Source organism: Haliea sp. (assembly GCF_040222615.1).
In the GTDB taxonomy this organism is placed as follows: Bacteria; Pseudomonadota; Gammaproteobacteria; order Pseudomonadales; family Halieaceae; genus Haliea.
Genome location: NZ_JAVKCQ010000036.1, coordinates 1 through 44,322 on the forward strand (window position 1 = coordinate 1; position 44,322 = coordinate 44,322).

The window sequence follows — 44,322 nt, forward strand, 5'->3', positions numbered from 1 at the left end:
CCGGATTGTTATGATATCCATCGAAGAAATATTTTGCGTAGGGTTCCGCATTCCTTCTAACGACAAAGTGACCACTCTCGTTCGAGTCTACATCGTTGCCATCCTCGTCGAGGATTCGATAGTCCAGATCCGCTCCGGGTCGCCCAAAGCAGCGCATGCCTACATGTCTAGGCTCAACTGTGGCCGCGACTACTGCTCCAGCTCCGGTTTCTGTCATTGCCCATGCTTCGATAAGTGGGAATCCAAAGCGGTCTTCAAAAGCTCTGTGATGTCGTGGGTCGACCCCGGCCCCGAAACCAAACTTTACTTGACGGCCATAGTTTTGGTCGCCTTTTGCTTCCATGCTCAGCAGAATGGCAGGCATTACGCCAAGGTAATGGATGATCGTGGCGCGTGAGTCCACAACACTGGGCCACCAAGATGAAGGATGGAAGCGATCTAACATGACAATACAACCACCACACCCTATCATCGAGACGAAAGACCATGCCAAGGCGTTTGAGTGGTATACAGGAAGTGGGGAAATGAGTCGCTCACAAGCTTGTTCGAGCTTGCAGTAGCCTTCCTGTGAAAGATACCAGCCAGCAACGCCTAGAAAATATTCATTGGAGAGGATACATCCCTTTGGCTTGCCTGTTGTACCTGATGTGTATAGAAGACTCGCCTCTCCGGAGGGAGCTGAACCATCACGGCAGACAGAAATGGTCTGCTCGGGCACATCGTTAAACATATTGGTAAGAGTAACTAAAGTAGCGTTGGACGAAATACGCGACAGTGAAGCTCTGAGCTTATCGACTTGAGAATGTATTGCTAAGACGACCGATGCACTACTGTCTTCCAGAATATATGCCGTGGAAGAGATCGAAAGATCGGGGTTGATGGGAACAATACTAACATCGATGGCGTTCAGCGCAAGAAAATGAATGAAGAACACAGGCCTGTTCTCCAGCGATAACGCAACTCTATGGCCAGGCTTGATTCCAGAGGATTCGTACCATGCTTGCACACGCTTCACATAGTCATATGCTTCAGCGTATGTCATCTCAATGGAAGTTGAAGAGTAGTCTTTGCAAGCCTCATAAGGCACGTGGAGAAAGTCTGCCTCAGGGTATGTACTTGCACTCTTACAAAAGTACTCGAATACGCTAGTAACTTGATTGATGGAAATCATAGAATCTTCCCAGAAACGTGTGGATCTCATATGTGCGGGTAATCATGTATGCATCTGCGCGCATAAAACCGGGCGGAGAAAGCGGTTAAAGAGTCTTGCCTCTCCAGAAGATACGTCCATACTTCGACCCGGCGAATAAAGTTGTGCATATCCAGTGGCATCGGTGAGTATGCGGCGCGCACCCCCGAAAGAAAAAGTCCATCCTTTTCGCATAGATGTTTTCTAACTTCTCTCACAATCATCTCCTGTGAGCTTTACGCCAAACCCTTGTTCTAGCTAAGGGGATACATACTGGCCCCTGTATGCAACGAATACCTCATTATGAATCTGCCACTGAACTGCATGCCTCAATATCTGTGTTTTCTACAATTGACAGTATGAAGTATTAATATAGAGTAGTCTCATATGAGATGGTAATGCTACAGTTTTCCTTGACCATGTCAAGACAGTCGATTGGTCGATGTTTCGCTGTGATAAAAATCCGTGTTAAGAGCAGTGGTTAAGTGTGTAAGCGACGTGAAAACGCTTACAAAATTGTACTGGTACACACAGGTGTGGAGTTTGAAAACATGATTCTTGGCCGCGATATCATAATAGAGATTCTTAAAACTGAGAATGTACGCTATATATTTGGCAATCCGGGCACAACAGAGCTTTCATTAATCGATCGTATTATTAGGGAGTGCGATCTCGAGTATGTCCTGGCACTGCAGGAGGCATCGGCACTGGGGATGGCTGATGGGTACGCCCGCGCTACGAACCGCCCTGCATTCGTTAATCTCCACGCTTCGGCCGGCTTAGGCAATGCAATGGGCGCGTTGACAAATGCCGCGTATATGCACTCACCTCTTGTAGTAACAGCCGGCCAACAGGATTATCGACATATAGTGGACGATCCATGGTTAAGCGGTGATCTTGTCGGTATGGCGAAGCCGTTTACAAAATGGGCACATGAAATAAGAACGGTAGATGAAATCGGTCCCGTTTTGAGAAGGGCATTCAAGGACGCAAATACCCACCCAAAGGGGCCCGTTTTTCTGTCTCTGCCATTTCACTTTATGGACGAACCGAGTAGTAGCCCAATTCCAGCAAAATCACATGTCTATGACTTGCCGCTAGCTGTAGGGATGGATCTGCTAGCTGATAGTTTGCTGGATTGTGGACCTAGCGAAATTGCCGTAATCGCTTGTGATGAGATATCCCGTGCTGACGCATTGACCGAGGTGGTAACAATCGTAGAGAAGCTGGGATGCGATGTCTTTGGTGCTCCAGTTCACGACAGCGTAGTGTTCCCCACGTCCCATCCACTCTGGGTATCGATGATGTCGCCCTCCGCAGAAGAGATAAGGGAACTTCTAGAACCGTACAAGAAAGTATTTGTTATCGGAGACAGAGGGTTCATGGGCTTGATCTATTCGGGCTCTCCGATCCCAGAGCATACTGAGATACTCCATCTTAGCGCAGACAGTTCCACGGTTGCCTACACCTATGAAACATCAGGAGGTTTTGTAGGAAATATAAAAGCAAGTCTTGAAAGGTTGGATGACTACCTGGGTGAGCGAGTTACGGCGAAGGTTCGATTAGAAGAAAGAGAACGTGCTCGACGTGAGGAAGACCAAACTAATATAGAGCGTGTCCAGGCGCAGATGACTAGAAAACCGATGCACCCGGAAACCGCAGCATACTACATAGCAAGTTCGATTCAGGATGACGCCATTATTGTGGAAGAAGCCCCTTCAATGGGTGTCTATCTGAGGAAGTATATCAAGACATCCAAACGCCTTCAGTACAATTTTTCCAAAGGAGGTGGGCTAGGGTGGGCCATGCCCGCGGCCGTTGGTATTGCATTAAGTGAGCGACAATCAAAAACGATATGTATTGTGGGCGACGGAGCCGCTATGTACAGTCCGCAGGCGATCTGGACTGCAGCGCACAAAAAGCTATCTATGACTTTCATAGTAGCTAACAATTCAGAGTATGGGATTTTGAAAAATTTCCTTCGGGGGCACTATCCGAACCAGGGAGAGGAACGATTTATCGGCATGGATATATCGGATCCTGCCGTTAACTTCATCGCCCTGGCGGCATCGATGGGTGTGCATGCTATAAAAATCGATGATCCTCAATGTATACCGGAAGCAGTGCGCGAAGCGAATGATCATTCAGGCGTTAGCTTGATCGAGATTACCGTAGCTCCTTCTGTAGAACATTCCAATACCCCACAGGCTGCTAACTACCAGGAGTAAGCGTTTATGAACAAGTATGAGATGGTAATCAACGGCGAAGTATTGAACTCGAAGACGTATAAGGAAGTAAAAAATCCCGCTTCGACTACAAGTACCGTCGGACTCGCGCCCGTTGCGAGTTCAATTAACCTGCACCAGGCTGTGCAGTCTGCTCATAATGCTTTCCAACAATGGAATCCCTCAGAGGATAGTGCCCGTGTTGCGGCGTGCCATGATATAGCAACTGTGATAAGTAACAACGCTGAGGAGTTAGCCCAACTTATCACTGCCGAACAAGGCAAGCCTCTCAATGGCTTTGGTTCCAGGTTTGAAGTAAATGGGTGCGTTCAGTGGGCCAAACATATGGCCAGTACCTCCATAGAATCAAAAGTCTTGGAAGATAGTGCAGATAGTTTCATCGAACAGCGTCGTACAGGTATGGGCGTAGTAGCATCGATTACACCCTGGAACTGGCCTCTACTCCTGGGGGTGGCGCATATCTTACCGGCAATACGTACCGGGAATACGGTCGTTATAAAGCCATCACCCTATACTCCCTTAAGCACACTTAGGCTCGTTCAACTGATGAATGACGTTCTACCGAAAGGCGTGGTTAACGTTCTATCCGGCGGCGACGACCTGGGCGCTGAGCTGACGAAGCATGAACTGATCAAAAAGATTGTATTCACTGGATCGGTCGCGACGGGGAAGAAGGTGATGGCTAGCGCTTCTGCCAAAATCACACCGATCACGTTAGAGCTTGGAGGGAACGACGCAGGAATCGTTCTTCCTGGATCAGACATTTCCAGTTTTATTGAGCGCCTTTTCTGGGGTGCTATGATGAATTCCGGGCAAACATGTGCAGCGCTGAAGCGGCTTTATGTTCACGAGAAAGATTATGGGAATGTTTGTAATGCGCTCGTTGATCTATGCCTCAGAAATCCGGTAGGAGATGGACAACTCGAGACGAGCACATTAGGTCCACTACAAAACCAAGTACAGTATGAAAAGGTTATTTCATTGGTGGATGACGCTCACGCTGAGGGCGCAAATATTCTTTGTGGCGGCAAGGCATTGAATGGAGAAAACTACTTTTATCCGCCTACTATTGTAGCCGAGGCTGTTCCGGGAATGAGGATAGTAGATGAAGAACAGTTTGGTCCTGCGCTGCCGGTCATTCGCTACCAGAATCTCGAGGATGTGATTGCGGAAGCAAATAACACGGAGTTTGGTCTTTGTGCCTCAGTGTGGGGGCAGGAAGAATCCTTGCTGAGAGAGGTCGCGAACAAACTGGAAGCGGGAACAGTTTACATTAACAAGCATTCTGATATTGCACCACATGTTCCATTAGGCGGCATAAAAAGCTCAGGGCTCGGTGTTTGTTTTGGCCAGGAAGGGCTTGATTCCTATACCGCAATAAAGATATTCAATTCCGCCCGCTAAACATGGTGTTCGATGAATTTGCCAATTCAAGTTTATCTGGATTTCATTGGAGACACGGGTAGAGATACTGCCCAAACTCGTGCACCAGAAAAGCGGACGGATCTCCGCAATGGATGGACTTCCCCGAGTTTAGATGACACTCCTGGCCTATTCTATAGCAACAGGAGGAAGTCATATGAGCAGGCAAAAATATAGCCCCGAATTCAACGACGAAGCCGTTCGCCAAGTCGTAGACCACGGCCGATCCGTCGCAGAAGTTGCCGATAGACTCGGCGTATCCAGCGATAGTCTGCACAAGTGGGTGAAGGCGGTTAAGCCGAATAAAACCGACGAGCAGGCCGCACAATTATTGGAAGCCAAAAGCGAAATCCTCAAACTCAGGGCCGAATTGCGCCGAGCCGAAGAGGAGCGCGACATTCCAAAAAAGGACTATGCCGACTCCAGTATCTATTATAATTGAGCATTGCAGGCATTCTGGTAGAAACGACACACGGAGCGGATCGGCAGGATGGAACTGATGGACTGTACGCGTAAAGAGGATTTTCAGCGGATTTATGAGGCCATTTTCATGGCTGACGGGCTCAATACTCAGCAGAAGAGGCGAACACTTGACGGCGCAATTGCTCAGATGGTCAGAGTTTGGAACGCATGGGAGATCGTGGGGATATCGCGTAGCGCAATTGATGTGGTCCACGAAAATCACCAACAGGATCGCCGCCTATTCGAGAGCGACAAGTGTGTCCTGATTACAAAGAATGAGATGTTGAATGCCGCCCAAAATCGACCCACCGACGATGCCCTGCGCGTGCGCTCCGTCAGCGATGATGGTAGCGCGGATACCGCGCCGGCAGCGCCTGCCCTGTTGGCGGCGGAGGCCCTGTCATCCTCCGCAGTGGAGTTGACCTGGGAGGATCGGTCCGACGATGAATACGGATTCCGTATTCGACGCTCAGTGGCTGGTGGCGCCTGGCAGTCCGCCGGCAATGTGGGGGCGGGTGAAACGGTGTTTGTCGACCGCGACCTGCTTCCGGATACCGGCGATGACTACACGGTGGTAGTATTCAACGCGACTGGCGAGAGCGCGGAGGCCACTGCCAGCGTGACAACCTTGGCGGCATCGTCTATCGAACTGACGGGGAATGGCTACAAGGTCAAAGGGGAAAAGACGGTAGACCTGAACTGGCAGGGCCTGACCTCCGGTAACCTGCTTCGCAATGGCGTGCCGGTTTTCACCATCAGTGGCGAAACCGGATAGCTGGATTCGCTTGGCAAGGGTGGCGGCAGCTACAGCTATCAGGTCTGTGATGACAGTGATGACTGCTCCAACGAGGTGACGATCGTTTTCTGAGGGGGCGAGAGAATCGGATCCGACAACGGTTATTGAGGGTTGTCGGATCCTCCAGAATGACGTAGTCACCCGCGCCAAGCATCAATGCAGACCGGGACTTCGGCCCGCCAGGCAGCCCACCCGGCTAAGCGTCCGGGGTGCCCGACGGGCTGGCGTACTGATCGTTCAGCGACTGCACAAAGTCGTCGGCTTCCGCCAGCACCTTTGCCAGCTTGCGTCGCTGCAGTGGTCCCCAGCCGCGCGGCGACGCGCTGGCCAGCGAGCCCCACCAGGCCTTGATGTTCCAGGCGAAAGCCCGCTCCGCTGCCATGCGGTCCCGGGTCGGCTCTTCACTGCGCTGCAAGCGTCGCAGCACGCTGCGGCCCGCCAGCTCGCGGAGCTTGCTGTGCACAACCAGAACCAGCATCGCGGCGATCAGCAGCACTGCAAGCTGTATTTCCACGTCCAGCCGGGCGAAAGGCATCAGGTAGAAGCCCTCCCAGTGGCCCCCCTGCCAGCTCCACCACAACAGCAGCCCTGCCAGCAGGGTGAATACCGAGCCGCTGAGCCAGAGGGTGCGACGGCGCCAGCTGCGACGGGCATCGGTCAGCCGGGGGACCAGTACATCGCGAATATGCTTGGCGGTTTTCTCCAGTACCCCAACCACCCGATAGGCGCGCTCCACCTCGACCTGACGGATGCGCGCTTCGATGTCGCTCAGGTCTTCGTCCCGCTTGCGCTCCAGGCGCTCCTTCACCTGTGGATCATCGACCTGGAGCGTCACATCGCGGGCGTAGATGCGATAGAAACGGCCTGCGGTCAGGCCCTGCTGGGCCAGGGCCCGCTGCCAGGCTGCGACCACTTCCTCCGGGTTGTCTTCCCTTGCGGTATTGTCGATCTGGTTCAGAATGTAGAGGAACTTGGTGGAGTCCGGGCGCTGTACGGTATTGCCCACGAGGTGCTTGAGGGTGTCTGCCATCGCCCCGGGCTCGGGGTGGCGCGCATCGAAAAAAACCAGCACCAGGTCGGACAGGTCGATGATGTGGTCGGTAATCAGCAGGGTTGAGTTGCGCTGCATGTCGGCGTCGAAACCAGGCGAGTCGATGAATATCTTGCCGCGCAGCGACTCCGCAGGAACAGTTTTCAGCTGCAGGTAGGAGTCCACGCGGCGACCCTCGCCTGCGGCTACGCCGTCGATGTCGCGGCTGATCTGGTAGAACGGAAATCTCGGGTCACTGTCCAGCGCCAGTCCCGGCAGCGAGGTCGCGTCGGCACCGGTGCCAAAGCAGATCACGGTAAACTTGTCGTCTACCGCCTGATTGCCCGTGCGCTGCAGTTCCTGACCCACGTACTGGTTCATGAACGTGGACTTGCCGGCGGAGTAGGTACCCAGCACCGAGATCACCGGCCACCAGGAGACCTGGGTGGCATAGGACTCATCGGGGTCCATCAAGCCGAGCTTGCGGGCGATACGGTCCAGTTTCTGGAAGCTCTTGACACAGCCGGCCAGGACCGGGTTTTCCTGCTTGAGGTGTTGCTCCAGGCGCTTGATTCTCTCCTGCGTGACACTTTTGGCCATGCTGGCTCTCCGCAGTGAATACCCCTTCACTATAGAGGCGCACCCTTGCCAAGCGCAAACACCACCGGCCAGTACCCCATCGGTGCCGGGCTTACCAGGATCGGCGTCCCCGGCGCGACAACGGGGCTGCAGCCCGGGGTCCCACCCTCGCGGGCTTGCTGAAGTCTTACGGTTACACCAGCGGGCCGTTGGCTGCCGGGGCGGGCTCAATACCGCGGTGATACCAGTTATTTGTACTCTCCGGCTGCACGTTGGATGGCGCCCTTGTTCAGGGTGGTGTGGGGACGGAAAACCGGGATACAGTCAGAATATTAATAAACATAATTTAAATTCAAGGAGCTTCACCCCATGCGCCATTATTCATCCCTGTCCCTGCTGGCCTCCTCCATTGCTCTGGTGGTCAGCGGTGCTGCCACCGGCCAGGAAGTCCAGCGCAGCGCGGCGCTGGAGGAGATCATCGTCACCGCGCAAAAGCGCGAGCAGAACCTGCAGAGCGTGCCGATCGCGGTCACCGCCCTCAACGCCCAGACCCTGAATATGTTCCGGGTCACCAACACCGAGGACCTGAGTAACCTGGCGCCGAACCTGAACGTCCAGAACCAGGGGCGGGGCACGGTCCCGCAGATCAATATCCGCGGCGCTTCCTCCGGCGTATCCGCTGCCGAGGTAGACCCCAAGATTGCCACTTACCTGGATGGCGTTTACATCGGGCGCACCATTGGCTCCATTTTTGACATGGCGGATATCGAGCGGGTGGAAGTGTTGCGTGGCCCCCAGGGCACTCTGTTCGGGCGCAACGCCACCGGCGGCGCAATCAGTATTACCACCGCGGCGCCAACCGGCGAGTTCGGGCTTTCCCAGGATGTGTCCGTGGGCAACTTCAACGCCCAGCGCTTTCGCACTATCCTGAACCTGCCCTCGACGGGCCCCCTGAGTGTTAAACTCAGCTACCTGTACGACAAGAACGACGGTTATTCCGATAACCTGATTGCCGGGCGCACGCTGGACCTGCGCCTGCGCAACCCGGAAATGGGCGTGCTCACCTACGCAGAAAACCTGGGCAGCAAGAATGTTGAAGCCTTCATGCTGGCGGCGAATCTTGATTTTGACGCGGTTACCGTGGACTACCGCTTTGACTACACCGACAGCGTCACTGTCGGTGCACCCGTGCAGCAGCTGGGCATTATTGGTGCTACGGCGCCTCTGGTGGCAGGCATCAACCAGTTCCAGCCCCTCTATGGCGGTATCACCAACCTGAGCACCACGCCGCTGAAAGATGTCGCGGCCGCCACCAGTGCCGAGCCCCTGCTGGTCCAGGGTCACAACATCACCCTGAACTGGGAGATCAATGACACGCTGAGCCTGAAAAGCATCACTGCCTATCGGGAGATGAACCAGCGCCCGGCCATCTACGACCTCGGTGCCACGGGCGGCTGGAAGTTTACCGCCGCTCAACTCGGTGCGCTGTTCCAGGGCGATGTCGGCGGTATCCTCGCCAATCCCCCTGGTCCCAACGACTATCTCTTCACCCTGCTTACCGCCCGGGCACTGGAACAGGAGCAGTTCAGTGAAGAGCTGCAGCTGACCTGGGCCACGGACCGGTACACTCTTGTGGGTGGGGTGTTTTACTTCCAGGAGGAAGCCGAAGCGCGCAATGTACTGGGGGTCTTGCAGCCGGTTGCCAACGGTGTCGTGATACCCACACCGTTCGACGCCGTGTTTGGCAGCGGGGTGAATTCAACCGATACCGACAACAGTTCCTGGGCGGTCTTCGCCGAGGGCACCCTGCACGCCACCGAGAAGCTGGATGTCACGCTCGGCATCCGCCGCACCGAAGACGACCGTGAAATCGATCTGGTCGATATCAGTGCGACATCGGGCGGCGGCAATCTGGCGGAGGGGGTGTACAAGCTCAGCTACGGCGAGACCAATTACAATGTGGTGCTCAGTTACAACTGGGCCGACGACGTGATGTCCTATGCGAAAGTCAGTACCGGGTTTGTCGCCGGCGGCATCCTCAATGGCATTTCCTATGAACCCGAGTCGATCACCAACTATGAGCTGGGGGTCAAGTCACAGTTCCTGGAAAATCGCCTGCGGCTGAATGCGGCGGCCTTCTTCATGGATTACGAAGACCTGCAGGTACAGCTCTTCGAGGACGGCAAGCAGAGCTTCGAGAATGCCGGCAAAGTGGAGATCACAGGCGTCGAGATCGAGATGGACGCCATTCTCGGCGCCGGTCTGACCCTGAGCACGACGCTGGGTGCCTACGATTACGAGTACAAGGAGTACATTCGCAACGGCGTCAATGTTGCCGACGATGTGCGGCCGATCAGGGCACCGGATTTCAACGCCAGAATCTCCCTGCAATACGATTTTGGCCGGCAGCTGCTGGGCGGTGCACCGTTCATGCGGCTAGACAGCCGCTACTTGGCGGATGGCGAGAATACGGCGTTTGCCAGCGGTTTCGCTGAGGCTGACCGCCTGTCCCAGCGCGATGCCTACTGGCTGCTGAACGCACGTGCCGGCGTCATGGAGATCCCCATGGGCTCAGCCGTCAGCAGTGTGTCGTTCTGGGTCAAGAACCTGCTGGATGAAGACGATATCAATGTCTTTGGCAACGAAGTCATCAACATGACTGCCCAGTACAGTGTGCCGCGCAGCTATGGCATAGACTTCAATATCACCTTCTGATCGCCGTCCGGCGCACAGGATAAACGCGAACCCTAAAAAAGCCCCTCTGGAGGGGCTTTTCAGGCGTTCTAGTGCGCCAGATCCTGGCTGGGTGCGCAGCCGTAAAACTGTTTGTAGGCGCGGCTGAAGCTGGACTGGTTCTGAAAGCCGACATCGAGGGCGACCTCCAGCACGGAGAGGCGGCCCTGCTGCAACAGCGTCCGCGCGCGTTGCATTCGCAGTTGCTGGCAGTACTCGTAGACGCCACTGCCAAACAGGGCCTTGAAGCCCAGCGACAGCTTATTGCGGTTCATGCCGATATGCCGACTCATATCCGCCAGGGAAAGCGGTGAGGTATAGCTGGTGGCGAGCTCGTCCCGCACCCGGTGCAGCAGCCGGATATCGTAGTCGCTCAGGCGCAGGCGCCGCGAGTCGGGTTCGCCCACCAGGGTCATGGCTTCAATGGCCAGGCACAGGAGCTCCAGCGACTTCACCTTGGCGAAGGTTTGCTGCAGCTTGCCCTCGTAGCGCGACTGGGTCAGCTCCCGGGCGGCGCTGAGCATGGCGGCGGTGAGCGGCTGGGTCCTGCTGAAATAGTGGGCCTGCTCCCCGCGGAGCATCGCCTGGATTGTATCGGGAAGCCGCTGCTCGTCCACGCCAAACTGGTCCAGCAGGAACTGTGGTCTGGCGACGATGTTCACGTAGCTGATGTTGCAATCTGCCGCATAGCACTTGGCCACGCGGATGGCGTCGGTATTGGCACACATGCTGAACCGCGGGCCGGAAAACTGCATCTGGCCATAGCCATCAACGACAGTGGTATGCTCCCCGTCCAGGGCGAACTGAAAGCCAACCCAGTCCTCGGCAATGCATCTGTCCCAGTAGGGCGTTTTCAGCTGGCCGCTGATGATCTGCACCAGGCACTGGTCGCTGATCGGGATATAGGTGACAAACCCTTGTGACTTTCCTCTCAGGAACAGTGATTCCAGGCTCTGGCGGGCATAGACGGGGGGCGTAGCTTCGATAATCTGGCTGTTGGAAGGCCACTCTCCCGGGGGTATGGAGACCGTTGGCGTATGGAATGCACTCATGGTTGCTACCACTTGTTGGCGTCGCACCGCTAAACTATTGCGCAAAACCGCAGCAAAATCCAGTAAACGCCCCCGGATGCGGGGCTGGAAGTGCCTCTGCGTGACATCGTGCAACAAGATTGTGACGTCCGGCTAAATGTTTCTGGGGCATGGATGACAAGCTGGGCCACTGTATCTCGTGCCACCAGAGAGGGAATACCTACCGATGCACAGGTATGCAAACGCCGCCATGACCCGTCGAGGTTCGCGATGAAACTGCGGCTGATGGTGTTGCTGCAAAAGCTGCTGCTGCCGATGGTGCGTCTGGCAGTGCGCGTGGCGCCGGAGACCTTCTTTCCCGTGCCCCGGTTTGCGCGCCCCACGGGACGCCACCCGGTGGGAGTCCGCGATATCCAGTGTGGCGACAATTCGCGCAAGCTGATGGCGCGAATCTGGTATCCCGCCGGATCGGTCGCCGGTGTGGAGCGGCGCGCTTATCTGACGAAGGAAGAATACCCGGTAATGGAAGCCGGACTGATGCAGGCCCTGGGCTACAACCGGTCGATGGTCAGGCGCCTGGCCGCCATTCAAACCTGGTCCCATGAGGGCGCGGCGCCGCTTGCCGCTGCCGAGGACGAGCTGCCGTTAGTGTTGTTTTCCCACGGCTTCGGGTGCCTGGTGGCTAGCAATACCCAGCTTTGCGAGGAACTGGCCAGCCACGGCTATCTGGTCGTATCCCTGGCGCACCCTGGCTCAACCGCGGCGTTGTGCTATCCCGATGGCAGTGGCGCGGTGCTGGCAGAGGACTGCCTGCGGACCATTGCCCGCCCGGGTTTGCTGGATCTCGCCATGGGCGTTCTGGGTGCGGGTAGCCCTGAGGAACGCAAGCGGGCGACCCTGGGCTGGTCCAGCGATGCCGGGATGAAGGCGTTGAGCGACACCTGGGTCAGCGACTCCCGGCGCTGCCTCGATGACCTCAGCGCCGGCGCCTGTGAGCCACCCTGCGAGGATCTCGTGGCGGTGGCTAATTTCAGCCGGGTTGGGGCCTGTGGCATGTCCTTCGGCGGCTCGGTCAGCGCCACCCTGGCGCAGGAGGATGGCCGCGTGGCGGCGGTGATCAACCTCGATGGAGGTCAGGTTGATACTGCGCTGGTGAACGCCCCATGCCGGGTACCGCTGCTGATGTTGCACTCCAATGCCCTGCCGATGGCGGAACAGGGGGGGTTCAACGATTTTCACTACGAACCGCACCATGTCGCCGGCCAGACGCCGGGGGTGGAGCGAGCGCTGGTGGATGGCTCCGCCCACATGGATTTCACCGATTCCACGGTGTTCCGGGGGCGCCTGTTGCGCTGGCTGTCGGGCCTCGGCACCATCTCGGGGGAGCGCATGGTAGCGCTCACATCGGCTGCCTGCGTCGCCTTCCTCGACCGCCATCTTCGCGGGCGGGGCGCGGACCAGCACGGGGGGGTCCTGCCGGGGCTGAGCCGGCAGTGGCAGGAAATCTGGCTCCTGGACCTGTCGCGCGTGCGCAACGCGTCCCGGTCACTGTCGGACTTATGAGTTCCATTGCGCTGTATCCGGAGAGCGTCGCAGCGAGCTTGCAGGCACGTTGCTGCAGTGTAGCGGCGAGAGGAACGGGAGCCCTGTACCATGAGTGAATCCAGCGCAGCGATGCAGCCTCTGCCTGTCGAACAGGGCCAGGCAGACGAGTTGGCGGGTAGGGCCTATTTGCGTTACGCGCTGACCCTGCTGGTCCTGGTGTCCGTTTTCAATGCGATCGACCGCTCGATCCTGGTGGCTTTGCTGGAGCCGATCAAGGACGAACTGCAGCTGAGTGACCTGCAGCTGGGGCTCATTTCGGGGGTGGCTTTTTCAGTGTTTTACGCCACTCTCGGCATTCCCTTTGCGCGCTGGGCGGATCTCGGCAGTCGACCGAAGCTCCTGTCGTTCACGGTCGGCTTGTGGAGCCTGATGACCGCCCTGGCCGCGGGAGCGCAGAATTTCATCCAGCTGTTCCTGACCCGGGTGGGCGTGGGTATCGGCGAAGCCGGCGGTAATCCGGCGGCATTGTCGCTGTTGAGCGAACTGTTCCGAATCCGCAAGGGCGGGGTGGCCACTGCGCTGTTCCTGGTGGGAGCCAGCATCGGTGGTGTAGTCGGTATGTGGGGTGGGGCGGCGCTCGCCTCCGTCTGGGGCTGGCGGGTTGCGTTCCTGGTGATGGGCATACCGGGGATATTTCTCGCCGTGTTGATCAGGTTCACCTTGCGCGAGACGCGCCAGCACTGCCGCCTGCCATCGTTCTCGGAGGCCTTTGGCAAGGACCTGCTCCTCACTGCCAAAACTCTGCTTGTGCGTCCCAGTTTCTTTCACTGCATCGTCGGTTTCACGGTGTTCGGCCTGTTTGGCCAGGGCAGCTCCCAGTGGAGCATCAGCTACCTCGTGCGGACCTTCGAGTTGCCATTGGACGAGATCGCGGGGATATTCAGTATCGCGGTCGGCGGCGCCACGATCATCGGTACTCTGCTGGGTGGCTACGTGGCAAACTTTATCGGCGCCCGCAGCGCCCGCGGCTACCTGCTGTTTCCCTGCGCGATCATTCTGCTCAACGTACCGATCTACATTCTGGTGTACACCCTGAACTCGGTATACTTGGTGGTGGCGATGAGCGCCTTGTCAGGACTGTTCCTCGGCCTGATGACGCCCTGCATCTTCGCGTGTATCTTCGGCATCTGCGGGGCAGAGCATCGCGCCATGGGGCTGGCTCTGCTGGGTATGTTCTCCGCTCTGATCGGAGGGGGTGTCGGCCCGCTGTTGATCGGTGGTTTGAGTGACCTGATCTACCCTTTCTTCGAGCAGCACTCGCTGCGGATGGCACTGCTGATGAGTGTGGTGTTCCTGCCGCTATCCGTGGTGTTTTTCTTCCGCGCGTCGCTGACCCTCGCCGCGGACTTCCACGACCCGGCCGACCACTGACCGCGCTTGCAGGCGGACCCATTGGCGTCCGACCCTTTGCAGCTGAACGGTAGCGCCCCGGGCGGACCGCCCGTTACCGAGAGTGACTTGCCGCTAAAACTCCGTGACGATATGCAGCACCTGCACTGAACAGCTCTGCCATGCTCTTCCGCATCGTCCGCTGAAGTGTGGCAAACATGGAACAGAATCAGGCAAGCTATCTGCAGGCAACTCTCGACGAGCTGCGACACAGGCACGGCGTCGTCGGTGCCTCCCTGGCTATTCTCCACGGGGGCGTGCTGGAGACCGCGGCCAGTGGCGTGCTCAGTCGTGAGACCCTCGTCCCGGTCACCGCCGACTCGCTGTTTCAGGTCGGGTCGATAACCAAGGTTTTTACCGCGACCCTGGTCATGCAGCTGGTCGACGAGGGTCTTGTCGATCTGGACCAGACGGTGCAAACCTACCTTCCGCAACTGTGCACCGCGCAGGCAGTGGCATGCCGGCAGGTGACGGTCCGTCAGTTGCTGTGTCACACCAGCGGGTTGGAGGGTGATTTCTTCCCCGAGGATGATCCTTTCGGACCGTCCATCGCCGGCTTTGTCGAGCGCTGCCGGCTATTGCCGCAGCTGCACCCCGTGGGAGAGCGTTTTTCCTACTGCAATAGCGGCTACACCATCGTTGGACGGTTGCTCGAAGTGGTGACCGGGCGTCCCTGGGCAAGGCTGATGCAGGAGCGGATACTCGAGCCGCTGGGCCTGCAGCAGGCCTTGGTGGATCCGGCGGATGCCCTCCGCTTTCGCGTGGCCATGGGTCACCTGAGAGGAGAGGGCGAGGACTCTGCTCATTGTGTGGCCCCCAAGTGTTACTTGCCTCTGAGCCACGCTCCCGCGGGTACCGTGCTGTCGATGTCGGCCACGGACCTCCTTGGTTTCGCGCGTGCCCATATGGACGGCTCCTCCGAACAGGCGGGTACGCTGCTGTCGGCGGTCTCCCGGGATGCGATGCAACAACCCCAGGTCGCCTTGCCGCGCCACTCTCCGCCTGCCATGACCCACTGGGGTCTGGGCTGGATCGTGGGCAGAAGCAACGGTGAGACCGTGGTAAGCCACTACGGCGGCACCTTGGGTCAACTCGCGTATCTGCGGTGTTTTCCCCGCCGGGGGCTGGCGCTCGCTGTCCTTACCAACAGTGACAGCATGGGCCTGTACGAGGAGCTTGAGGCCGAGCTGTTGTCCGGTATTGCCGGAATCACCCTGCCTCGCGATGCGCGTGGCGCGGGGCCCGCCGGGCCTGCGGATCGCTTTGTCGGTTGTTACCAGAACATGGCGCAGCGGATCGAGGTTATTGTCGGCGACGATGGCCTCGTCGCTCGGCGCTGCGAGCTTGCGCAGCCGGATACTGTTGTTGCAAGCCGGCTCGCCCCCATCGACAGCGACTGCTTTGCCGCGCGTTGGCCGCGCAGCAGCACGCAGCAGACCATCGCCTTTCTCGACCAGGACTCGGCTGGACGGGCGCGCTATCTGTCCATCGGTTTTCGCCTGCTGCGCCGGGTCACGAACGGGGACTCTTGCGCTGCCTTCGAGGGGAGCCTGTGACGCCCGCTGTACATCATCAATCCAATGTCCCAGAAGGAAGTCTCACCATGACAGCGACAACCAGTGTGCGGCTGCGCAATCCCTATCTCGTTTTTGTCGGTGATACCACCAACCCGGTAGACGCCAAGACCGGGGCCGGGATTGTGCAGTGGCGCCGGGAACTTGTTGCCGGGCAACTGCGCTTCGCCGGTAACCAGTTGGACCTTGGCGTGCCGGATATGAGTATCAGTGAGGCGCGGGAAGCGGGCGTACAGAGTCTGCTGCTGGGAGTCGCCCCCGTGGGAGGGGGAATCTCGGACGCCTGGGTGGACAGCTTCTGCGAGGCGGCGAGCGCGGGCCTGGATATCGTCAGCGGTCTGCACAGGCCCCTGGAGAGCGTCCCCGGCCTGGCGGCCGCTGCCCAGGGCTCGGGAGCGCGGTTGATCAACGTGCGTATGGCCCCTGCAGGCCTGCCGGTGGGCAATGGGGCGCCACGCAGTGGCCGGCGGGTGCTGATGGTGGGTACCGATTGTGCGGTGGGGAAAAAATACTCCGCCCTGGCCTTGACCCGGGCCATGCGGGAGCGGGGCCTGAGTGCCAGCTTTCGCGCTACCGGGCAGACCGGCATCATGATCGCCGGGGAGGGCATCCCCATTGATACTGTGGTGGCGGATTTTATCGCCGGCGCGGCGGAGGTGGTGTCCCCGGCCAATGCCGCCGCGCACTGGGATGTTATCGAGGGGCAGGGTTCCCTGTTCCATCCGGCCTATTCCGGGGTGAGTCTGGGCCTGCTGCACGGCTCCCAGCCAGACGCTATCGTGGCCTGCCATGATGCCAGCCGGCAGACCGTTCACGGCTGCCCTCACTATTCGGTGCCCTCTGTCGCCGACTGCATTGAACACAACCTGTGCTGCGCCCGCCTGACCAGTCCGGAGGTTGCCTGCGTGGGCGTCAGTATCAATACCTCCGGGCTGCCCGCCGGGAGCCGCCGGGATTATCTCGACAGACTCACCGCTGAGCTGGGCCTGCCCTGTGTCGATCCGATCATTGATGGATGCGAGCGGATTGTAGACTTCATGGCGGCGCATTTTGACGCCGTCACCGACAAGAAACCAGCTACAGGGGATGAGGGTGCGGGATGCGCGACATAGAGATAAGTGTTGAGCGATGGGCGTTCCAGGAACCATTTGTGATTACCGGTCATGTCTTCGAGCATTCGGAGGTCCTGAAGGTCCAGATTGCGGAGAATGGCGCCCTTGGTCGGGGTGAAGCGTCGGGTGTGTACTATCTGGGGGAAAATGGTATCAGCATGTTCGAGCAGGCCAGCTCGGTAAGGCAGGCGCTGTCCGATGGCTGCGGGCGCGAGGAACTGCAGAGCCTGTTGCCCGCCGGCGGGGCGCGTAACGCGATTGACTGTGCCCTGTGGGACCTGGAGGCGAAGCTGTCCGGTAGAACCGTCTGGGCGCTGACCGGAATCGGACAGAAGCCGGTATTTACAGTCAATACGGTGGGTATTGGCACTCCCGCGGCGATGGCGCGCAAGGCACAGTCACTGGATACGGACTTCATCAAGGTAAAGCTGGACGCCGAACTGCCACTTGAACGGATGCAGGCGGTGCGCAGCGCGCGTCCCGAGGCCCAGATTGTGGTGGACGTAAACCAGGGCTGGACCTACAGCCAGCTGGTCGAGCTGGCGCCCAGATTTCTGGAGCTTGGAGTAGCGATGATCGAACAGCCCCTCCCGCGAGGTGCGGACGAGGCGCTGGAAAGCTACCAGCCGCCATTGCCGCTGTGTGCCGACGAATCCTGCCTGCACAGCGGTGAACTGGAACAGGCCGCGCGGCGCTACCAGATGATCAACATCAAGCTGGACAAGACCGGCGGGCTCACTGAGGCGCTCCATCTCGCGGCCCTGGCAAAGGAGCGCAAGCTGGGCTTGATGGTGGGCAACATGATGGGCACATCGCTGGCGATGGCGCCGGGCCTTGTGGTCGCCCAGTTGTGCGACTTCGTCGATCTCGACGGCGCACTGTTTCTGACCCGGGACCGCGAACATGCGCTGAGTTACCGCGGAGGTCGCGTGTCCGGACTCGCCCCGGCACTGTGGGGCTGAGCGGGCGACTGTGGCGCCGCTGAAGAAGCCCCGAAACAAGGATATTCAAGCCATGCACATGTTCGCCGCGGCATTCAATACCGAAACCAATACCTTCTCGCCCTTCCCCACGGGTGAGCGTCATTTCAGGCTGTGTCACCGCGAGGACTTTGTCGCGGATCCCGACCGGGTTCATGGCCTGGGCTGCCTGACAACCTGGCAGCAGCTGTGTCTCGAACAGGGGCACCAGCTAACGCTGAGCCTGAGCGCTTTCGCCGAGCCTTCCGGTCGCGTTGTGCGCAGTGTCTATGAAAAGCTTCGCGATGAAATCCTCGCTGACCTGCGGTCGGCGGAGGATGTCGATGTGGTGTTGCTTGACCTGCACGGGGCCATGGCCGCGGAGGGTTACGACGACTGCGAGGGCGACCTGATCAGTCGCATCCGGCAATGCGTTGGCCCGGCAGTGGTGATCGCGGTGGAGCTGGATCTGCACTGCCATTTCAGCGCGGCGATGCTGGAGCACGCCGACCTGATGATCTGTTATAAGGAATATCCGCACATTGATATCAATGATCGGGCGGTGGAACTGTTTAATCTGGCAGTCAGGACCCGGGCGCGAGAGATACGTCCAACCATGGCCCTGTTCGATTGCAAAATGATCGGGATGTACCCCACATCCGGTGGACCGATGCACGATTTTGTCCAGCGCATGGTCGATCATGAGGCCCAGGAAGGCGTACTGTCGGTGTCTCTCGGGCACGGCTTTCCCTGGGGAGATGTGGCGGATGCCGGCAGCCAGCTGCTGGTGGTAACAGACGACGCTGCGGAGCTGGCAGCAGAGCTGGCACGAGAACTGGGGCTGGCGTTCTTTGCCCTCAGGGGCACGGTGGAGTTTGCCTCCCTGCCGCTGGAAGAAGCGATGTCGAAAGCGCTGGCCAGCCCGCACAGACCGGTGGTAGTTGCGGACCAGGCTGATAATCCTGGTGGCGGCGCGCCGTCGGATTCCACCCATGCCTTGCGCTGGCTGCTGGCACACAAGGTGGCCCCCGCCGCGGTTGCCGTCCTCTACGATCCCGAAGTGGTGAAGCTCGCCATGACCGCGGGCGAAGGGGCGAGGCTCCGGGTGCGACTTGGGGGCAAGATGAGTGCGGAGTCCGGCGATCCCCTGGACCTGACCACTGTCGTCGTGGCGCTGGCCGGGAACCATCAGCATTGTTTCCCGCAGCGACAGGGAGAGGACTACGTGTTCTCCCTCGGTGATACGGCTGTGCTGCGCTGCGAGGGCATCGACATTGTCGTCAGCAGTGAACGCGGGCAATGCTTCTCGCCCTGCATCCTGTCTGACTTCGGGCTCAATCCGCTGCGCTACAAGGTGATCGTGCCGAAATCAACCCAGCACTTCCACGGCGCTTTCGCGCCTATCGCGGCTGAGATTATCTATATGGCCGCGCCCGGAGCGATCGCCCCGATCATGCAGCAGATTCCCTTTGTGCGGGTCGATACCGCGGACAAGTACCCGTGGAATGACTCGCCGCATGGGCCACTTGGCTGATACCGAGGCAGGCTGAAATTCCGTTATCACATGGAGGTAACAAACCGGTGACATATCAGGACACACTGCAGAGCTGGTTCGATGCACGCAGGCGTGAGTACGGTGTGGTGGGCGCATCTCTGGCCCTGTTCTCCAAGGGGGAACTGGAGTCGACTGCCGCCGGTGTACTCAACCTGGACACTGGAGTGCCGGTGTCCACAGGCTCCCTGTTCCAGATCGGATCGATCAGCAAGGTATTTACTGCGACCCTGGTCATGCAGCTGGTGGATGAGGGACGCCTGGATCTCGACTGTCCGGTGCAGCGCTACCTGCCGGGATTCGCCATTGCCGATGCGGATGCATCGCGACTGATCACCGTGCGCCAGTTACTGTGTCACACCAGCGGCATGGAAGGAGACTTCTTCCCGGATGACCCGCGCTGGAGCGGGGCTGTATCGAGGTATGTGGAACAGTGCCGCCTGCTGCCCCAGCTGCATCCCGTCGGCGCGTACTTCTCCTACTGTAATAGCGGTTTTACCGTTGCCGGGCTACTGGTGGAACTTCTCACCGGGCAGCCGTGGCATGTAGCTGTGCGCGAGCGGATCTTCCGGCCGCTGGGCATGGCGGAGGCGGTCTGTGACCCGGCAGAGCTGCCGCGCTACAGCGCGGCCATCGGGCATGTTCCGCGGCAGGACGACGCTGCGCTCAGCATGGTTGCGGACCGGTGCTTTCTGCCGCCGGGCCTGGGTCCTGCCGGTGCGGTGCTGATGATGTCGGCGACGGACCTCATGCGCTTTGCCTGTTGCCATCTGTATGACGGCAAGGTGGCCCCTGGCGATTCGGTGCTGTCGGCGCGCTCGGTACAGGAGATGCGGCAAGCGCAGCTGCAACTACCGGCTCATTTTCCGCTGGGCGCCACGGCCTGGGGGCTCGGCTGGTATCTCGGGGAGACTGCGGGGCGGCGCATGTTCGGACACAATGGGGGAACGATCGGGCAGTTCGCCTACCTCCATGTATACCCGGAGCACGAGTTTGCCATCTGTCTGCTCAGCAATAGCCGCAGCGCTGCGTTTTTCTCCAGAATCGAGGAGGAACTGCTGTCGCAACGTCTGGATATCCAGGCCCACCCGGCGCCGGCCTGCGCGGTACAGCCCCGCGATTTTCCTCCCTACTGTGGCCGCTATCAGAACCTGGGAGGCACCCTGCAGATCAGCGACCGGCAGGGAACCCTGCACGCCGACTTCCACAGCGAGATCGGTGACCGCTTGGCGTCTCCCCTGCAGGCACTCGGGGATCACTGCTTTATCACCGGAGGCAGCGACCAGCAGCCCGGGCTAACACTGCACTTTCTCGGTCTGGATGGCGGAGAGGCAGCCTACGTACTGGCCGGGAGCCGACTGCTGCGACGGGTCGACGGCACGGGCGTGGCGAACAAAGAGGGAGTGCCGGACGCGTGACTGCAGAGACTCTGGATGATTTGCACGGGCCGCTGTGGGAGCACTTTCAGGCGCTCAGCCGAATTCCGAGGCCCTCCCGGCAGGAAGCCCGCGCCAGGGACTACGTGGCCGCGGTTGCCGATTCGAGAAACCTTCGCTGGGCGATAGATGAGATTGGCAACATTGTAGTCTACCTGCCTGCCACACCCGGGATGGAGAAGCGCGATACGGTGATCGTGCAGAATCACCTGGATATGGTGACTGTTCAGGCCCGCGACAAGGTTCACGATTTTACTCGCGACCCGCTGCAGCTGAGGCTCGCGGACGGTTGGCTGCTTGCGGACCGGACCACACTGGGCGCCGACAACGGCATCGGCTGTGCGGCGGCGCTGGCCCTGATCTCGGCCAGTGACCTGGTGCACCCCGCACTGGAGCTTCTGTTCACTGTTGACGAGGAGACAGGTATGGGCGGCGCTCGTCATCTCGATGCGGAGCTGCTGTGTGGAAAGCGCCTGCTCAATCTGGATACAGAGGACTGGGGGGAGCTGTATATCGGTTGTACCGGTGGTCGTGGCTGGTCCATGGAGTGCGAGTTTGGTTTGGACCTCGTGCCGGACGACCATGTGGGCGGCGAGTTGTCGCTGGTCGGGCTGGCGGGCGGACACTCGGGGCTGGACATCCACTTGCAGCGCGGCAATGCCATCCAGCTGCTGGCTGACTGGCTCAATCGAGCGGGCTTGCTCGGAGTCAGGCTGGCCCAACTCGACGCAGGAATTGCGCACAACGTGATTCCCAGGGACGGCCGGGTCCGGTTTTCCTGCCCGGGGCGGGCGCTGCCCGCGCTGCGGGCGCTGAATGACCAATTACTGCAAGTGTGGCGAAGTTACCTGCCGGAGGCGGATGCCGCCCTGCAGTTGTCGATGGAATCCGTGCGAGTTGAGCGAGTTCTGCCGGAGGAGTCGCAGACGCTGTTGTGCAGGGCACTGCTCATGCTGCCGCATGGGGTAGAGCGCTATGCTACCGCCCAGGCAGGCACAATGGCTTCGCTTAGCAGTAACCTGGGTGTAGCGCGATTGGAAGACGGCGCGCTGTACATAGAGCTAAGCCTGCGCTATTTCCGTGACTCTGAGGCGGAGTCGCTGACAGCGAAGGTGTTGTCGGTGTCTGACAGCTGTGGCTTCTCGACAGCCAGAATCCTCAACTACCCCGGGTGGGTGCCGGATCCCGACAGCCAGCTTCTGCAGCGCGCCTGCGAGGTTTACCAGCGGCGTTTCGGGGAGCCGCCGCGAATCAAGCTGATCCACGCGGGCCTGGAATGCGGTGTTCTGAAGCACAGGCTGGGTGAGTTGGAGGTCATTTCCTTCGGTCCTACGATTCGCGATGCGCACTCGCCCGGCGAGCGCCTTGAGGTGGCGACGGTCGCGCCTTTCTGGCAGTACCTTACGGATTTACTCGCCACTCTCTAACCAGCATTTGAATGCCTCGCAGGCGCGGACTGCGGGACAAGCTGGCACCTGAAACTGGACAGAAGAACGTGACGGTGTGCTACAAGCTTGTGACTTTTGGTAAATACCCTTACTGCCCGCAATGCCAGACTCGGTGTCGACTGATACGTGAATAAACGTTATTTTCGAAACAGCGGGGACGGGTGAGATGACTACACAAAAAATCTACGGGGCTGTCAGCAGCAGCAACAGGGACTTCGTACAATCGGCGATTGCCGCGGGTCTCGGCCTGGCAGTCCAGCTTGGTGCATGCACTGCCTGGGCGCAGGAACAAAGTGCGGCGGTGTTGGAGGAAGTGGTGGTCACGGCCAACAAGCGCAGCCAAAGCCTGCAGGATGTGGCGGCCAGTGTGTCGGCCCTGACCACAGGCAGCATCGAACGCCAGGGGCTGGATGACTTCGCCGGCGTAGCCCGCGTCCTGCCTGGCGTGACCCTGAACCAGCCGGTAAAAAACCGCGCCGTGTTCAATATCCGCGGTCTCTCCACCAACATTGGCGGCGGCAACACCCAGGACCCTGTGGCGGTCTACATCAACGACATGCCGGTAACGGATACTTTCGGCGCCTCGGTGCAGCCGGATCTGAGGCTTTATGATGTAGAGCGGGTCGAGGTCCTGCGCGGCCCGCAGGGTACGCTGTTCGGTTCGGGTTCCCTCGCTGGCACGGTGAGAATCATCACCAACAAGCCGGAGATGTCGGCGTTTGATGGATCCCTGCGCGCGGACCTGGCGAACACCGACGACGCCGGTCTTCGCCAGCGTTATGATGCCATGGTGAACATCCCGCTGGTGGACGACAGCCTGGCGTTGCGTGCGGTGGCCTATTATCGCGATGAGGCCGGCTGGGTGGATAACCTGGTGCTGGGAACCGATAACAGCACTGAGGACAAGGGCGGCAGGCTGTCCCTGCGTTGGCAGCCGGGCGATGCCTTCAGGCTGACCGGCGAAGTGCTGTACCAGGACAGCGATCCCGAGGATGGAGACAGCTGGGCTCCCGAATTGGGGAAATTCAACAAGTCTTCCACCCTTGACGAAGGCCGACCCTCGACGATCACCAGCTACAACCTGACCCTGGAATACGTCATTCCGGATTTCGCCGACCTGGTGTCGACAACGTCGTATCTGGAATCGGAGACCGCGGTCAGTATTGACTACGGGGATATCACCGGTCTCGGTTTTCCTCTGCACGCCCGCAACGCGCCCTGGGAAATCGACTTCCTGACCCAGGAATTGCGCCTCGTTTCCAACACCGATTCAGGCCTGGACTGGGTGCTCGGTGCCTTCTACATTGAGCGTGAGTCGGTGGCAGACTTCAATTTCCAGCTGGTGGGGCTCGCCGACTTCTTTAACCCGATACTCGGCGCGGGCCTGCCGCCCAGCGATAACTTCCTGGTGACGCGTACCACCACTCGCTCGGAAGAAATGGCAGTCTTTGCCGATATCAACTACCAGCTTACCGGGCAATGGTACCTGGGCGGTGGCGTGCGGGTTGCCGATACCGAGGTAAGCATCAATGAGCCGCGGCGGGAGGTGTTGAATTTTGCGACATTCCTGCCAGCGGTGATGTCCTTCAGCAATGAAGGCGAGGATTCGGGCATTGTCACCTGGCGAGGGTCCCTGTCTTACCAGCCTGCGGATTCCCTGCATTTCTACGCCAGTGTCAGCAAGGGTTACCGCATCGGCCAGACCAACCCGTTCGTCGGGCGCAGCCCGGTAGATCCCGAGGACCCGCTGGATATCCCCAACATTTACCAGCCCGATGAAACGCTCAACTACGAGCTGGGCGCCAAGACCCTGTTGTGGGGCCAGCGCCTGCGCCTGAATGTCGCCGCCTACTACATTGAATGGGAGGATATCCAGGTCGACGCCATTCGCCTCTCTGACGTTGCCAACTACATCGCCAACGCGGGCGAGGCGATATCCCGCGGGGTTGAAGTGGAGATGCAGTTGACGCCGCTGGAGGGGCTGGTGTTCGACCTTTCCCTGGCGCTGCAGGACGCCGAGATCGACAGCATCAGCGCGGCGGACAGTCTCCGCTCCGGTGTGCTGGAGGGCGATATCCTGCCAGGCTCCATGGATTACACCCTGGCCGCTGCGGTGCAATATACCTGGCCTCTGGCCAGCGGCCGGCAGATGTACGCCAGGCTCGCAGCCCAGCTGGTCGACTCGTCCCCCAATGGCTTTTCCAACCAGGCGGGCAGCCTTGACGTCAACCCCTTCCTGGCGGAAAACGAGGCTTATGAAAATGTCGATGCCAGCATTGGTTTGGTAACGGATCAGTGGGAGCTGAGCCTTTACGGTGAAAACCTTACCAACAATGATGACTACATTCTCAACGGCGGAGCGAACTCGGGGGTGAATTATATCAACACCCTCCGTCCGCGAACCCTGGGCATGCGGTTGCATTATTTCTTCTGAGCCTTTCTGGCGGCGTTAGGGCGGCGATTCCTTCGCGCCCGCGCCCGGGATGGCTACCAGCTCACCGGCAGCGTGGCGGGTCCGCGCAATATCGCGCCGCGGGGTACTGCGGCCTCCGGGTCGCGCAGTGACAGCCCCGGAAGGCGCTCCAGTACGACGTCCAGTGCAACCGCAAGCTGCCTGCGCGCCAGGTGCATTCCCGGGCACAGACGCGGTCCGGGGCCGAAGCTGAGCAGCTTCTTGCTGCTGTCCCGGTGCATGTCGAACACATCCGGCTGCGTGAATACGGTCGGGTCGCGGTTGGCCGCGGCTATCGCAAACAGGCAGAAGGTGGAGGCAGGGATGCGCATACCGTGGAACTCCACAGCTTGTGCGGCGGACAGCCGCGGCAGCACCGCGACGGGTGTTTCGAAGCGCAGCAATTCTTCAATGGCATTGGCGCGCAATTGGGGCTGGGCGAGCACTGCCTGCCAGCGTTCCGGCTGTGCCAGCAGCGTGTAGACCAGGTTGCCCAGTGCATCGGTAGTGGTCGATGCGCCGGCGCTGAACAGCAGGCGGATATGGGCGAGGATTTCTTCGTCGGTGAGCTGGCGGTCATCGACTTCCGCCAACACCAGGCCGGAGAGGATGTCATCGCGGGGTTCGCGGCGGCGCTCGGCGAGGATGGGCAGCAGGTAGCGCGTGATCTGCTCGGCACAGTGGCGGGAGCGAACGGGATCGCGGGGAAATTCCAGAAATCCAACCGCCCAGTCGCGGAACTGGTCCTCCCTGTCGCCGGGTATCCCCAGCATCCGGCTGATGACGGCGAAGGCGACGCGGTGGGTGAAGGCACTGGCGAAGTCGGCGCTGCGCTGCGTGCCAAGGCGATCAATGAGCTCGTGGGCAATTTGCGCCAGTCCCTCCTGTTCCATGGCTTCCACCGCGCGGGACTGGAATGCCGGCGTGGCCAGGCGCCGGTACAGGCGGTGCTGCTCGCCTTCCATGGTCTGGAATGTCACCCCTTGCACAGGTTCAATGGTAATCCGGTAGGCTTCTGCAGGAGGGAAGCGTTCATTGTCGCGAAACGCCTCAGCCAATGCGCGATGGCTGCTTATAAGCACGGCGGGCCGACCGCCAAAGCGGGCCGGCATGACCGGGCCTTGAGCGCGCAGCAGCGCCAGGCTGCGGTGCAGCGCGACACCGGCAAAGTCATTGGTGGCGAAATCGTGCTGGTCGGGAACTGGCACCTGTTGCCTTCTCCACCCGGGAGGAAATCCTGGATGAGATTAGCAGAATTCCTCCCTGCCATGGAACCGGGCGCTTGACCGGGTGTCGATTTACTGGCCCCATGGCGCATGCCCCGGCACGGGGGGCGCGTAGAGGTTTTTTCAGGAGCGGTACAGCGTCGCCATGGACATCAAGGTTATCACCTACAACATCCACAAGGGTTTCAGCGCGGGAAACCAGCGCTTCGTGCTTGGGCGCATTCGCGAGCTGCTGGAGGAAGAGCACGCCGACGTGGTGTTCCTGCAGGAGATTCACGGCTCGACCCGGCGCTACCGGAAAAAGTTGGGGGATTTTCCCGATGTGCCCCATTTCGAGTACCTTGCCGACCGCCTGTGGCCCCACTATGCCTACGGCAAGAACGCGATTTACCGCAAAGGCGATCACGGTAACGCCATCCTCAGCAAGTACCCCTTTCGCTTCTGGGAGAACATCGATATCTCCAATCACCGCCTCGCCAGCCGCAGTATTCTGCACGGGATTGTCGAGCTGCCGGGAGGGCAGCCCTTGCACCTGCTCTGCGTGCACATGGGGTTGTTCCAGGCCGAGCGCAGCCGCCAGCTGGATACGCTGGTCGAACGCATCGAGAGCCATGTGCCCCACGATGAGCCGCTGTTGATCGCCGGGGATTTCAACGACTGGAAACTGCGCGCGTCACAGCATTTCGAGGATGACCTGGAGGTGCGCGAGCTGTTCAGCGAATTGACCGGCCGCCATGCCCGGACCTTCCCGGTGTGGTTGCCGGTCCTGCCGATGGACCGGATCTATGCCCGCGGGCTCAAGGCCCACGCCTGCGCCTGTCTCGCCAGCGGTCCCTGGCGTCAGCTGTCTGATCACGCCGCGCTCAGCGGGGTGTACGGCGTCCCGCCGCGCTGACAGCCGGTTGCCGACCCGGAGCCACTGGTAGCCACCTTAGAGAGATTCGTCCGCTCCGCCCGAATCGAGGGGTGCCCGGGCGCAGCGGTGAAACCAGTCCCGGGCTCAACCCTACCGGCAGCTCTCCAGGAACTCCGCCAGTACCCGATTGAAGGCGAGCGGCTTTTCCATTTGCATGAAATGGCCGGCGCCGGGGATCAGTTCCATCCGGCTCAGGCCGGATACCCGCGCCGCCATCAGTGCCAGGGCATCGTCGCCAATCATCTTCAGCACCGCGTCCTCGGCACCGGCGACAAACAGCGTGGTCACCTCTACCCCGGCGTCCGCCCAGTGCAGGCCAATCTGCCAGTTGCGGTCCGCCACGCGGTAGCTGTTCAGGCCACCGATAAAGGCCAGCTCCTCCCCCGCCAGCAGATACTGCCGCGCCAGGTAGTCAAAGTCGGCGTCACTCATCCACGACCAGGGCAGTGGCGGTGCCGGTGCCAGCACGTCCAGGTAGCCCGTGCCCGCGGCGGGATAGCGGTCCCAGCCGAGGAGGTTTCCCTTCCCACTCAGCGCCCAGTAGAGGCGCTGGAGAAACTCCCGGGCCCGGGGACCGAGTTCGGCCTCGGCGGGGCCCACGGACTGGAAGTAGTGCATGTGGAAGAAGTGGTGCTCGGCCAGGGCAGCGAAACAGGCGCTCGGTGCGAGATCCGGCCGCGCAAAAGGCCGCTGTGTTATATCGCCCGCGGCCGTTTGGCTGCCGGCACAGCCGCGTCCGGCGAGATCGAAATCATAGGGACAACTGGTGGGCACGATGGCCACGCAGGCCTCGGGGTGTCGTACCGCCATATTCCATACCTGGGCGGTGCCGAAATCGTGACCGACGAATATGGCGCGGTCCTCGCCAAAATGGCGCAGTACCGCCAGCAGGTCACCGCAGTGGCGCGCGCTGTCATAGTCCGCCACTTCCACGGGGCGGTCCGACTGACCATAACCTCGCTGGTCGATCGCCACTGCCCTGAAACCGAGCTGGGCCACCATCGGTAACTGGTGGCGCCAGCTGTACCAGAGCCCCGGAAAACCGTGACAGAAAACCACCAGTGGCCCTTCACCGAGCGCCACGGCATGCAGGCGCACACCGTCGCTGTCTATCCAGTGATCCTCCAGTTGCGACCAGGGCAGTGACTCAGGCACCGCCGATAAGCTCCATCTCGTCACCGAGTGGTGCGAACATGATTTTCAGTAGCTCCTCGTCGGCATAGGCCCGCTCGCCGGTCAGTGCGGTCTCACCGTAGGTCAGGATGCCCAGAATGCGTTGACCTACGGGGAACAGTTCGTAGACGGGGTCCACTTCCAGGGTGGTCAGGCTGGCAGCCGGTTGCCGACCCACAGTCCCGCCACCAGGCCAATGACCACGATTGAGGCGGGCCAGAAACCCATCCCCAGGGCGGCTACCGCAGGTCCCGGGCAGAAGCCAGTGACACCCCAGCCAATACCGAACAGGGCGCTGCCAACCAGCAGGGGCGGGTCAATGCGGTGTGGTGGGCCGTCGTCGCCGGTGTCGGTGGCGCTGGCCCTGCGCAGGGACAGTCGCACGCCGATCCAGGACACCAGGATCGCGCTGACCATCACCAGCGCCAGGGACGGGTCCCAGGCGCCGGCGATGTCGAGAAAGCCGATTACCTTGGCGGGGTTGACCATGCCCGACAGGAGCAGGCCGGCGCCGAACAGCAGGCCGGCGATGAGTGACGAAAGTGTCGAGTTCACAGCGGCAACCCCCAGGTTTCACGCCAGATAAAGACCGTGGCAAAGCCCGCCAGCATGAAGGTCAGGACCGCGGCCAGGGAGCGCGGGGAAAATCGCGCCAGTCCGCACACACCGTGGCCGCTGGTGCAGCCGTTGGCCATGCGTGTTCCCAGCCCGACCAGGAAGCCACCGGCCAGCAGGCGCAGGATATCCATGGGTTCCGCGACAGGCACCGATGGCCGGAACGGGCCGGTCGCAGGCAGCAGCGGCAGCAATAACAGCGGAGCCAGGATCAGCCCGGCGACAAAGGCGACGCGCCAGTTCTGCAAGCCGGTGCGCTGCAGCAGATTGCCGAGTATGCCGCTGATCCCGGCGATCTGGCCGTTGGCCAGCAGCAGGAGGCTGGCGGCCAGACCGATCAGCAGGCCTCCCGCGAGGGAGTGCCAGGGAGTAAAAACGGACCAGGCAATGTCCATAGTGCTACCTCGTTTTCAAAGGACGTTCAGTATAGAGGGATACATGAAGCAGGATAGGAGGGGGCGGAAGAGTGGAGCGGGTGATGGGAATCGAACCCACGCTATCAGCTTGGGAAGCTGAAGTTCTGCCATTGAACTACACCCGCGTCAGGCCGCGATGGTAGCCGGAACCGCGCGGGCCGTCAAAGGCCCGGTGATGCTGCGCTGCCATTGCCGGGCTCACTGCAGCTGCTCGTCCTGCTGTGTCTCCACAATGCCGGCGGGATCCTGGTGAATCACCACATCCGCCGCAGGTATCGCGGCCATGATGGCGGCCTCCACTTCGTCGGAGATGGTGTGGGAGCGAAACAGCGACATGGCGCCATCCAGTTCCAGGTGCATTTCGATAAAGTCGATCCGTCCGGAGCTGCGGGTGCGCAGGTCGTGCACGCCGCGAACTTCGGGGTGGCCCTCGGCGATGGCGAGGATCCGGGCCCGCTGCTCATCCGGCAACTCCCGGTCAAGCAGCTCGTTGAAGGCGTCGCGCATGATGCCCCGGGCGGACCAGAGGATGTACACGCCCGCGGCAATGGCGAACAGCGGGTCCATGCCCGGCCAGCCGTACTGGGCCAGCAGCAGGGCGACGATGACGCCGGAGTTGGTCAGCAGGTCGGTGCGGTAGTGCAGGGCATCCGCGCGGATCGCGGCGGAGTTCGTGCGCCGGATCACATGCCCCTGTAGCACCAGCAGCCCGGCTGTTGCGGCGATGGTGAATACCATCACCGCCAGGCCCAGGCCATGGGCCTGCAGCGGTGCCGGGTCGACCAGCCTTCTGGCGGCCTCAAACATCAGGAACAGGCCGGAGCCGATGATAAATGTACTCTGGGCCAGGGCGGCGATTGACTCCGCCTTGCCGTGACCGAAACGATGCTGGCGATCAGCCGGCACAAGGGCATAGCGCACTGCGAACAGGTTGAGCAGCGAGGCGCCGGAATCCATCAGCGAGTCCACCAGCGAAGCGAGGATGCTCATGGATGACGTTTGCCAGTAGGCAACCCCCTTGGCCGCGATCAGGATCACGGCAACGGTCACCGACGCATTGGTTGCCAGCTTGAGCAGGCGGGCCCCTTCGGCCTGGGAAATCTGGGCAGTCATGGTTGCAGGTTTGCCGTTCGCAGCGGTCAGGGGGATGAGCATAGAGTAGCTGGCCCGGCATGGCAAAGGCAGGGGCGCAAGCTGTTGGCGATGGGCGCCAGGGAATGCCGGGGAGCCGGCAAGTGGTATAGTTCCGGGGTGGAGCCGGCGCTGGAGGTGCCGGTATTGTTTCCCGAACCCGGGTAAGGGAGCCGATATGGCCTATGCAGGCAGCGCAGCCGTCCGTACAGCCCTGCTGCTGGTGGTGTGGTGGGCGCTGACGGAGGGTGATCCGGCCGCCGCTGGCTTTGGCCTCGGCGCGGCGCTACTGGTTGCGCTGTTGTCTCTGCGTCTTTTTCCACCAAGCGCGCCGCGTCCACAGCTGGCCGCTACCCTGGCATTTGCCGGCTACTTTATCCTGCGTTCGATGGTCGCCGGGGTGGATGTTGCCCGGCGGCTGTTGTCGCCGCGCCTGCCGCTGAGACCGGGTTATGTAACCTACACCACCTCGCTGGCGGAGGGCAGGCCGCGCTGGCTGCTGGCCAATGCCCTGTCACTGCTGCCCGGGACCCTGAGCGTCACCCTGCGCGACAACGAGCTGGAGCTGCACTGCCTCGATACCGCCCTGCCGGTGCGCGAGGATGTGGCTCGCGCCGAGCAGCGGATTGCCCGGATATTTTCCCCGTGATGCTGCTGGACGCCGTCGCCGCGGCCCTGTTGTTGCTCCTGCTGTTGGGTCTGCTGCGGATCTGGCTCGGGCCCGCCCCGGCAGATCGCATGCTGGCCTCGCAGCTGTTTGGCACCACCGGGGTCGCCCTGCTGTTGGTGCTGGCCGAATCCCAGGCAGAACCGGCGCTGCGCGATGTGGCCCTGGTGCTGGCGCTGCTGGCAGTGCTCGCGACGGTGGCTTTTGTCACCCGGGTGCTGCGCATTGCCCGCGCCGACAGCGCGGGGGAGCAGCACGATGCCTGACAGCCCCCTGCTCATGCTGCAAGCCCTGCTGCTGATCATGGGCTGCCTGTTTTTCGCGGTGGGAACGCTGGGCCTGTTTCGCCTGCCAGACACCCTGACCCGCATCCACGCCCTGACCAAGGCGGATAATCTGGGTCTCGGTTTGATCGCTATGGGACTGCTACCCGCTGTCGCAGGCCCGGCCACCGCCGCCAAGATTCTGCTGGTCTGGCTGGTGGCACTGGCGGCCAGCGCCACCGCGGCCCACCTCGTGGGCCGGGCCTTGCGCGCCATGGAAGGCGGTGACGACGGGAGCGGCCCGTGAGCTGGCTGCTTGACGGTCTCCTGATAGTGTCCCTGCTGGTGACCGCGGTCGCTGCGCTGCTTTCCCGCGACCTGTTCCGGGCGGTGGTGATGTTCATGGCCTTTGGCTTGCTGATGGCATTGGCCTGGGTGCGCCTGCAGGCACCGGATATTGCCCTTGCCGAGGCGGCCATCGGCGCCGGTCTCACCGGGGTATTGCTGCTGGACGCGGTGAGCCATTTCCAGCGCGGCAGGCTGCGGGAACAGCCGCCCGGAGAGGAGGGCTGATGCGCAGACTGCTGGTGTTGTTGACCGTGGCTGCCTGTACGGCTCTGACCATCGTTCTCGCGCTGGCGGTGCTGCAGGCGGCCGGATCCGCGGTGGTGTCGGACCTGCCGCAACAGCTGGCGGCGAGTCTTGGGCGCAGTGGTGTCGAGCACCCCACCACCGCGGTCCTGCTCAATTTCCGCAGCTACGACACCCTCCTCGAGATCGGCGTCCTGGTGATCGCCGGCATGTCGGGGATTTCCCTGGCCAGTACCCGGTCCCTGGAGGACCCGGCCCTGCGCAGCTCGGACGTCCTGCTCTACGCCCTGCAGCGCTGGTTTGTGCCGCTGATGTTGCTGCTGGCGGCCTACCTGCTCTGGGCCGGCTCCCATCGTCCCGGTGGCGCGTTCCAGGCCGGCGCGGTGCTGGCCGCCACCGGGGTGCTGATGCGGCTGGGCGGGCTGCCAATGGCTTTTATCCGTCCCGGAGTCCTCCTGCGCCTCGGGCTGGTGCTGGGTTTCGCCGTGTTCCTGCTGGTGGCGATCGCCAGTGTCCTGGCCGGAAAAGCCTTCCTGGCCTATCCGCCGGGTATGGCCGGTGGCCTGATTCTCGCTATTGAAACCGTGCTGACCCTGTCGATCGGCATGATCCTGCTCGCCCTGTTTGTGGCGGCCCCGATCAGTGCGGAGCATGAACCGGAGGAGGGCGGGGAATCGTGAGTCCCGATCTGCTCTATGCGCTCTCGGGGGTCGCCCTGTGCGGTATCGGGCTCGCCGGGTTCCTGCTGCTGGACCATCTGCTGCGGCGCCTGCTGGCCTTCAACCTGCTCGGTTCCGGCGTATTCCTGGTGCTGGTGGGTCTGGCCCAGCACCGCGGCGGCCCGGATCCGGTGCCCCAGGCACTGGTGCTCACGGGCATTGTCGTGGCGATCGCCGCCACTGCGCTGGCAATAGTGCTGATCCGGCGCTATTTCCATCTGACCGGCCGCACGTCGCTGGCGGACGCAGGGGACGGGCAGTCTTGAGCCAGTGGCTGATGGCGGGCCTGCTGTTCACGCCCCTGGCGTGGGCGGCCCTGTCCCTGCTGCTGGACTTCCGCCGGGGACGCTGGCTGAGCTGGCTCGGCATGCTGATCCAGGTGCTGGTATCCCTGTCGCTGTGGTTCGCCGTTGCCACCGGCGGCGGATTCTTCTACGCCCTCGCCGGCTGGCAAGCGCCGCTGGGCATCGCCCTGCGGGTGGACGGGCTGGCGGTAAGCTTTGTCCTGCTGACAGCCGCCGTGGCCACCGCCTGCGGTGTGCACGCCGGGGTTTACCTGGACCCCAGCAAATCCTGGCAGCGCTATTTCTGGCCCCTGTTCTGGTTTCTCTGGGCCGGACTCAATGGCGTCTGGCTGGGTGCCGACCTGTTCAATCTCTACGTTGGCCTGGAGCTGATCAGCCTGGCGGCGGTGGGGCTGGTGGCCCTGGGCGGCGAGGCGGCGGCGCTGCGGGCGGCCCTGCGTTACCTGTTTGCGGCCCTGCTGGGCTCCCTGGCCTATCTACTCGGGGTGGCGTTGCTGTACGGGCAGTTTGGCACGCTGTCCCTGACGGGCATTGCCGACGTGGTGGGTGCAGCGGAACCCGCGGCCGCCCTGGCACTGCTGCTGATGTTGGCGGGTCTCGCGCTGAAGACGGCCCTGTTCCCCCTGCACGGTTGGCTGCCGCCGGCCCACGGTATTGCCAAATCCCCGGTCAGCGCGCTGCTGTCCGGCCTGGTGGTCAAGGCGTCTTTCTATATTGCCGCCCGCCTGTGGCTGGAGCTTGGGGATCGTCTCGGGTCACAGCTGCTGGCTCAGGGCCTGGGTGCGCTGGGCGCCGCAGCGGTACTCTGGGGCAGCTGGCGAGCCTTCCGTCAGCCCTACCTGAAGCAGGTCGTCGCCTATTCCTCGGTGGCCCAGATCGGCTACCTGTTCCTGCTGTTCCCGCTGACCTATGCCGTGGCGGAGCCAGTCTCCCGGCTGGCGCAGCAGGGCATTACCCTGCAGGTCATCAGTCATGCCCTGGCCAAGGCCGCGATGTTCCTCGCCGCCGGCAACCTGATCCTGTCGGTGCGCAGCAAGCGGGTGGATGCGCTGGGCGGTGTGAGTCACTTCCTGCCGTTCTCCCTGTTCTCTTTCGGTCTGGCCGGGGTGTCGCTGATGGGAATGCCGCCGACGGGGGGATTTGCCGCCAAGTGGCTCCTGCTGCAGGCCAGCCTCGCCAGCGGCCAGTGGTGGTGGATCGCGGTATTGCTGCTGGGCGGGGTACTGGCGGCCGCCTATGTGTTCCGTATCTACCGCGCTTCCTTTCTCGAGGACAGCGCCAGCGACGATTTTTACCATCCACCGAAGACGCTGGAAGCGATTCCCATGATTCTGGCCCTGCTGGCACTGGGGCTGGGCCTGGTGGCAGAGCCGGTACTGTCGGTACTGGCACTGCCCTTCGAGGTGGCCGCCGGGGTGACGGTGGTGCAGCCATGAGCCTCACAGCGCTGTTGCCGATACTCGCCCTGCTGAGCTCCTTGCTGGCGGCGGTGGTGATCTTCGCCCTGCCCGAAAGCAGTCATCGCCTGCGCACCCTGGTCAACCTGCTGGCCGCGGTGTTGAAGCTGGCTATCGTGGCGGCGATGACCTGGGGCGTGTTCCGCGGGGTGGATTTCAGCGTGAGTTTCACCATGCTGCCCGGGGTGAACTTCATGCTGCGCGCCGATGCCCTGGCGATGCTGTTTGCCGGGCTGTCGGCGGTACTGTGGTTGCTGACCACGATCTACGCGGTCGGGTACCTGGAGGATTCGCCCAACCGCAGCCGTTTCTTCGGCTTCTTCAGCCTCTGCGTGGCCAGTACCATGGGCATTGCCCTGGCCGGGAACCTGTTCACTTTTTTCCTGTTCTACGAAATGCTCACCCTGTCCACCTACCCGCTGGTGGTGCATCGGGGCACCGAGAAGGCGCTGCAGGCCGGCCGCAACTACATTATCTATACCCTGGGTGGCGGCGTGGTGTTGCTGCTGGGCATTGTCTGGCTGCACGGCCTGGCCGGGGATCTGGCATTCCGGGAAACAGGCCATTTCCAGGGGGTGGACCCGTCCCTGCACGGCCAACTGACGCTGATTTTTGTCCTCCTGATCGCCGGCCTGGGGGTAAAGGCAGGCATGTTCCCGCTGCACGGCTGGCTGCCCCAGGCCATGGTGGCCCCTGCCCCGGTCAGCGCCCTGTTGCACGCGGTGGCCGTGGTGAAGGCCGGGGCCTTTGGCATTGTGCGGGTGATCTACGACATCTTTGGCATCGACTTCGCCTACCGCCAGGGGCTGCTGGAACCCCTGGCCTGGCTGGCGGCGTTTACCATTCTCTACGGCTCGGTGCGGGCGCTGTCACAGATCGACCTCAAGCGCCGGCTGGCCTTTTCCACCATCAGCCAGGTGTCCTACATCATCCTCGGGGTGACCCTGTTCGGGCCGCTGGGGACGGTGGGCGGCCTGGTTCACCTGCTGCACCAGGGCATCATGAAGATCACGCTGTTTTTCTGCGCCGGGAACTATGCCGAGACCCTGGGGGTGCACCGGGTGGACGAGCTGGACGGCGCCGGGGCGCGAATGCCCGCGACCTCGATTGCCTTTACCGCAGCGGCGCTGGGCATGATCGGAGTGCCGCCGCTGGCCGGATTTGTCACCAAGTGGACCCTGGGCGCCGGCGCGCTGGCCGCGCAAATGGAGTGGGCCGTCCTGATCCTGCTGCTCAGCAGCCTGCTCAATGCCGCCTACTTCCTGCCCATTGTCTACCGGCTGTGGTTTCTCCCGGTTGCCGCACCCTGGCCGGAGGAGCGGCGCTGGGGGCGGCTGGAAACCAATGCCTGGTTGTTCTGGCCGCCATTGGTCACCATGCTGATGCTGGTGCTGGTCGGCCTGCTGGCGCCAACGGTTGTCAGCCCCCTGTCCTGGGCACAGCTGATCGCGGTGCGGATGTACCTGCCGTGAACAGTTTGCCGTCGACTGCACTGATTGCGGCCAGTGTGCTGCTGCCCTTGTTGTATCCGCTACTGGCGCTGCGCGGTGTCTGGCGTGGCGCCCTGCGTGCGCTCCTGCCGCTGCTGCCCCTGCCGGCGCTGGTCCTGGCGCTGCTCTCCGCTTCGCCGTGGACCCTGGAACTGCCCTGGCTGGTCCTCGGCAGCACCTGGATGCTGGACGAGCTGCGGCGCAGTTTCCTGCTGCTGACCGCATTGCTGTGGAGTACCGCAGGACTGTACGCGGCCGGTTACCTGGGCGCGGAACAGCTGCGCCGCTTCTGCGTTTTCTGGGGCTTTACCCTGGCCGGCAATCTCGGCCTGGTACTGGCCGGGGACATGGCCAGTTTCTACATGTTCTTTACCGTGATGACCTTCGCCGGCTACGGCCTGGTGGTGCATGAGGGCAGCGACCGCGCGTGCTTTGCCGGGCGGGTCTACCTGGTCATGGCACTCATCGGTGAAATGGCGCTGCTGGCGGGGTTCCTGCTGGCGTTTCGCGCGGCAGACAGCCTGCTGCTGGCCGATGTGGCCGCCGCCATAACAACCACCGGCACCGATGGCTGGCTCATCGCGGCCCTGTTCCTGGCCGGTTTCGGGGTCAAGGCCGGTTTGCCCCTGCTGCACTTCTGGTTGCCGCTGGCGCACCCGGTGGCGCCGACCCCCGCGAGCGCGGTGCTGAGCGGGGCAATGATCAAGGCCGGCCTGCTGGGTTGGCTGCTGACGCTGCCCATCGGTGAGTCGGGCTGGGCGCCCTGGGGGCAGTTCCTGATGGTGCTGGGCTTTGTCGGCTCCCTGGGCGCCGTGTTGCCCGGAGCGCTGCAGCGGGATCCGAAAACCGTGCTGGCCTGGTCCAGCATCAGTCAGATGGGGCTGATGGCGGTGCTGGTGGGTGCGGCGCTGGCGGCGCCCGGCCACGCCCCGTTACTGGTGCCGCTGATCGCCCTGTTTGCCTTGCACCACGGCCTGGCCAAGGGTTGCCTGTTCCTGGCCGTGGGCCTGGTGCTACCCGCCAGTCGGGTATTGCGCTTGCTGCTGTGGTTGCTCCTCGCCCTGCCAGTAGTGTCCCTGCTGGGGCTGCCGTTTACCAGTGGCGCCCTGGCCAAGGGGGTGATGAAGGACACCCTGCTGGCGCTGCCGGGCCTGCCCCTGGGGTCCCAGCTGCCCCTGCTGCTGCAGGCCGCCACTCTCGCTACCCTGGTCCTGGTTGCCCGCTACGCCTGGCTGCTGTGGCGGCAGCTGCAACCGGGTACGGTGGCCACCGCCCGCTGGGCCGGCTGGGCCCTGGCGGTGCTCTGCAGCGCGGTACTGTTCTGGTACTTGCCCGGGGTCGGCTGATCCCTCGCTGCCTGCCAATTTGAACCGATGACCGCTGCGATAGCGCCGGCCATCGCGATGGCGGAAGCAGGGGGGTACCATCCGCAGTCTGTACTTTCCCCACAGCGTGGTTGCCCCATGACAGCAGCAATTTCTCCCTTCGATCCGGTCACTCTGGGCCCCTTGACCCTGCGCAACCGGTTTATCAAATCCGGTGCCAATGAGGCGATGTGCCTGGACGGCAAGCCCACCAAAGCACTGGTCAAGCACCACCGGGACCTGGCGGCCGGTGGGGTGGGGATGACCACGGTGGCCTACATTGCGGTGGCGAAGGTCGGGCGCACGCTGCCCAACCAGATCTGGATGCGCCCCGAGGTGCTGCCCGACCTGCGGGTGCTGACCCAGGCCGTGCACGACGAGGGTGCGGCCATCTCCGCCCAGATCACCCACGGCGGCTCCTTCGTCACCGGGATGAAAGCGCCCGGCCGCACCATCAGCTCCTCGGCCGGGTTCAATCCCGCGGGCGCGCTGAAGGGCAATTTCTTCCAGCGGGCGATGACCGAGGCGGACATGGCGCAGGTGGTGGCGGAGTTTGTCGCCGCGGCCGAGCTGGCCCGTGAGGCCGGCTTCGATGCGGTGGAGCTGCACATGGGCCACGGCTATCTGCTCAACCAGTTTATTTCCCCGCTCAGCAACCGCCGCGAGGATGAGTACGGTGGCAGCGCCGAGAATCGGGTGCGTTTCCCGGCCCGGGTGTTGGCGGCGGTCAAGCAGGCGGTGGGCCAGGATCTGGCGGTGCTGGCCAAGGTCAACGTCGCCGACGGCGTTCGTCGCGGCGCCACGGTCGAGGATGCCATCGTCACCGCCCGGGCCCTGCAGGCCGCGGGGGCCGATATGCTGGTACTGTCCGGTGGCCGCAACGTGGAGTCCACCTGGTTTATGTTCGGCAGCAACATGAACCGCGAAACCATCAGCCGGGTGCTGAAGCAACAGGGCGAGTGGGTGACGGCGCTGATGATGAAGGCGGCGGCCTCCAGCGAACCGAAGATCGATTTCAGGGAAATGTATTTCCTCGACTATTCGCGGAAAATACGCGCCGCGGTCGATCTGCCACTCGCCTACCTCGGCGGCACCAAGAGCCTCGCCAATGCCGAGCAGGCGATGGCGGAAGGCTTCGAGTGTGTGGTCCTGGCCCGGGCGCTGATCCACGATGCGGCCCTGGTGAACAAATTCCGCAGCGGCGAACTGACTGAATCGGGCTGTGACAACTGCAACGCCTGCGTTGCCTACATCTACCACCCGGCGGGAACCTGGTGCGTGCACAACCCGCCCAACGACCCGCGGCTGAACACCATCCCCGCCGCGGCGGTGGACTGATCGCCAACCTTTTCTTGACCCACTGACAGGAGCATCCCATGGCCAGTATTCTCGACCGTTTCCGTCTCGACGGGCAGGTCGCCATCATCACCGGTGCGGGTCGCGGCATTGGCGCGGCGACCGCCATTGCCTACGCCGATGCGGGCGCCGATGTGGTGATTTCCGCGCGCACCCGCAGCGAGCTGGAGGAAACCGCGGAGCAGGTACGCGCCCGCGGGCAGCGCGCCCTGGTGATCACCTGCGACGTTATGGAAGCCGGGCAACGCAAGGATCTGGTGGCGCAGGCTGTCGCCGAGTTCGGGCGCCTCGATATCCTGGTCAACAACGCCGGCGGCTGGGGTCCCAAGCCGGCGCTGGAGACCACGGACGAGGATTTCGACGCCTGCTTTCACTTCAACGTCACCACGGCGTTTTCGCTTTCCCGCTTGAGCGTGCCGCAGATGGTGGCCACCGCGGGCAAGGGCGCCATCGTCAATATCTCTTCCACCGCCGGCATTCATCCGCAGCCGGGCTTCGCCGCCTACGGGACCGGCAAGGCGGCCCTGTCCTGGCTTACCCGGGAGCTGGCCCAGGATTTTGCGCCGCGGGTGCGGGTCAACGCCATTGGCGTCGGCGCCATCCTGACCTCGGCGCTGGCCAACTTCATGAACGAGGAGCTGGAGCAGACCATGCTGGCCAGAACCCCGCTGGCCCGCCTCGGGGCCGCCGAGGACATCGCCGCCTGCGCGCTGTACCTCGCCTCGCCGGCGGCGGACTACGTGACCGGCGAGATCTACGGGGTCAATGGCGGTATCACGACCTCGCAGGTGCAGATGCCGCGGGCGGCGCTGTAGCATGCGTTGACACTATGCGGGTCACCCCGGGCATTCTTGAAAGCTAGCAAAACATACTGTATGTTCAAATCCGGTTTGCGGGGCCTCCGGTCCCCGCAGTGAACTGGACGGCGGCCGCCCGGCCCCGAAGAGGTGATCCCGTGAGCAATCTGGAACAATTCCGCGCTGAAACCCGTGCGTGGCTGGAAGACAACTGCCCGCCGGCCATGCGTGAGCCAATCCGCAGTTTCGAGGACCTGTACACCGGCGGACGCGACCCCGAAATCAAGCACCCCGACCAGCAGCTGTGGTGCGAGCGCATGGCCGCCCGCGGCTGGACTGTGCCGCACTGGCCCCGGGAGTACGGCGGTGGCGGCCTGGACAAGGAACAGTGCAAGGTGCTGCAGCAGGAGATGGCGCGGATCAACGCCCGTCGCCCGCTGGAGAGCTTCGGCATCTCCATGCTCGGCCCGGCCCTGCTGCAGTTTGGCAGCGAGGAACAGAAGCTCGAGCACCTGCCTCCCATCTGCCGCGGCGAAATCCGCTGGTGCCAGGGCTATTCCGAGCCCAATGCCGGCTCCGACCTGGCCAGTCTGCAGACCCGCGCCGAGGATCACGGCGACCACTACATCATCAACGGCCAGAAAGTCTGGACTTCCTACGCCGACAAGGCGGACTGGATATTCTGCCTGGTGCGCACTGACAACAGCGGCAGCAAGCACGAGGGCATCAGCTTTGTGCTGTTTGACATGGCGAGCCCCGGAGTCAGCACCCGCCCGATTCGCCTGATCAGCGGCTCCTCGCCGTTTTGCGAGACCTTCTTTGACAACGTAAAAGCCTGGAAGCGCAACCGGGTGGGCGAGGAAGGCAAGGGCTGGGCCATCGCCAAATACCTGCTCACCCACGAGCGGGAAATGATCTCCAGCTTCGGTGCAGCGCCGAAGAAATCGCCGGGGGAGGCCGCGCTCGAGACCCTGGGCGCGGACGCCAGCGGGCGCCTCGGCAACGGGATCCTGCGTCACACCATCGCCCAGTACCAGCTCGATGCCCTCGCCTTTGCCGCCACCATGAGCCGGGTCGGAGATGAAGCGAAGGCGGGGCAGGGCCTGGGCGCAGCATCGTCGATCTTCAAGTACTACGGTACCGAGCTGAACAAGCGCCGCAATGAGCTCAACCTGGCGATCGGTGGCGAGGCTGCCCTGGGCTGGGACGGCGAGGTCTATCACGGGGGTGCCACCAGCCGCGACTGGCTGCGCTCCAAGGGCAACTCCATCGAGGGCGGCACCTCCGAGGTGCAGCTGAACATTATCGCCAAGCGGGTCCTGGGCCTGCCGGACTGAGCGCGAGAGAGGACTGACAAGATGGCACTGGTACTGACTGAAGAGCAGGTGATGCTCAGGGAATCCGCCGCCGGCCTGCTGGCGGACAGGGCCGGCGTGGCGCAGCTGCGCGCCTTGCGCGATGCGGGTGACGAGCTGGGCTTTTCCCGCGAGGTGTGGCAGGAAATCGCGGCCATGGGCTGGCCGGGGATCGCCATTCCCGAAGCCTACGATGGACTTGGCTACGGCTACACCGGCCTCGGCCTGGTGCTGGAACAGGCCGGGCGCCACCTGAGCCCCACCCCGCTGCAGTCTTCGGTCCTGGTGGGTGCGACTGCGGTCCACGCGCTGGGCACGGAGGCCCAGAAGCGGACCCTGCTGCCCGCCCTCGCCGCCGGCGAATTGCTGGTGTCCCTGGCGCTGCAGGAGGGCGTACAGCATGCGCCGGAGCAGACCGCCATGGCCGCGGTTCCCGCCGCCGACGGCTACACCCTGACCGGCGACAAGACCCTGGTCCTCGACGCGCTGGCGGCGGACCGTTTCGTCGTCATTGCCCGCACCTCGGGCAGCGCGGGTGACACCGAGGGCCTGACCGCCTTCCTGGTGCCGGCGGATGCGGCGGGCCTCACGGTCGAACGGCGCAGCCTGGTGGATTCCCGCGGAGTCGGTGCGCTGCATTTCGATGGCGTGCAGGTGCCGGCCGATGCGGTCATGGGCGAGCCGGGGCGGGCCTGGGCAGGCCTCGGCCGTACCCTGGATATCGCCAATATTGGCCTGGCAGCGGAGCTGCTGGGCGTGGCCACCGAGGCGTTCGAGCGCACGGTAGCCTATCTCAAGGAGCGCAAGCAGTTCGGCAAAGTAATCGGTACTTTCCAGGGCCTGCAGCACCGGGCGGCGGAGCTGTTTGCGGAGCTGGAATTGGCTCGCTCCATCGTCCTGCAGGCACTGCAGGCGATAGACGCCGACGATCCCGAGCTGCCGAAGCTGGCCAGCGCAGCCAAGGCCAAGCTCTGCGAGGTCGCCCAGCGCGCGACCAACGAGGGCATCCAGATGCACGGCGGCATCGGCATGACCGACGAATACGAGATCGGCTTCTTTATCAAGCGAGCGCGGGTTGCCCAGCACTGTTTCGGTGACTATAACTACCATCTGGACCGCTTCGCCCGCCTCAGCGGATTCTAGCGGTCCAGAAGACGGAGCAATAATAATCCCCATGGATCCGGCACTGGAACAATACGCGGCCACAGTGGCCGCTCTCACCGCCGATGGCCAGCCTTTTGCGCTGGAGAAGGTGGTTGTCAACGGCGTGGACTTTCTCAGCTATGTCACCATGCCGGCCAATCTCGGCGCCTACTGCGCGCTGATGCAGAACCACGGCGAGCGGGATTTTGTCGCCTACCGCGACCAGCGCTACAGTTTTGCCGCAACCCTGGCTCACAGCGCCGCCCTGGGTGCCGCCCTGCAGCGCAAGTTTGGCGTGGGCCCGGGGGACCGGGTGGCCATCGCCAGCCGCAACAACCCGGAGTGGATGATGGCGTTCATCGCCATTGTCTCCATCGGCGCGGTGGCGGTGCCAATGAATGCCTGGTGGACCACCGAGGAACTGGACTACGGCATCGAGGACAGCGGCAGCAGGATCGTGGTCGCGGATCCGGAGCGCGCCGCACGGCTGGCCCCCATCGCCGGGCATCGTCAGCTGCGCATCATCTCGGTGGGCGAGGTCAGCCACCTGCCGTTGCACACGGCAGACTTCTGGGCGCTGCAGGCCGAGTTTGCCGGGTCGCCAATGCCCGCGGTCGCGGTAGGCCCGGAGGATGACGCCACCATCATGTATACGTCCGGCTCCACCGGGCACCCCAAGGGCGCGGTGTCCACGCACCGGGCCATCCTGGCAGCCCTGTGGAGCTGGATGCTGCTGGGCACGGCGACCAAGGCGCTCGCCGGCGATACTGCCGCTCCGAGCCTGCCGCCTGCCGGCTTGCTCACCATTCCCCTGTTCCACTGCACTGCCAGCCACTCGGCGTTCCTGCTGTCGCTGCTGATCGGGCGCAAGCTGGTTATCATGCACAAGTGGGATGTGCAGGAGGCCCTGCGTTTGATCGAGGCCGAGCGCATTACCTGGTTCAACGGCGTGCCCACCATGTCGGCGGAACTGCAGGCGGCGGCCCGGGATACGGAGCGCGACATCTCCTCGCTGGTGGATATTTTCTCCGGTGGCGCGGCACGGCCCCCGGATCAGGTCGGCAAGATAGCCTCGACCTTCAAACGCTCGGTACCGGGGATCGGTTACGGTCTCACCGAGACCAACGCCATCGGTGCCGTCAACGCCGGCGCCGCCTATGTCGCCAATCCCGCCAGCACCGGGCGCGTGGTCCCCGCGGTCACCGAGTTCAAGATCATCGACAGCGCCGGCAACAACTTGCCGGCTGGCGAGCGCGGCGAGCTGTGCATCAAGTCCATCGCCAACTGCCGCGGCTACTGGAACAAGCCCGAAGCCACCCGCGAGGCCTTTATCGATGGCTGGTTCCATACCGGTGATGTCGCCTACCTGGACCAGCAGGGGTTTCTCTATATCGTCGACCGGATCAAGGACATCATTATCCGCGGCGGCGAGAACATCAGCTGTATCGAGGTGGAGGCCGCCATCCACAGGCACCCCGCGGTGCTGGAGGCGGCGGTATTCGGCCTGCCAGATGAACGCCTGGGCGAGGCGGTGGGCGCGGCGGTGGTGCTGTGCGAGGGGCAGGAACTGGCGGCCGCGGAGCTGCAAGACTACCTGCGTGAACACCTGGCGGCCTTCAAGGTGCCGGCCCACATCTGGCTGCAGCGCGAGCTGTTGCCGCGCATCGCCTCGGGCAAGATTTTCAAGCGTCAGCTGAAGGCGGAATACGCGGCCAAGCTAGGCCAGGGGGCCGGGTCCTAGCTCTGGCCGTCACCCACTCATTTTCACCGAAGAAGCGAGTACCTCATGGATATTGGAGTCAGTGACAGATTGCAGCCCCTGCTGGCGCAGGTAAAGGCATTCATGGCCGCGGAAATCGCGCCGGTTGAAGAGGAGTATCTAGCCGAGATCGGCGTCGGCGACCGCTGGCAGTTCACTGACCGCCAGACGGAGATCATGGAGACCCTGAAGGGCAAGGCGAAGGCAGCGGGGCTGTGGAACTTTTTCCTGACCGATGGCGAGCACGGCTCCGGCCTCACCACGGTGGAATACGCCTACCTGGCGGAAGAGATGGGCAAGTCCCATATTGCCGCCGAGGTGTTCAACTGCGCCGCGCCCGACACCGGCAACATGGAGGTCCTGCACAAGTACGGCAGCGACGCCCAGAAAAAGCAGTGGCTGGAACCGCTGCTGAACGGTGAGATCCGCTCCGCCTACGCCATGACCGAACCCGGTGTCGCCTCTTCCGATGCCACCAATGTCTGTACCAGCGCCGTGCTGGAGGGCGACGAGTGGGTGATCAACGGCGAGAAGCACTACATTTCCGGCGCCGGCGACCCTCGC

General features: G+C 62.2%; 38 protein-coding genes, 1 tRNA gene and 1 pseudogene. 30 read left to right on the forward strand and 10 right to left on the reverse strand.

The features are described 5' to 3' along the window. On the reverse strand, positions 1-1,171 hold a 1,171-nt coding region (locus RJQ10_RS03605), incomplete at its 3' end, for an AMP-binding protein (RefSeq protein ID WP_350143717.1). Positions 1,172-1,725: 554 nt separating this feature from the next. Here RJQ10_RS03605 and RJQ10_RS03610 point away from each other — a divergent pair. From RJQ10_RS03610 to RJQ10_RS03625, 4 genes and pseudogenes are all read left to right on the forward strand, one after another. Beyond that, positions 1,726-3,417, forward strand: coding sequence for a thiamine pyrophosphate-binding protein (locus RJQ10_RS03610; RefSeq protein WP_350143719.1), 1,692 nt, complete (start codon positions 1,726-1,728; stop codon positions 3,415-3,417). A 6-nt stretch (positions 3,418-3,423) separates the two neighbouring features. Then, positions 3,424-4,839 carry an aldehyde dehydrogenase family protein gene (locus RJQ10_RS03615; protein WP_350143721.1) on the forward strand — a complete coding sequence of 472 codons (1,416 nt, stop codon included), beginning with the start codon at positions 3,424-3,426 and terminating at the stop codon, positions 4,837-4,839. Between the two features lie 175 nt (positions 4,840-5,014). Further along, positions 5,015-5,266: pseudogene (locus RJQ10_RS03620) on the forward strand (transposase); the annotation flags it as partial. Between the two features lie 81 nt (positions 5,267-5,347). Continuing rightward, positions 5,348-6,094, forward strand: coding sequence for a fibronectin type III domain-containing protein (locus tag RJQ10_RS03625; RefSeq protein WP_350143723.1), 747 nt, complete (start codon positions 5,348-5,350; stop codon positions 6,092-6,094). A 217-nt stretch (positions 6,095-6,311) separates the two neighbouring features. Here the strand turns inward: RJQ10_RS03625 and RJQ10_RS03630 are convergent, their stop codons facing one another. Next, entirely contained in the window at positions 6,312-7,745 is a 1,434-nt protein-coding gene (locus tag RJQ10_RS03630) for a dynamin family protein (protein WP_350143725.1), read from the reverse strand. A gap of 348 nt (positions 7,746-8,093) precedes the next feature. On the opposite strand from RJQ10_RS03630, the gene RJQ10_RS03635 reads away from it, so the two are divergent. Continuing rightward, a complete protein-coding gene (locus RJQ10_RS03635) occupies positions 8,094-10,439 on the forward strand; it encodes a TonB-dependent receptor (protein ID WP_350143727.1) in 2,346 nt (781 codons plus the stop codon). Between the two features lie 68 nt (positions 10,440-10,507). Here the strand turns inward: RJQ10_RS03635 and RJQ10_RS03640 are convergent, their stop codons facing one another. Continuing rightward, positions 10,508-11,509 (reverse strand): helix-turn-helix domain-containing protein, encoded by a 1,002-nt coding sequence (locus RJQ10_RS03640; RefSeq protein WP_350143729.1) that lies wholly within the window; start codon positions 11,507-11,509, stop codon positions 10,508-10,510. Positions 11,510-11,758: 249 nt separating this feature from the next. Between RJQ10_RS03640 and RJQ10_RS03645 the strand changes: the two genes are divergently transcribed. The 9 genes from RJQ10_RS03645 to RJQ10_RS03685 all read left to right on the forward strand — a co-directional run bounded on the left by RJQ10_RS03645 (position 11,759) and on the right by RJQ10_RS03685 (position 24,997). Next, entirely contained in the window at positions 11,759-13,051 is a 1,293-nt protein-coding gene (locus RJQ10_RS03645) for an alpha/beta hydrolase family protein (RefSeq protein ID WP_350143731.1), read from the forward strand. Positions 13,052-13,141: 90 nt separating this feature from the next. Then, entirely contained in the window at positions 13,142-14,464 is a 1,323-nt protein-coding gene (locus RJQ10_RS03650) for a spinster family MFS transporter (protein WP_350143733.1), read from the forward strand. 176 nt (positions 14,465-14,640) lie between these two features. After that, positions 14,641-16,038, forward strand: coding sequence for a serine hydrolase domain-containing protein (locus RJQ10_RS03655; RefSeq protein ID WP_350143735.1), 1,398 nt, complete (start codon positions 14,641-14,643; stop codon positions 16,036-16,038). 47 nt (positions 16,039-16,085) lie between these two features. Next, a complete protein-coding gene (locus RJQ10_RS03660) occupies positions 16,086-17,168 on the forward strand; it encodes an N-acetyltransferase DgcN family protein (protein ID WP_350143737.1) in 1,083 nt (360 codons plus the stop codon). Continuing rightward, positions 17,156-18,130 (forward strand): N-acetyl-D-Glu racemase DgcA, encoded by a 975-nt coding sequence (gene dgcA / locus RJQ10_RS03665; protein WP_350143739.1) that lies wholly within the window; start codon positions 17,156-17,158, stop codon positions 18,128-18,130. Before RJQ10_RS03660 ends, dgcA begins: the two co-directional genes overlap by 13 nt. Before the next feature lie 52 nt (positions 18,131-18,182). Further along, on the forward strand, positions 18,183-19,661 hold the full coding sequence (locus RJQ10_RS03670; protein ID WP_350143741.1) for a M81 family metallopeptidase: 1,479 nt from the start codon (positions 18,183-18,185) through the stop codon (positions 19,659-19,661). 47 nt (positions 19,662-19,708) lie between these two features. Further along, entirely contained in the window at positions 19,709-21,097 is a 1,389-nt protein-coding gene (locus RJQ10_RS03675) for a serine hydrolase domain-containing protein (RefSeq protein WP_350143743.1), read from the forward strand. Continuing rightward, the gene (gene pepD / locus RJQ10_RS03680; protein WP_350143745.1) at positions 21,094-22,542 is read left to right on the forward strand and encodes a beta-Ala-His dipeptidase; all 1,449 of its coding nucleotides are present in this window, start codon (positions 21,094-21,096) and stop codon (positions 22,540-22,542) included. Before RJQ10_RS03675 ends, pepD begins: the two co-directional genes overlap by 4 nt. 187 nt (positions 22,543-22,729) lie before the next feature. After that, positions 22,730-24,997: a TonB-dependent receptor gene (locus tag RJQ10_RS03685; RefSeq protein ID WP_350143747.1), complete on the forward strand. Its 2,268-nt coding sequence runs from the start codon at positions 22,730-22,732 to the stop codon at positions 24,995-24,997. A gap of 53 nt (positions 24,998-25,050) precedes the next feature. Here RJQ10_RS03685 and RJQ10_RS03690 read toward each other — a convergent pair whose 3' ends face one another. Continuing rightward, positions 25,051-26,223 carry a cytochrome P450 gene (locus RJQ10_RS03690; protein ID WP_350143749.1) on the reverse strand — a complete coding sequence of 391 codons (1,173 nt, stop codon included), beginning with the start codon at positions 26,221-26,223 and terminating at the stop codon, positions 25,051-25,053. A gap of 163 nt (positions 26,224-26,386) precedes the next feature. On the opposite strand from RJQ10_RS03690, the gene RJQ10_RS03695 reads away from it, so the two are divergent. Continuing rightward, positions 26,387-27,136: an endonuclease/exonuclease/phosphatase family protein gene (locus RJQ10_RS03695; RefSeq protein WP_350143751.1), complete on the forward strand. Its 750-nt coding sequence runs from the start codon at positions 26,387-26,389 to the stop codon at positions 27,134-27,136. Positions 27,137-27,247: 111 nt separating this feature from the next. Here RJQ10_RS03695 and RJQ10_RS03700 read toward each other — a convergent pair whose 3' ends face one another. The 6 genes from RJQ10_RS03700 to RJQ10_RS03725 all read right to left on the reverse strand — a co-directional run bounded on the left by RJQ10_RS03700 (position 27,248) and on the right by RJQ10_RS03725 (position 30,474). Next, a complete protein-coding gene (locus RJQ10_RS03700; RefSeq protein WP_350143753.1) occupies positions 27,248-28,312 on the reverse strand; it encodes an alpha/beta fold hydrolase in 1,065 nt (354 codons plus the stop codon). Then, the gene (locus RJQ10_RS03705) at positions 28,305-28,508 is read right to left on the reverse strand and encodes a hypothetical protein (RefSeq protein ID WP_350143755.1); all 204 of its coding nucleotides are present in this window, start codon (positions 28,506-28,508) and stop codon (positions 28,305-28,307) included. The genes RJQ10_RS03700 and RJQ10_RS03705 overlap by 8 nt, the downstream gene beginning before the upstream one ends. After that, on the reverse strand, positions 28,481-28,885 hold the full coding sequence (locus RJQ10_RS03710) for a DUF6691 family protein (RefSeq protein ID WP_350143756.1): 405 nt from the start codon (positions 28,883-28,885) through the stop codon (positions 28,481-28,483). The genes RJQ10_RS03705 and RJQ10_RS03710 overlap by 28 nt, the downstream gene beginning before the upstream one ends. Further along, entirely contained in the window at positions 28,882-29,340 is a 459-nt protein-coding gene (locus RJQ10_RS03715) for a YeeE/YedE family protein (protein ID WP_350143758.1), read from the reverse strand. The genes RJQ10_RS03710 and RJQ10_RS03715 overlap by 4 nt, the downstream gene beginning before the upstream one ends. 72 nt (positions 29,341-29,412) lie before the next feature. Beyond that, positions 29,413-29,486: transfer RNA gene (locus tag RJQ10_RS03720), tRNA-Gly, on the reverse strand. Between the two features lie 73 nt (positions 29,487-29,559). Then, positions 29,560-30,474, reverse strand: coding sequence for a cation diffusion facilitator family transporter (locus RJQ10_RS03725; RefSeq protein WP_350143760.1), 915 nt, complete (start codon positions 30,472-30,474; stop codon positions 29,560-29,562). Positions 30,475-30,670: 196 nt separating this feature from the next. On the opposite strand from RJQ10_RS03725, the gene RJQ10_RS03730 reads away from it, so the two are divergent. The 15 genes from RJQ10_RS03730 to RJQ10_RS03800 all read left to right on the forward strand — a co-directional run. Then, complete coding sequence (locus RJQ10_RS03730) at positions 30,671-31,141, forward strand: Na+/H+ antiporter subunit E (RefSeq protein WP_350143762.1); 471 nt, start codon at positions 30,671-30,673, stop codon at positions 31,139-31,141. Next, complete coding sequence (locus RJQ10_RS03735) at positions 31,141-31,425, forward strand: MrpF/PhaF family protein (RefSeq protein WP_350143790.1); 285 nt, start codon at positions 31,141-31,143, stop codon at positions 31,423-31,425. The genes RJQ10_RS03730 and RJQ10_RS03735 overlap by 1 nt, the downstream gene beginning before the upstream one ends. Continuing rightward, entirely contained in the window at positions 31,418-31,729 is a 312-nt protein-coding gene (locus RJQ10_RS03740) for a monovalent cation/H(+) antiporter subunit G (protein ID WP_350143764.1), read from the forward strand. Before RJQ10_RS03735 ends, RJQ10_RS03740 begins: the two co-directional genes overlap by 8 nt. Continuing rightward, positions 31,726-31,995: a Na(+)/H(+) antiporter subunit B gene (locus tag RJQ10_RS03745; RefSeq protein ID WP_350143766.1), complete on the forward strand. Its 270-nt coding sequence runs from the start codon at positions 31,726-31,728 to the stop codon at positions 31,993-31,995. Before RJQ10_RS03740 ends, RJQ10_RS03745 begins: the two co-directional genes overlap by 4 nt. Then, on the forward strand, positions 31,995-32,693 hold the full coding sequence (locus tag RJQ10_RS03750) for a Na(+)/H(+) antiporter subunit B (protein WP_350143768.1): 699 nt from the start codon (positions 31,995-31,997) through the stop codon (positions 32,691-32,693). The genes RJQ10_RS03745 and RJQ10_RS03750 overlap by 1 nt, the downstream gene beginning before the upstream one ends. Further along, positions 32,690-32,998 carry an NADH-quinone oxidoreductase subunit K gene (locus tag RJQ10_RS03755; RefSeq protein ID WP_350143770.1) on the forward strand — a complete coding sequence of 103 codons (309 nt, stop codon included), beginning with the start codon at positions 32,690-32,692 and terminating at the stop codon, positions 32,996-32,998. The genes RJQ10_RS03750 and RJQ10_RS03755 overlap by 4 nt, the downstream gene beginning before the upstream one ends. Beyond that, positions 32,995-34,473: a complex I subunit 5 family protein gene (locus RJQ10_RS03760; protein WP_350143772.1), complete on the forward strand. Its 1,479-nt coding sequence runs from the start codon at positions 32,995-32,997 to the stop codon at positions 34,471-34,473. The genes RJQ10_RS03755 and RJQ10_RS03760 overlap by 4 nt, the downstream gene beginning before the upstream one ends. After that, positions 34,470-35,966, forward strand: coding sequence for a complex I subunit 5 family protein (locus RJQ10_RS03765; RefSeq protein ID WP_350143774.1), 1,497 nt, complete (start codon positions 34,470-34,472; stop codon positions 35,964-35,966). Before RJQ10_RS03760 ends, RJQ10_RS03765 begins: the two co-directional genes overlap by 4 nt. Next, a complete protein-coding gene (locus RJQ10_RS03770; protein WP_350143776.1) occupies positions 35,963-37,330 on the forward strand; it encodes a complex I subunit 5 family protein in 1,368 nt (455 codons plus the stop codon). The genes RJQ10_RS03765 and RJQ10_RS03770 overlap by 4 nt, the downstream gene beginning before the upstream one ends. 117 nt (positions 37,331-37,447) lie before the next feature. Beyond that, positions 37,448-38,686: an NADH:flavin oxidoreductase gene (locus RJQ10_RS03775; RefSeq protein WP_350143778.1), complete on the forward strand. Its 1,239-nt coding sequence runs from the start codon at positions 37,448-37,450 to the stop codon at positions 38,684-38,686. Positions 38,687-38,724: 38 nt separating this feature from the next. Then, positions 38,725-39,519 (forward strand): SDR family oxidoreductase, encoded by a 795-nt coding sequence (locus RJQ10_RS03780; protein WP_350143780.1) that lies wholly within the window; start codon positions 38,725-38,727, stop codon positions 39,517-39,519. A gap of 140 nt (positions 39,520-39,659) precedes the next feature. Next, entirely contained in the window at positions 39,660-40,838 is a 1,179-nt protein-coding gene (locus RJQ10_RS03785) for an acyl-CoA dehydrogenase family protein (protein WP_350143782.1), read from the forward strand. 21 nt (positions 40,839-40,859) lie between these two features. Further along, positions 40,860-41,999, forward strand: a complete 1,140-nt coding sequence (locus RJQ10_RS03790; protein ID WP_350143784.1) for an acyl-CoA dehydrogenase family protein — start codon at positions 40,860-40,862, stop codon at positions 41,997-41,999. Positions 42,000-42,030: 31 nt separating this feature from the next. Beyond that, on the forward strand, positions 42,031-43,740 hold the full coding sequence (locus tag RJQ10_RS03795) for a class I adenylate-forming enzyme family protein (protein WP_350143786.1): 1,710 nt from the start codon (positions 42,031-42,033) through the stop codon (positions 43,738-43,740). A gap of 45 nt (positions 43,741-43,785) precedes the next feature. Continuing rightward, positions 43,786-44,322: acyl-CoA dehydrogenase family protein (locus RJQ10_RS03800; RefSeq protein WP_350143788.1), on the forward strand; the 537-nt coding region annotated here is incomplete at its 3' end.

Coding starts and splice junctions, on each gene's coding strand:
- RJQ10_RS03650 (WP_350143733.1), top strand. CDS start 13,142: ATGAGTGAATCCAGCGCAGCGATGCAGCCTCTGCCTGTCGAACAGGGC.
- RJQ10_RS03625 (WP_350143723.1), top strand. CDS start 5,348: ATGGAACTGATGGACTGTACGCGTAAAGAGGATTTTCAGCGGATTTAT.
- dgcA (WP_350143739.1), top strand. CDS start 17,156: ATGCGCGACATAGAGATAAGTGTTGAGCGATGGGCGTTCCAGGAACCA.
- RJQ10_RS03725 (WP_350143760.1), bottom strand. CDS start 30,474: ATGACTGCCCAGATTTCCCAGGCCGAAGGGGCCCGCCTGCTCAAGCTG.
- RJQ10_RS03790 (WP_350143784.1), top strand. CDS start 40,860: ATGGCACTGGTACTGACTGAAGAGCAGGTGATGCTCAGGGAATCCGCC.
- RJQ10_RS03660 (WP_350143737.1), top strand. CDS start 16,086: ATGACAGCGACAACCAGTGTGCGGCTGCGCAATCCCTATCTCGTTTTT.
- RJQ10_RS03685 (WP_350143747.1), top strand. CDS start 22,730: ATGACTACACAAAAAATCTACGGGGCTGTCAGCAGCAGCAACAGGGAC.
- RJQ10_RS03635 (WP_350143727.1), top strand. CDS start 8,094: ATGCGCCATTATTCATCCCTGTCCCTGCTGGCCTCCTCCATTGCTCTG.
- RJQ10_RS03765 (WP_350143774.1), top strand. CDS start 34,470: ATGAGCCTCACAGCGCTGTTGCCGATACTCGCCCTGCTGAGCTCCTTG.
- RJQ10_RS03645 (WP_350143731.1), top strand. CDS start 11,759: ATGAAACTGCGGCTGATGGTGTTGCTGCAAAAGCTGCTGCTGCCGATG.
- RJQ10_RS03715 (WP_350143758.1), bottom strand. CDS start 29,340: ATGGACATTGCCTGGTCCGTTTTTACTCCCTGGCACTCCCTCGCGGGA.
- RJQ10_RS03730 (WP_350143762.1), top strand. CDS start 30,671: ATGGCCTATGCAGGCAGCGCAGCCGTCCGTACAGCCCTGCTGCTGGTG.
- RJQ10_RS03735 (WP_350143790.1), top strand. CDS start 31,141: ATGCTGCTGGACGCCGTCGCCGCGGCCCTGTTGTTGCTCCTGCTGTTG.
- RJQ10_RS03630 (WP_350143725.1), bottom strand. CDS start 7,745: ATGGCCAAAAGTGTCACGCAGGAGAGAATCAAGCGCCTGGAGCAACAC.
- RJQ10_RS03695 (WP_350143751.1), top strand. CDS start 26,387: ATGGACATCAAGGTTATCACCTACAACATCCACAAGGGTTTCAGCGCG.
- RJQ10_RS03640 (WP_350143729.1), bottom strand. CDS start 11,509: ATGAGTGCATTCCATACGCCAACGGTCTCCATACCCCCGGGAGAGTGG.
- RJQ10_RS03670 (WP_350143741.1), top strand. CDS start 18,183: ATGCACATGTTCGCCGCGGCATTCAATACCGAAACCAATACCTTCTCG.
- RJQ10_RS03740 (WP_350143764.1), top strand. CDS start 31,418: ATGCCTGACAGCCCCCTGCTCATGCTGCAAGCCCTGCTGCTGATCATG.
- RJQ10_RS03615 (WP_350143721.1), top strand. CDS start 3,424: ATGAACAAGTATGAGATGGTAATCAACGGCGAAGTATTGAACTCGAAG.
- RJQ10_RS03780 (WP_350143780.1), top strand. CDS start 38,725: ATGGCCAGTATTCTCGACCGTTTCCGTCTCGACGGGCAGGTCGCCATC.
- RJQ10_RS03795 (WP_350143786.1), top strand. CDS start 42,031: ATGGATCCGGCACTGGAACAATACGCGGCCACAGTGGCCGCTCTCACC.
- RJQ10_RS03750 (WP_350143768.1), top strand. CDS start 31,995: ATGCGCAGACTGCTGGTGTTGTTGACCGTGGCTGCCTGTACGGCTCTG.
- RJQ10_RS03775 (WP_350143778.1), top strand. CDS start 37,448: ATGACAGCAGCAATTTCTCCCTTCGATCCGGTCACTCTGGGCCCCTTG.
- RJQ10_RS03655 (WP_350143735.1), top strand. CDS start 14,641: ATGGAACAGAATCAGGCAAGCTATCTGCAGGCAACTCTCGACGAGCTG.